The organism is Bradyrhizobium sp., assembly GCF_004799405.1.
In the GTDB taxonomy this organism is placed as follows: domain Bacteria; phylum Pseudomonadota; class Alphaproteobacteria; order Rhizobiales; family Xanthobacteraceae; genus Bradyrhizobium.
This window is the reverse complement of record NZ_SSMW01000117.1, coordinates 1-43266: the sequence shown is the minus strand read 5'-3', so window position 1 is coordinate 43266 and position 43266 is coordinate 1. Positions and strand designations below refer to the sequence as shown.

Below are 43266 nucleotides of genomic sequence, written 5' to 3'. Positions count from 1 at the left end.
TCAAACTTGAGCATCGGGCCTGGCGTTGCCGGCACTGTCGCCGCTATATGTGATCCCAAACAACTCCCTAAATGAAGCTACATGCCTTGCCTCGGGGACGTTCTGCCTTCTCGTGGGTGATGGCTTACATCTCAAAAGCTCCGCATCGCTGTCCTTCCTGTGCCCTATGCTGATGATATTGATGCCAGCGGCGCGTAGCTCGCTGATCCTGGCCCCTCACCGGCAGCGGGCATTGCCTGATCTTTCGCGCGGATGATAGGTTTTCGGGGATGCCTTGGTCGCGCCTCTTCGACGATCCGATCCAGCCACCGAGGGGCAAGAAGCTCGTCACCCTGAAAAACGCGGCGGCCTACCAGCCGAAGTCAGAACAGCAGGCCCTGGAATGGTAGGATCGCGGGCCGCTGATGCATGCCCATGTCGGCATGAGCTGGCACTGCACGGCGCGAAACCGATCCTGGGAATACGACGGGGTTGAAAATGCGCGAGACTACGCCCAGCTTAAAACATCCGGAAGACGGGGCGGTCACCGCGATACCAGCCGACTTCGCGGTTGGGGGTAATGCGTATCAACCATGTTGCGATAACCGGCTTGATGTGGCACAGCATCCAATGCCTATTAAGACTGGTAGCAACCAGTTAAGGAATGCTTAGGACGCCAATGCTTTGGTTGTTACGCTGAGTAGCAAACCGAGTCGGCGTTCCAGATAAATCGACCGCCCGAGATCAAATGCAGCTTGTCCCCGCAGAGACTTCTCTCGTCGTTGCCGGCGCTTGGAATCCCGCGATTCTAACTCCAGAATGGGTCCTACGTCACGGCCTAAACCGGCCTGCTGGTCAGCCGGAGCCGATACAGGTCTATGTTCCGGCGGGAACAGGATTGGTATTTGATTTCCCGAGATACGTTCTTCCGGAATTTAGCTATGTAGTGCGCCCTGACACGCTGATCATGACGCCAAGCCAGCAAACGGCCGATCGCTTGGATGTTCTCGAAGACGCTGCTGCAGCAATGCTAGAACATCTGCGTCACACGCCGATAAGCGGAATAGGACATAACTTTGAGTACCGCGATGCCGATCCGTCGCCGGACCAGCTCGAAAATTTCACGCGTTCTCGACAAGATGTTTCGGATATCATGCCTGAGGGTTGGAACGCCGCTTCGACTGTGGTAGCTTCCGCTTTCAAGAAAGCAGATGAGTCGGTGATAACCACCATCACGCGCCAGTTCGATGCGGGTACCGTTTCGATTAAATTCAATTTCCACCATCCGATTCCCAACGTCGAGCAGGCAGTCCAGATTTTGCGTGGGCAAAATAATTTTGCGCGGATGGCCGCGAATTTCGAATTAGCAAGGCGCTTAGTAACTAATCTTTATGGGGGGGAATAAAATGACGAGAGGAAACCGTCGTTCTTCGACGTCCGGTTCAATCAGCAATTGGACAACGCAACATGATGCACCGCGCGTGATCAAGAGTTCGGACACGATTGGAAAACTGAGTCAGGACGTCGTTCTCATATCCGGCCGTCTGACAATGAACCACGGCGTCAAGGAGGTTGAAATTTCCGTTGAGCCGGGCGCAGTTAATCGCAAGCTGGCGATACGCGACTTGAACGGACGCCTTCAGGGTAAAACCATCAGAAGCAATACTTACGCAGAGAAAAATTGAAGGCGACGACCGTATTGGCCCATGCATTTCACGTACGAGCGCGAAAAATACTCTGTAAGTGAACTGATGCAGGGAGACGTTCTTAGAAGGACGGCTGCGCTAGACGATGTATTGAAGGAAGTTCATCCGCATTTCTATCAACATCCGAAAAATCTTTTCTTCATGGTCCTGACGCAAAGTTGCGACTTGGTGCCACGGGGCCCGTCTAAGTCTTGCAAGGCTCCCTATATCGCAATCGCGCCAGTGCGCACCCTCGATCTGGTAATCGAAAGATATATAGCGCAGCAGAATGTGGCGGAAGTCAAAGCTGAGCTTCCGGTGTTGAGCGCCAAAGCGCGTAACAAGGTTTCGGAATTTCTTCACCGGCTATTCAATAACAACGAACCCGGATACTTCTACTTGGACTCCGTCGGCACCGCCTTGCCTGCTGACTGCGCCGCTTTTTTGAATCTCTCGATTTCGATCAAATCCGAATTCCATTTCACAAAGTGCATAGAATCCAAGGTTCTTCAATTAACCGATACGTTCCAAGCCAAACTGGGGTGGCTCGTCGGAGATATGTTTTCGCGCGTGGGAACGCCCGATTGGGAACCTTCGGAAATAAACAAAAAGGTCACCGCCGCTGTGAGGGATGCTGCGATCTGGGTAGACGATTCTAAAATCAATGCTGTGGAGGCTGCTTATCGCGATATCGCCGACGGAGACGTCAACAGGAAAATGTCAGCAGCGGAAATAACGTCCGTCGTCTCCAGAGTGCCAACCCGGAAGCAGTTAGTAATAAATCAAGCTAATGTCGTAATAGCGGAAGTTCTAAGGGGAAATGATGCGCAGGCGCAAAAGCTTATTCGGCGTCTGGAGAGCGACTCTGCACTTACTGCGCTCCTCAAGTGATGCACTGCTTTTCACAGCGTTAGCTGTGACGTCTTGCGCGGCCCGCTTGCGGAATGGCATGCCGCAGACGCAGGCCCACTTGACTGGCAGCTGACAGAGGCAAGACGACGCTCTCACCCCTCCTCATTTAATGGCGGATATTCGCCGAACCTGTCATGGTAGGATTCTAACAAGAAGCTCTCGGCACGCTTCGCGCCTATAACCTTTTCTCCCTTGTGATCTTGCCAGTGCTCGATGAAGGCCCAATCCACTGCGAGGGAAGACCATGGATATTTTTGCGGCCGCGCGCTGTGATGGTCCCAACCTTGCGTGGCGTGATGCTCCCGCTTTGAAAGCTGCATTAGCCGGGTCCGAAGAATTGACCAGCCTCGTTGACTACCCGCCCGCCCGATATAGACCGTGCCGGTTGGATCTGTTCCGCAAAACCGGCCGATAGCGGTGCCCGGAACGAACACCCGATAGACACCGTACCACTGGCTTGAGTATTTAGATGACGGCAACAGGCCATAGTTGTCTCTCAGCTCGGATAGCAGGCGTGCCTTCCCCCACGTAAACTCGACGGTGGCCTGAACTTGCCTGTGTTGATGTAGGACCTTCCCTAGTTGAAACTGCGGAGTCCAAACCGTTCTCCGAAGCACAGTCGGAACGCAGTCCTCCCAACCCGGCCAGATATCGCTATCGCCCAAGGGGGCGAGCAACTTGCGGGCTTCTTCGAGGGCGGCGTCGGCAGTTTGGACGTATTCCTTGCCGTACTCGACGTCCTCATCGTCATCTTTCTCCGTCCCGCTCACGGAAAGCTCCTATCGTCCTGCAAGCGACGACCGGGTAGTGTCTCAGTTTGAAATTTACGTTTCGTCAGAGTCATCTTTCGTAACGAAAATATCGACAGCCCCAGTAATTGCCCGCCGTATTCTCGATTCTGAGGATTGATTGTTTGTGGGAGGGCAAAATCGCTTCTTTGCCCCGGTTTCTATTTCTGTGCCGACTATGGCGCCGGGATCACTCGTGTCGAGCCGGGTGACGCTGTTAGTGTCCAGCGTAAAGAATGTCACTTTGATATTTCTGGCCAAACAATAGGACCTAAATATCATCAAGGCTGGCACGACATCGTTTAGCCAATCCTCCTGCCCGCTATCGTCTTTGAGATCGTACCGAAAAACGCTCCCACCGAGGCGGGTCCAGCAAAACCGTTCAAACATACTTCGGATATAGTTTCGCTCATTGGTATCCGCCTGAGCCAAATCTTAAGAGACGGTGATCGGCATTGCGAAATCCTTTCGGTCTGGCGATGCTTAGCGCCAAGCAATCTTTAGGTTGTAGCAATATCGCCGGCCGCTAGGGTCCGCCCGCCGCTCTCAAAACGCGCCGGATGGCCCTCTCTTGCACGTTGTAGCCCTGACTGTAGCCCTGGGCCCGGTTTCCAAGCAAAAAAGTTACGTGATTATCGACTTAAGTCATTGATTTAATTGGCTCCCCGGGCTGGATTCGAACCAGCGACCATTCGATTAACAGTCGAATGCTCTACCGCTGAGCTACCGAGGAATAGGGCGAAACCCAAGGGTTTTGAACAAGGGTATGAACGAGGTTCGCCGAATGGGCAGCGTATAACAAAGCCTCCCAGGCTTGCAAAGCGGGAAATGGCCGCTCAGGCGTGCCGCCGGCCTCGATCGAAAACTCTGCGGATGGCAATGGCTTGTCGGCCTTTGTTAGCGCGCCGAAATGGCGGGGCAGGCGGCTCGCCGGCTGATCGGGTTCACGGAACCGTGCCCGGCACCAATCGCTAAAATGACTTATTCCCCCATGATCTTCGGTTCTGCCGGGATTCCGCTGAGGGTGATTCGATGCAAGATATCGAGACCGATCTCGTCAGGCAGACCCCGTCGATCGTTCCCTGCCATATCCCGACCATGAGTGACGACGAATGCCTCGTCCGGCTGGCGCAAGCCGTCGCGCAACATGATTCCGGCCAGTTGGACGAGGTTGCGCGGCTGATTGGACGCCTCGCCGTCACCATCGAATAGATCGCGCTCCGCAACCACTGGCAGTGTCGCGGGGCTGGCGGCGGGGCGGTTTCGGCCAACCCATCACCGTAGCGCGCGCCATGTTGCGTTTTGGCGAACCTTGTACCAAAGATGACCCCGTCTTGGCTTCCACACGCGGCAACGCCGCTCCATTCCGGGGTTCGTCAATGTCCGGTTTCTCGACCGCGCGCCGGAAAATGGTGGATGGTCAGGTGCGCCCCAGCGACGTCACCGATATCAACATCATCAATGCCATGCTCGAGGTGCCGCGCGAGGCATTCGTGCCGCAAGCTCAGCGCGCTTTGGCCTATCTGGACCTCGACCTCGACGTCAGCGAAGGGGCCGGCGCCAAACGCTTTCTGATCAAGCCCGCGGTGTCGGCAAAGCTGCTGCAGGCGGCCGAAATCAACAGCACCGACCATGTTCTGGTGGTGGGTTGCGCCACCGGCTATCTGGCGGCCGTGGTTGCCAGGCTGGCCGGGCAGGTGACGGCGACGGAAAGCGAGCCGTCGCTGGCGGCCAAGGCAACGGATGTTCTCGGCCGGCTTGGGCTTGGCAACGTGACCGTCAAGGCTGCGGCGGCAGCCGACGGGGATCCAGCCAACGCCCCCTACGACGTGATCGTCCTCAACGGCGCGACCGAGGTCACCCCGGACCGGCTCTACCAGCAGCTTAGGGACGGCGGCCGGCTGGTCGGTGTTTACGCCACGACCCAGCCGCAGCGGGCGACGGTGGTGACGCACTCGCACGACGATTTCGGGTATCGGGCGCTTTTTGACGCCACCGCGCCGGTTTTGCCCGGACTTGAGCGCCTCCCCGCGTTCGTTTTCTAGCGCAAACGGCTCCATAATTCGCTTGAAAATCAAAAGTGTGGCCCGGACGCTTCACGTCAAGAGTTTCCACAGAGATCGGGCTGCAGGGGTTCCGTCGTGCTGCCGCGGAGAATATGCTGTGACGGGCACATGACTCGGAACAAGACGATAAGCCGGTGCAAAGGCGCGCGAACCGGTTGATAACATGGATGGAATTCCAAGTATGCGTGGGGTGAGGGCGGTTACCGGGGCAGCTGCTGTGGTCCTTCTGATGGCCTGTGCGGGCTCGATTCCGGCGCTCGCCGATACGATTGAGGCTGCGCTGGTGCGCGCCTATCAGAACAACCCTCAGCTCAACGCCCAGCGCGCCTCGGTGCGCGTCACCGACGAAAACGTGCCGCAGGCGCTGTCGGGCTATCGGCCGCGCGTCACCGTCACCGGCACCGCCGGCGAGCAATATACCGACACCTTGACCACGGCGGGCGGCAGTCCCACCACCATCGTGCGAACCATCGTGCACGGCTTCGATCCGCCGCGCACCGTCGGCGCCACCGTCACCCAGACGCTGTTCAACGGCCAGCAGACCGCCAACAGAACCCGCGCCGCGGAGAGCCAGGTTTCCGGCGCGCGCGAAGCGTTGCGCGTGCTTGAACAGACGGTTCTGCTGTCGGCTGCCACCATCTATATGGACTATCTGCGCGACTCCGCGATCGTCGAGGTCCAGCGCAGCAACACCCGCGTTCTCGAGCAGACGCTGAAACAGACCAAGGATCGCTTCAATGTCGGCGAGGTGACGCGCACCGACGTGGCGCAGTCCGAAGCGCAACTGGCCGCCGGCAAGACCCAGCAATTGACCGCCGAATCCAACCTGAACACGACGCGATCGAATTTCCGCCGCATCATCGGCAACGAACCGGAACAATTGGCCCCGGGCTCGCCGGTGGACCGCTTTCTGCCGCCAACCCTGCCGTCCGCGGTCGATCTCAGCCTGCTGGAAAATCCGAACGTGACGGCGGCGATGTTCGGCATCGACGTCAACTATCTCCAGGTCAAGGTCAACGAGGGCGCGCTGTTGCCGACGGTGACGTTCCAGGCCTCGGTGGCGCAGTCCTATGAAACCGCGATGACGATCTACCGGTCGTTCGGCGCCTCGGCGGTCGCGCAGCTCTCGGTTCCGGTGTATCAGGGCGGCGCCGAATACTCGCTGATCCGCCAATCGAAGGAAACGCTGGCGCAGCAGCGCCTCAATCTCGAAACGACCCGCGACCAGACCCGCGCCAACACCGTGACCGCATGGGGCCAGCTGGTGGCGGGCAGGGCCCAGGTGGCATCGGCGCAATCGCAGGTGACGGCATCCGAGATCGCGCTCAACGGCGTGCGCGAAGAGGCCAAGGCCGGACAGCGCACCACGCTCGACGTGCTCAATGCCCAGCAGGCGCTGGTCAACGCCCGGGTCGCGCTGGTCACCGCGCAGCACGATCGCGTGGTCGCGTCGTATGCGGTGCTGAACGCGATCGGACGGTTGTCGCCGCAAGTGCTCAATCTCCCGACCACCCTCTACGACCCGAGCGTGCACTATCAGCAGGTGCGCGATAGCTGGTTCGGCATTCGCACGCCCGACGGCCGCTGATATCGGCCGTCGCCGTTTGCTTCCGCGTTGCTTGCAATCAATTATTGCCATGACGTACCTTTGCCGGAGGCAGCAGAGCGATTCGCGCCGTGTCTGGCATTGTTGCACCCATCTTTGGACCGCAACGCTTCGGTGCCCGAGCAGGGGCAGCGTCTTGTGCGATGCGTCCGGCGGCGCGTGATCTGGGGACAAGTCAGGCTTGTGCGATGAAAATCCCGGCCCGAATATCCGGAACCGGCACATCCCGCCTTGGCTGGTGTAATCTTGGCGGGTGTAGCCTTCGCCGGTATAGCCTTGGCTGGTGTAAAACGCATGCGAGGGCGTTGATGATGTGGAGTCGGAGATGACGCAGCCCGCAAAGGTCCAGGAACCCTCGATGGAGGAGATTCTGGCGTCGATCCGGCGCATCATCGCTGACGATGAGGCCAAGCCTTCAGAAGCCACGCCTTCGGAAACCAAGCCCGCGAGCCTGGCCGCTCAGGCAAGGCCTGAGAAATCCGAAGCCGCGCCGCCCGCCAGGGCGCCCGTGATGAAAGACATTCCGCCGTCGGCCATTCCCGCGGCGAAAGCGGCTGCGGCCAAAGCGGCGCCGCCGCCTGTCGAACTCGCGCCGACCCCCGCTGCGCCGGCCGCGGCCAACAGCCAGGACGACATCGACGCGATGCTGGCCGGGCTCGATGAAGCAACTTCCGGAGCCGAGATACGGCCGCCGCTTCCGGACGGCGAGGTGTTCGAACTCACCGACGAGATGGCGTTGCCGGATCCGCTGCCACCGCAGCGGGAGCAGCCTGCGTTCCACCGGATCGAGCCCGAGGACGATCTCGAATTCACCGAAACGGCCGCCACCAAGCCGCCTCATCGCCAGCCCGAACCGCCGCCGTTCTTTGAAAGCGCGCCGCCCCCGCCGCAGCAGATCCTGTCGCGCTCGACCGTGTCGGCGGTCGAATCGGCGTTCAATACGCTGGCCAATACCGTGCTCAGCAACAACGCGCGGACGCTGGAAGACCTGGTCAAGGAAATGCTGCGGCCGATGCTCAAATCCTGGCTCGACGATAATCTGCCCGGTCTGGTGGAACGCATCGTCAAGGCCGAAATCGAGCGGGTTTCGCGCGGACGCTAGGCCACTCTTCTCCCCTCCCTCCGCGCAGCGGCGGGGAGGGGTTGGGGGCGGGGGGTCTATCGGCAAGGACCCACGCCTTCGATGAATGCCGCGCCACCCCCACCCCCCACCCCCAACTCCTCCCCACCACGCGCAAGGGCGCGTGAAGGGAGGGAGTGTCATGTTGACTTGGCGCGCGTGTGCGGCTTTCTAGCCCCTCACATCCCCGGTTGATTGAAATGATCGAGAAAAACTACCAGCCCGCCGATATCGAAACCCGGATGTCCCGCCTCTGGGAGGATGCCGGCGCGTTCAGGGCCGGACGCCCCGAACGCCGCGATGCCAAGCCCTTCACCATCGTGATCCCGCCACCGAACGTGACGGGCTCGTTGCACATGGGGCACGCGCTCAATAACACCCTGCAGGACATCCTGTGCCGGTTCGAGCGGATGCGCGGCCGCGACGTGCTGTGGCAGCCGGGCACCGATCACGCCGGGATCGCGACCCAGATGGTGGTGGAGCGGCAATTGACGGAGCGGCAAGAGCACCGCCGCCAGATCGGCCGCGCCAAATTCCTCGAGCGGGTCTGGCAATGGAAGGCCGAGAGCGGCGGCGTCATCGTCAATCAGTTGAAGCGGCTCGGCGCGTCCTGCGACTGGTCGCGCGAACGCTTCACCATGGACGAAGGCCTGTCGCGCGCGCTCATCAAGGTGTTCGTCGCACTGCACCGCGACGGCTTGATCTACAAGGACAAGCGGCTGGTGAACTGGGATCCGAAGCTGCTGACGGCGATCTCCGATCTCGAAGTGCAGCAGGTCGAGGTCAAGGGCAGCCTGTGGTATCTGCGCTATCCGCTCGAAGGCAAGACCTTCAATCCCGAAGATTCCTCGACCTTCATCGTGGTTGCGACCACGCGGCCGGAGACGATGCTGGGCGATACCGCGGTCGCGGTGCATCCGGACGACGAGCGTTATGCAGCATTGGTCGGCAAGCACGTGATCCTGCCGCTGGTGGGACGCAAAATCCCGATCGTCGCTGACGAATATTCCGATCCCGAGAAGGGCTCGGGCGCGGTGAAGGTGACGCCGGCGCATGACTTCAACGATTTCGAGATCGGCCGGCGGCACAATCTGCCGCAGATCAGCGTGCTCGATCAGGAGGGATGTCTGGCGCTTGCCGGCAACGAGGATTATTTGCGCGGATTGCCGGAAGGCTCGGCGCAGCTCGTGGAAGAATTCGACCGCGTCGAACGGTTCGCCGCGCGCAAGCGGATCGTGGCGCGGCTGGAAGATTTCGGCTTCGTGGAAAGGATCGAGCCCAACACGCATGCGGTGCCGCATGGCGATCGTTCCGGCGCGGTCATCGAACCCTATCTGACCGACCAGTGGTACGTCGACGCCAAAACCCTGGCGCAGCCGGCGATCTCGGCGGTGCGTAGCGGCGCGACAGCGTTTGTGCCGAAGAACTGGGAGAAAACCTACTTCGAGTGGATGGAGAACATCCAGCCCTGGTGCATCTCGCGCCAGCTCTGGTGGGGTCATCAGATTCCGGCGTGGTACGGGCCCGACGGCAAGGTGTTCGTCGCCGAAACCGAAGAGGAAGCCGTCGGCAACGCGCTTGGCTATTACGCCGAGCAGGAAGTCATCACGCAGGAACAGGGGCGCGAGATGGCGCTCGATCCGGCAAAACGCGCCGACTTTATCAAGCGCGACGAAGACGTGCTCGACACCTGGTTCTCCTCGGCGCTGTGGCCGTTCTCGACGCTGGGCTGGCCCGACGACGACACCGATGTGAAGCGTTACTATCCGACTGACGTGCTCGTCACCGGATGGGATATCATCTTCTTCTGGGTGGCGCGGATGATGATGATGGGTCTTCATTTCATGAAGGAGGCGCCATTTTCTATCGTCTACATTCACCGCCTGGTTCGCGACGAGAAGGGCGCCAAGATGTCGAAGTCGAAAGGCAACGTCATCGATCCCCTCGGCGTCATCGACGACTACGGCGCCGACGCGCTGCGTTTTGCGCTGGCGCGCGGGGCCGCGCACAGTCACGATATCAAGCTCTCGTCCCAACTCGTCGAAACCAATCGCAATTTCGCGACCAAGCTGTGGAACGCCTGCCGCTTTGCCGAGATGAACGGTTGCGCGATGCCGCCGGAGTTCGATCCGGCGAGGGCGAAAGAGACGCTGAACCGCTGGATCGCGCATGAGACGTCGCGCGCCACCCGCGAGGTCACCGAGGCGATCGAAGCCTATCGCTTCAACGACGCCGCGAACGCAATCTATCGCTTCGTCTGGAACGTCTATTGCGACTGGTATCTCGAACTCGCAAAACCCGTGCTGATGGGCGAGGACGGCGCGCCCAAGACCGAGACCCGCGCCATGGTGGCGTGGGCTCGTGACGAGATTCTTAAATTGCTGCATCCGTTCATGCCCTTCATTACCGAAGAACTCTGGGCGGTGACGTCAAAGCGCGATGGCCTCCTGGCGCTGGCGCCGTGGTCACGCAAAGCCGATCCATTGACGCCGGAGCAACTGGCGCTGATGGCAACCGCATCGCCCAACGATGCGCTGCTGCCGCCGGTTCTTTCTGCGCTGGATACTGCCGATTTCAGCGATTCCGCCGCCGAAGCGGAAATCGGCTGGGTGGTCGATCTCGTCACCGCGATCCGCTCGGTGCGTGCGGAAATGAACATCCCGCCGGCAACGCTGACGCCGCTGGTGCTGGCAGGTGCCTCCGCTGAAACCAGGGAGCGCGCGCAACGCTGGAACGACGTGATCAGGCGTATGGCGCGGCTCGGAGACATCTCATTTGCCGCATCCGCGCCGGAAGGCGCGGTGCAGCTGCTGGTGCGCGGCGAGGTCGCGGCATTGCCGCTGAAAGGTGTGATCGACCTTTCCGCCGAGAAGGCCCGGCTCGACAAGGAAATTGCCAAGGCCGACGCCGATATCAAGCGCGTCGACGCCAAGCTCGGCAACGAGAAATTCGTCGCCAATGCGCCGGAAGAAATCGTCGAGGAGGAAAAGGAAAAGCGCGAGGCCGCCGTGGCGCGGAAAGCCAAGATCCTCGAGGCGCTGGAGCGGCTGAAGAACGCAGCGTAGGGGATGACCGATGCTGGACCATGTCACCATCACCGTTTCGGACATCGCCGCCGCCGAGCCTTTCTACGATGCGCTCATGAAGGCGCTCGGCGTCGTCAAGGTCGGACGCCGCGACGACTGGCTCGGCTACGGCGAACGGGCGCGACCGGATCATCCGGAGCGCACCTACATCGCGATCCGCAAGGGTGCAAAGCCCGAGGAAGCCTTCGGCCGCCACTGGTGCTTCAAGGCGAAATGGCGCACCGAGGTCGATGAGTTCTGGGCCGCCCGTGTCGCCAACGGCGGCACGGACGAGGGCCCGCCCGGCTTGCGCAGCTACCACGCCTCTTATTATGCGGCATTCTTGCGCGACCCCGATGGCAACCGGGTCGAAGCCGTCTGCCATCGCCCGGTCTGAGGGAAATCCATGCAAACGGGCCAGCCCAGTCGAACCGCGCGCGGCGCGGCCGCCTATCGCGCCATTCATCAAACCGAGGACGGTGGCACGATCTTCAGCGATCCATTCGCCCAGGAAATTCTCGACGACGAAGCCCGGGCGACGCGCGATGCCATAGCCGCCGATCCGTCGCTGCGGCCGATGCGTCTGTTCATCGCCGCGCGCAGCCGGTTTTCCGAGGATACGCTTGCGGCCTGCGTCGCACGCGGGGTGCGCCAGATTGTGGTGCTGGGTGCGGGCCTAGATACGTTCTCGCTGCGCAACCCGTATGCCGGCCGCGGTGTTCGCGTGTTCGAGGTCGATTACCCGGCCACGCAGGCGTGGAAGCGGGAGAGCCTGGCGCAGGCCGGGCTTGCGATCCCATCGTCGCTGACTTTCGCTCCGGTCGATTTCGAGCGGCAGAGTCTCGCCGAGGGATTGATGGCGGCCGGTTTCCTGCCCGATCGCCCTGCATTCTTCCAGTGGCTCGGTGTTGCGATGTATCTGACGCGCGAGGCGGTCGCCTCGACGCTGGATTTCATCGCCGGCGTGCCGGAATCGGAAGTCGTGTTCGACTACGCCGAGCCGTTCGAAAACTACCCGGCCGATCGCCGCGCCGTCATCATGGCCATTGCGGAAAGCGCGGCGGCGCGGGGCGAGCCATGGCTCAGCCTGTTCGATCCGGTTGAACTCACCGAGTTGCTGCGCAGCAAGGGATTCCGGACCGTCGAAGATCTCGGAATTGCCGGACTCTCGGAACGTTTCTACGGGCACTTGAAACAAGGCGTCAGGGTCGGACCGGGCGGTCACGTCGTCCGGGCACAAAACAGCAGCTAGCCCGTTTCATGCGGGACTAGGTTCAGGGCATCGAACGCTCTGCCTGGTAACCCGACGGGCAAATCAGCAAGGGCGCGTTGTTCTAACTGTCAAGCGCCCTTGCAAAAAGATTCTGATTTGCAGAACAACCAAATCAGTTCATATCTATCTCGTCTCGTCCCCCAAAGGGGCGCTCGCGATCGTCACGGACGCGGGGCGGGATGCGATGGACGCGGATGGCGCTTTTGACGAACGGCGCTGATGCGGACGATGAAGTCGTGTGGTCCTGACGCCTCGACGCCGGCGTCAAGTCAGTGGAGGCAACTTCGCTGGCGACGGTGACAAGAAAGCCCGATCACCGGGGAGAGCCCGAAGGAACTCGTTAAAACCATTCGCGTGCGGGAATGCCGGGATGATCCGGTGGACCTGTGGTGACTGTTACCGGCAAGGCTTGTTTTTCTGCCCTGCCGGGCTGCGGGTGCATTGGGCGCCCGGCATTCCCCACGCCCTCTTTGGGCGAAACCAATAGGCATAACCCGGACGCATCGCGCCGCGGGAATGGAGAAATGTATCTTCTCGTCATCGCCCGCGAAAGCGGGCGATCCAGTATTCCAGAGCGGCCGATGATTGAACCGAGAGGCCGCGGCGTATGGGTTCCTGCGCTCGCAGGAACGACGTTGAGAGGCAGGACGACAATGCGCCAAGCGATGACGCAATCCGCGCTAATCCGGAAACGGCTTGCTCAGGAATTTCGATCCCTTCAGCCCATATCGCCAGGGAAAATCCACGGCCTTGGTAATCCCGATCCGAACGCCTGTGATGACCTCAATCTTGCCGGTCCGCGCATGCAGCGCGAACGGCGGCACGTCGAGCGGCAGTGCGCTCTGTTTGATGGTGATCCCGAGCGCTTCGCACAGTTTGCCCGGACCCGAGCACAGTGAGCGCTCGTCGTGCAGTCCGCGCCGCCGGCGCATCGCGGCAATTCCATGGGTCGGCTGCAAGGCGCGGATCAGCACTGCGCTGGCGGAGCCTTCCTTTTCGCAGACGAAGTTGACGCACCAGTGGATGCCATAGGAGCGATAGACGTAGCTGAAGCCGGGCGGTCCAAACATCACCATGTTCCGTGGCGTCGGCCCATTGAACGAATGCGCGGCCGGATCGGTGTGATGATAGGCCTCGAGTTCGACGATGATGCCGCCGACGCCGTTTACCAGCAGCGTCGCGCCGATCAGGTCGGGGGCTACTGCATGAACGCTGCGGCCAAACAAGGCGCGTTTCAGCGGCTTGCCGAGCCTTGGCGCGTCCGGTGTGCGGTTTTGAGCCATTCCAGCCGGCATGCTAAAGCGTGGTGCGAAGCAAGGCGAGCGGTTGCGGTTTTCGGTCCACCGGATTAGCTAGAGCCTCTCAGACACGGATTCTCCATGGTCGTCGTCGTCGATACCGTTTCAGCCACGCCGCTGCGCCCGCGTCACCCCGAAAAGGTGAACCGGCCGGACGCGCTGTCGCCGCCGAAGCCGGACTGGATCAGGGTGCGCGCGCCGAATTCGCGCGGCTATGCCGACACCCGCAAGATCGTCAAGGAAAACGGCCTGGTCACGGTATGCGAGGAGGCGGGCTGCCCGAACATCGGCGAGTGCTGGGACAACAAGCACGCCACCTTCATGATCATGGGCGATACCTGCACCCGCGCCTGCGCCTTCTGCAACGTCAAGACCGGGATGCCCGGAGCGCTCGATGCCAGCGAGCCGGAGCACGTCGCCGAAGCCACCTTCAAGCTCGGGCTCAGCCATATCGTGATTACCTCGGTCGATCGCGACGATCTCGCCGACGGCGGAGCGGAACATTTCGCGCAAACCATTCGCGCCATCCGCGCGCGCTGCCCGGCAACGACCATCGAGATCCTGACGCCGGATTTCCTGCGCAAAGACGGCGCGCTGGAACTGGTGGTGGCGGCCAGGCCCGATGTCTTCAACCACAACCTGGAAACGGTGCCGTCGCATTATCTCAACGTCCGCCCGGGCGCGCGCTACTTCCATTCGGTCCGGTTGCTGCAGCGGGTCAAGGAAATCGATCCCGCCATTTTCACCAAGTCCGGCATCATGGTCGGCCTCGGCGAAGAGCGACACGAAGTGCTGCAGGTGATGGACGACCTGCGCTCGGCGGATGTGGATTTCCTGACCATCGGCCAGTACCTGCAGCCGACCCGCAAGCATCACGCTGTGATGCGCTATGTGCCGCCGGACGAATTTTCGGGCTACGAAAAGGTCGCCTACACCAAGGGCTTCCTGATGGTGTCGGCGAGCCCGCTGACGCGCTCGTCGCATCACGCCGGCGATGATTTTGCCAGGCTGCGGGCGGCGCGCGCCGCGTTGTCGCGCTAGAGCCTCAGATGCCGAAATTCTCCAGCAAGCGCCGGGTTCTTCACACCGCGCAGCAGATGTTCGACCTGGTCGCCGATGTCGAGCGCTATCCCGAGTTCGTACCGCTGTGCAGTTCGCTGAAGATACGCCAGCGCACGCCCAAGCCCGACGGCACCGAAATCGTGATCGCCGACATGACGGTGGCATTCAAGCTGGTGCGCGAAGCCTTCACCAGCCGGGTGACGCTGGACCGTCCCAACCTGAAGATTTTGGTCGAGTACCTGCAGGGACCGTTCAGCAACCTGGAGAACCGCTGGTCGTTCGAGCCGAAATCGGACGGCGCCTGCGACGTCGGGCTTTTTCTCGCCTACGAGTTCAAGAGTCGGATGCTGGCGATGCTGATGGGAACGATGTTCGACGCCGCGTTTCAGCGATTTGCCGCCGCGTTCGAAAAGCGCGCCGATGCGGTTTATGGAAAAGATGGTGCCTCAAATAGAGCATCATCCCTGAGGTGACGACTGGTATTGCCTCACGACCTTGGCGGCCGCCTTCGCTTGACCGGGCTGCGGCGGGGGGTTCGCGCCACGCGCGGACGCAACCGGCTGGCGGCCTCGCGGCGCGGCTTGGCGGGCGCCTGCGGGCCGCGCGCCAGTTCCATGAGCATGCGCAGCGCCTCAACGACGGAACGCTGGCGCACGGCGCTGCGGCCGATCGCGCCGAAGCGGCATTCGCGGTGCAAAATCCGGCCGTCGCGGGCCGCGACGGCAAAATGCACGAGGCCGACCGGCTTGCCGGGCGTAGCACCTCCGGGTCCGGCGATGCCGGTAATGGAGACCGCCAGATCGACACCGGCTTTCTCCAGCGCGCCGATCGCCATCGCGGTGGCGGTTTCCTTGCTGACCGCGCCGAAGGTCTGGAGCGTGGAAGCCTTGACGCCAAGCATCGCGCGCTTGGCGTCATCGGAATAGGTCACGAAGCCGCGGTCGATCACATCGGAGGAGCCGGGAATATCGGTCAGCGCGCCGGCAGCCAGGCCCCCGGTACAGGATTCCGCGGTCGCGATGGTTAGCTTGCGCATCCGGCACAGATCGAGCAGCGAGCGGGAGAGGGCGCGGGCGTCGCTGCCGCTCATGTCAGTCGCTCCAGCCTTTGTCGCCGCAGCCTTTGTCACCCCAGGGCAGGCGGATGGTGGCGGTCGCGGTCGCCGCGATGCCTTCCTCGCGGCCCGTAAATCCGAGCCGCTCGCTGGTGGTTGCCTTGACCGCCACGCGCGACAGCGCAAGGCCAGTAATTTCGGCGATCCGCGCCCGCATGGCGTCGCGGTGCGGGCCGATCTTCGGACGTTCGCAAATCAAGGTCACGTCGAGATGTGCGATGCGTCCGCCGCGCGCGGTGACGCGATCGACGGCGTATTTCAGGAACAGATCCGATGCCGCTCCCTTCCACTTGGGATCGCTGGGCGGAAAATGCGAACCGATATCGCCATCCGCCAGCGCGCCGAGGATGGCATCGACCAGCGCATGGAGGCCGACGTCGCCGTCGGAATGCGCGAGAAAACCTCTGGTGTGCGGCACGCGAACGCCGCAGATCATCACATGATCGCCGTCGCCAAAGGCATGGACGTCGTAGCCGCTTCCGGTCCTGACATCGCCCAGCGCCGCGCCGAGACGGGCCTCTTCGCGAACGAAATCTTCCGGGGTCGTCAACTTCATGTTGGCAGGATCGCCTTCAAAGGTCGCTACCGTCAATCCCGCCCATTCCGCCAGCGCCGCGTCGTCGGTGAAGTCGCTGCGGCGCTCGCGCGCGGCGCGGCGATGGGCGTCGAGAATGACGTCGAACCGGAAGGCCTGCGGTGTCTGCGCTATTCGCAGCCGCGCGCGCTCGGGCGTGGCCTCGACGTTGCCAGTCTCTCCGATCAGCTTGATGGTATCGGTGACGGCAATCGCAGGCACGGCGGCGCCGGTACGGGCTGCGGCCTCGATCGCGCGCGAGATCAGCGCCGCCGTGACGAATGGCCGCGCCGCGTCATGAATCAGGACGATGTCAGGCTTTTGGCTGGCGAGCGCTTCGAGTCCGGCGCGCACGGAATCCTGGCGGGTCGCCCCGCCAGTTGCGGGCGGCGCGTGGCGCAAACTGCTGACGGCATCGTTGAACATGTTGGTGTCGTCGGGATTGAGGACCGGCTGCACCGCAAAGATCTGTGGATGACGGCAAAACGGCTCCATCGCCCGGAAGATCACGGTCTGCCCCCCGATCGAACGATATTGCTTCGGCCCGCCCGAGCCGGCCCTAAGCCCGCGTCCGGCTGCGACAAGGATGGCTGCAGTCCGTTCTGGTTTGGGCATGAGGCTAAAATTGCTGATGATTCAGGGGGAAGCGCTGGTTTGCTCGCGCACTGCCCATATCATGACGACAGGTTAAAAACAGAACGATTCCCAATAGCTGTGGGAAAAGGATAATTTGTTGCACTGCACTTGCAAGATTGCCAGAACTGTCTAAACTGTAGGCATGCAGCTTGACTGCACAAGATTTGTGCTCAGAATAGGACCCGGCAGCCGCGATGAGGCGTCTGCCAGAAACATGAGAAGTCCGTGACAGGCTCGGAATCCTCTCGACCTAAGCCTTTGAAAATAGGCGATATTGGGGTCGCCAACCGGGTCTTTCTCGCGCCGATGTCGGGTGTCACCGATGCCCCCTTTCGGCGTCTGTCGGCAGCCCTCGGCGCCGGGCTGGTGGTTTCCGAGATGACCGCCAGCGATGATCTCGTCAACGGCCGCCCGATGTCACGGCTGCGCTGCGAAGCGACCGGAATAGGCCCGCATGTCGTGCAGCTCGCGGGCTGTGAAGTGCGATGGATGGCGGAAGGTGCGCGGATTGCCGAGGCATCCGGCGCCGAAATTATCGATATCAACATGGGCTGTCCGGCGCGCCACGTGACGGGCGGTCAATCCGGTTCGGCATTGATGCGCGATCTCGATCACGCCTTGAAATTGATCGAGGCGACGGTCGCGGCCGTGAAAGTGCCGGTGACGCTGAAGATGCGGCTCGGTTGGGACGATCACTCCCGCAACGCGCCGGAACTGGCGCGCCGCGCGGAAGCCGCCGGCGTGCAATTGATTTCGGTGCATGGCCGCACGCGTTGCCAGTTCTACAAGGGCGATGCCGACTGGGGCGCGGTGCGTGCCGTCAAGGATGCGATTGATATTCCACTGGTGGTCAACGGCGATATCACGTCATTCGAGAAAGCCGTGGCCGCGCTGCGGATGTCGGGCGCCGACGCGGTCATGGTGGGACGCGGCGCGCAGGGCCAGCCATGGCTGCCCGGCCAGATCGGGCGCCGCATCGAAACCGGCATCGTCGAAGCCGCGCCGTCGCTGGCAGAACAACTCGGCTATATCCGCACGCTCTATGATGAAGTCTGCGGTCACTACGGATTGCGTATCGGCCTTCGCCATGCGCGCAAGCATCTCGGCTGGGCGCTCGAGGTCGCGGCACAATATAGCTGCGCGCCGGTGCTGACGCTCAAGACCTGGCGGCAAAAGGTTCTGACGTCGGAGGATCCGCACGGCGTGCATCGGTCGCTGGAAGATGCGTTCGACGACTTTGCATGGAGCGCTGCCGCATGACTTCAGTCGCAGGACATCTCCGCGCCGTGCCTTCCGACGGCGAGGCCATCCTCAACGCACTTCCCAATCCGGTGCTGCTGGTCGCACCCGACGGCCGGATCGTCGATGCGAACATGGCCGCGGAGTCGTTTTTCGAGATTTCGACGCAATTCCTGCAGCGCCAGTCATTGAAGGAACTGGTACCTTTCGGCAGCCCGTTGCTGGCGTTGATCGACCAAGTGCGTTCGACCGGCTCGCCGGTCAATGAATACAAGGTCGATCTGGGAACGCCGCGGATCGGCGGCGATCGCCAGGTGGATCTTCATGTCGCGCCGCTCACTGAACGGCCCGGCCATATCGTGGTGATGCTGCAGGAACGCACCATCGCCGACAAGATGGACCGGCAATTGACGCACCGGAGCGCGGCGCGCTCCGTGATCGCGCTGGCCGCGATGCTGGCGCACGAAATCAAGAACCCGCTTTCCGGCATCCGCGGCGCGGCGCAACTGCTCGAGCAGGCAGCCTCGTCGGAAGACCGCATGCTGACACGGCTGATCTGCGACGAGGCGGACCGCATCGTCACGCTGGTCGACCGCATGGAAGTGTTCGGCGATGACCGGCCGGTGGCGCGCGGTCCGGTCAACATTCATTCGGTGCTCGATCACGTCAAGCGGCTGGCGCAATCGGGCTTTGCCCGCAATATCCGCTTCGTCGAAGAGTACGATCCGTCGTTGCCGCCGGTGCTTGCCAATCAGGACCAGTTGATCCAGGTGTTCCTCAATCTGGTGAAGAACGCCGCCGAAGCCGTCGCCGACCTTGGCAGCGACGGCGAAATCCAGCTTACCACCGCATTCCGTCCGGGCGTCCGGCTGTCGGTGCCGGGGAAGAAATCGCGGGTATCCTTGCCGCTCGAGTTCTGCGTCAAGGACAACGGTCCGGGTGTGCCGGAAGACCTGCTTCCGAACCTGTTCGATCCCTTCGTCACGACCAAACCGACCGGCAGCGGACTTGGTCTTGCGCTGGTGGCCAAGATCGTCGGCGACCATGGCGGCATCATCGAATGCGAATCCCAGCCGCGGAAAACCATTTTCCGCGTGCTGCTGCCGATGTTCAACGCCGCCAAGCATTTCGATCAAAGCAATCGCGACGACGTTTCGGGTACGCCGTCGCATGCCTCACAGAACACAAGATGAGGAACAACAATGCCCGCAGGTAGTATACTTGTCGCCGACGATGACACGGCGATCCGCACTGTTCTGAATCAGGCTCTCTCGCGCGCCGGATACGAGGTGCGCCTGACCGGAAACGCGGCGACCTTGTGGCGTTGGGTCAGCCAGGGCGAGGGGGACCTCGTCATCACCGACGTGGTGATGCCCGACGAGAATGCGTTCGACCTATTGCCGCGCATCAAGAAAATGCGGCCGAATCTTCCCGTCATCGTGATGAGCGCGCAGAACACCTTCATGACGGCGATCCGTGCCTCCGAACGCGGCGCCTATGAGTACCTGCCAAAACCGTTCGACCTGAAGGAGTTGATCGCCATTGTCGGCCGCGCGCTGGCCGAACCGAAGGAGCGGGCGGTCAATCACGCGGACGAAGCTGAATTCGACTCGATTCCGCTGGTCGGCCGCTCGCCTGCGATGCAGGAAATCTACCGGGTGCTGGCGCGGCTGATGCAAACCGACCTGACGGTGATGATCTCGGGCGAGTCCGGCACCGGCAAGGAACTTGTCGCACGCGCGCTGCATGACTACGGCAAGCGGCGCAACGGTCCCTTCGTCGCCGTCAACATGGCGGCAATCCCGCGCGATCTGATCGAGTCGGAACTGTTCGGCCATGAACGCGGCGCATTCACCGGCGCCAACACCCGTGCCTCAGGCCGGTTCGAGCAGGCCGAGGGAGGGACGCTGTTTCTCGACGAAATCGGCGACATGCCGATGGAAGCGCAGACCCGCCTGCTGCGCGTGCTGCAGCAGGGTGAATACACCACCGTCGGCGGCCGCACCCCGATCAAGACCGACGTGCGTATCGTCGCTGCCAGCAACAAGGATCTGCGCATCCTGATTCAGCAGGGCCTGTTCCGCGAAGACCTGTTCTTCCGCCTCAACGTCGTGCCGTTGCGTCTGCCGCCGCTGCGCGAGCGGATCGAGGATCTGCCGGATTTGATTCGGCATTTTTTCGCGCTGGCCGAGAAGGATGGATTGCCGCCGAAGAAGCTCGATGCGCTGGCGCTGGAACGCATGAAACAGCACCGCTGGCCCGGCAATGTGCGCGAGCTTGAAAATCTCGCGCGCCGGCTGGCGGCCCTTTACCCGCAGGACGTAATCACCGGCTCGGTGATCGACGGCGAACTGGCGCCTCCGGCGGTAACCTCGGGCGGCAGCGTCCACCACGGCGTCGACAATCTCGGCGGGGCGGTCGAAGCCTACCTGTCGTCGCATTTTTCAGGCTTCCCCAACGGCGTGCCGCCGCCAGGCCTCTATCACCGGATCCTCAAGGAGATCGAAGTGCCGTTGCTGACGGCGGCATTGGCGGCAACCCGGGGCAACCAGATCCGCGCCGCCGACCTGCTCGGTCTCAACCGCAATACCCTGCGAAAGAAAATCCGGGACCTCGATATTCAGGTTTATCGCAGCGGCAACTAGGGATTCGCTGCCCAAGGGCCAAAAAGCCGCGGGAGAGTGCGCATTTAGGCGGCAGACACGCCGTGGAATTGTCGTAATTCGGCAACAATGTGATATGAATGCATCAGTCCGCTGCCGGCGGACCTAAGGCCATCAGCTCACCTTTGCCGGAATGACCAGCGCAGACACCTCGGCCCCAACGTTCGATCCGTCGTTCGCCGAATCCAAGGGGGGGTCCCTGCGGAGGCTGCTGGCGCCGTTTGCGGTCGGCCTCGCCTTGCTGTCGGCCTTCCTCACCTTTGTGGTGCTTACAGGCCTGACCCCGATCGAACCGACCGGCACGGTCGTCGTTTCATTCATTTTGATCAATGCTGCGACCATCCTGCTGCTGGTCGGCATCATCGTCAGCGAAGTCTGGCAGGTCATGCAGGCCCGGCGCCGGGGCAGGGCGGCGGCGAGGCTGCACATCCAGATCGTCAGCCTGTTTTCCGTCATCGCTGTGTTGCCCGCGGTGCTGGTGGCGATCGTCGCCAACGTAACCATCGACCGCGGCCTCGACCGGCTGTTTTCGGGCCCGATGCGCGAGGTGATTCAGAACTCGCTGAGCATCGCTCAGGCCTATACCAACGAGCACGCGCAGCTTATCAATGGCGACATTCTGGGAATGGCCAACGATCTCGCTCATGCCCGTCCCTTGTTCGACCAGGATCGCGGCACGTTTCGCGAACTGCTGTCGGCAAGTGCTGCGGCGCGCAACCTGCCGGCCGCGATGCTCATCGACAAGGATCGCAATATCCTGGAGACGGCGCCCACCAGCGTTCAACTGAGATTCGTGCTCCCGGAGCCGGAATTCCTGAGCAGCGTTAACGAGACCGAGCCCCGGATCTCGATATTTCCTGAAAATTACGTCGCAGCGGTGATCCGGCTGCGTGCATTCAACGACACCTTCCTCTATGTGGCGCGGCTGCTCGATCCTCATGTGGTTGCGCAGCTCGCGCAAACCCAGGCCAGCGTCGCCGAATATGGCCAACTGGAATCGCGCCGGTTCAGCATTCAGGTGAATTTTGCGCTGATGTTCGCAGTGATCGCGCTGACCATCCTGATGGCCTCCGTCCTGATCGGACTTAACTTCGCCAATTGGCTGGTGGTACCGATACGACGGCTGATGAGCGCGGCCAATATCGTCTCGACCGGCGACCTGCATGTCCAGGTGCCGGTCCATGGGTCGGAAGGCGATCTCGCGCAACTCGGCGAAACCTTCAACAAGATGACGCAGGAGTTGCGCACCCAGCGCGACGATCTTGTCAATGCAAGCGAACTGATCGACAGCCGCCGCCGGTTCATCGAGGCAGTTCTGTCGTCGGCGAGCGCCGGCATCATCGGCGTCGATGCGTCCGGCAGCGTCGGCATTCTCAACCGCTCCGCCGAAAAGCTCATCGGTCACGCGGAATCGGAAACGCTGGATCACCCGCTCTCCGACGTACTGCCCGAACTCGATGACATGATGAAGGCCGCGCGGGAAGGTACCCAACGGCTGGTTCAGGGCCAGATCACCATCAGCCGCGACGGCCACGAACGTAATCTTTCGGTTCGCGTCAGCGCCGAGCAGACCAGTCAGTCGCGCGACAGCTACATCATCACGCTTGACGACATTACCGAGCTTGTTTCCGCGCAGCGGACTTCGGCGTGGGGTGACGTGGCCCGCCGCATCGCCCATGAAATCAAGAATCCGTTGACGCCGATCCAGCTTTCGGCCGAACGCATTCGCCGCAAGTTCGGCAAGGCGATCACCGAAGACAAGGCTATCTTCGAGCAATGCACCGACACCATCGTTCGCCAGGTCGACGACATCAGGCGGATGGTCGATGAATTCTCACGTTTTGCGCGGATGCCGAAGCCCGTGATGGAGGGCGAGGACGTCGCCGATACCGTGCGGCAGGCTGTGTTCCTGATGCGGGTCGGACATCCCGAAATTGATATCGAAGCCGAAATCAAGGAAGAACCGCTGCGGGCGCAATTCGACCGCCGACTGATCTCGCAGGCGCTGACCAACATCATCAAGAACGCGACCGAAGCCATCGAAGCCGTTCCGGCGGAGGAGTTGGGCAAAGGCCGTATCGACGTCGTCGCCGCACGCGAGAACGACGACATCGTGATCGACATTATCGACAACGGTGTCGGCCTGCCGAAGGTGAGCCGGGCGCGTCTGCTTGAACCCTATGTAACGACGCGCGAAAAGGGCACCGGGCTTGGCCTTGCGATCGTCGGCCGCGTTCTTGAAGACCATGGCGGCCGGATCGAACTGAACGACGCAGCCGATATCCGGCCGGGCGCGCGAGGCGCCTGGATGCGGTTGCGGTTCGCGATATCGGGCCACGCACCGAAGGTCGAGGCGAAGGAGCCGGTAGCGGAAACAAAAGCAGCGGAGCCCGAAACCGTCGAGCCCGCAGACGCGACCAATGATGACGCAAAAATCGAAGCCGCAACAGGCAGTTGACAAGACAGGCGTAACCCCATGGCAAATGACATTCTGATTGTCGATGACGAAGCCGACATTCGCGACCTGGTTGCGGGCATTCTCGATGACGAGGGCTTCACGACGCGAACCGCGCGTGACAGCGATTCGGCGTTGGCCGAAATCGCCAATCGCCGCCCGCATCTGGTGTTTCTCGACATCTGGCTGCAGGGCAGCAAGCTTGATGGGTTGCAACTGCTTGAGCAGGTGAAGCGGGACCACGCCGATGTACCGGTCGTGATGATCTCCGGCCACGGCAATATCGAAACGGCGGTCGCCGCGATCAAGCGCGGCGCCTACGACTTTATCGAAAAACCCTTCAAGTCCGACCGGCTCATTCTGGTGGCGACGCGCGCGCTGGAGACGTCACGGCTGAAGCGCGAAGTGAAGGAACTCAAGCAACTGGCGCCCGCGGCCAGCATTTTGACCGGCCGCTCCGCCTGCATGAACCAGTTGCGCCAGACCATTGAGCGGGCCGCCAAGGCCAATAGCCGCATCCTGATCGTCGGTCCCTCCGGTGCGGGCAAGGAACTGGCGGCGCGGACGCTGCACAGCGCGTCAAGCCGCGCCGATGGTCCGTTCGTGGTCATCAATGCCGCGGCGATCACCCCGGAGCGCATGGAAATCGAACTGTTCGGCGTCGAACAGTCCAACGGCGAGCAGCAACGCAAGGCGGGTGCGCTGGAGGAAGCGCATGGTGGCACCCTGTTCATCGATGAAATCGGCGATATGCCGCGTGAAACCCAGAACAAGATCCTGCGGGTGCTGGTCGATCAGACGTTCCAGCGGTCGGGCGGCACCACCAAGGTCAATGTCGACGTCCGCATCATTTCCTCGACGGCGCGCAATCTGGAAGAGGAGATCGCGGAGGGGCGATTCCGCGAGGATCTGTATCATCGGTTGTCGGTGGTGCCGATCCGCGTGCCGCCGCTGTCGGAGCGCCGTGAGGATATCCCCGAACTGATCGAATATTTCATGGACCAGATATCGGTTGCGACCGGGTTGCCGAAACGCCAGATCGGCCAGGATGCAATGGCGGTCCTGCAGTCGCACGTCTGGCCCGGAAATGTCCGGCAGCTTCGCAACAATGTCGAGCGCGTCATGATCCTGGCCGGCGGCGGCCCGGAAGTCATTATCACCGCCGATATGCTGCCGCAGGATGTCGGCTCGATGGTGCCGGCGATGCCGACCAGCAACAACGGCGAACATATCATGGGGCTGCCGCTGCGCGAGGCGAGGGAGGTGTTCGAACGCGACTACCTGATCGCCCAGATCAGCCGTTTTTCCGGCAACATCTCTCGCACAGCGGAATTCGTCGGCATGGAGCGCTCGGCGCTGCATCGCAAGCTCAAGGCCCTCGGCGTCGGCTGAATGTCGGCCGACGCATTCATTCCATGCAATTGCTTGAGAATTTCGTCGCTTTTCCTGATCTTTTCGAGGAATTGCCTCGGTGTTTGGCGCGGCTGATGCCGGAACTGGCTTGCCTAAAAACCAAGCCTGCCCTCTAATCATGCCGCCGCGCCCCCGGAGGGGGATCTCAGGGAAGCCGGCAACCGGGGTGACGCTCCTTCAAGAGAGCCGCGCTGGGTCAATAAAAAGAAGCAAACAAGACTGCGGGATAAAAACAATGGCGGCAGACCGCGCACAAAATCTACAAGATACCTTCCTTAATCACGTTCGCAAAACCAAGACGCCACTGACGATCTTTCTGGTCAATGGGGTGAAACTGCAGGGGATTGTCACCTGGTTCGACAATTTCTGCCTGCTGCTGCGGCGCGACGGTCATTCGCAGCTTGTCTACAAGCACGCGATCTCGACCATTATGCCCGGCGCTCCGATCCAGTTGTTCGAAGGCGGTGAGGATGCTCCGGCTTGAAAGTGATCTGATTGGAACCCCGAAATCTTGAAGGGGGCGCCGACCGTCCGCGGTCGGCGGGAGGCACAGCCACCGGGCGGGTGATCGTCATCGGCCCGTACTTGCGCATGCGCCGCGGCGCTCCCGACGCGCAGGCGGATGATCATGCCATGCGCGGTTCGCAGGCGCGGCTCGAGGAAGCCGTTGGCCTGGCGCGCGCCATCGATCTTACGATTGCGGAAGCGCTGATCGCGCCGATCGGCCAGATCAGGCCCGCGACGTTTCTCGGCAAGGGCAAGGTCGAGGAAATCGTCGGCCTCATCACCGGTCACGAGATCGAATTGGTAGTGATGGATTGCGCGCTTTCTCCGATCCAGCAGCGCAATCTGGAGAAAGCCTGGAACACAAAGGTTCTGGATCGCACCGGGTTGATCCTGGAAATCTTCGGCCGCCGCGCCAAGACCCGGGAAGGCTCGCTGCAGGTCGAGCTTGCGCATCTGAACTATCAACGTAGCCGCCTGGTGCGATCATGGACCCATCTTGAGCGCCAGCGCGGCGGCTTCGGGTTCATGGGCGGTCCCGGCGAAACGCAAATCGAAGCGGATCGCCGCCTGATCGGCGAGCGCATTTCCCGCCTCGAGAACGAGATCAAGAAGGTTCAGGCGACCCGGCGGCTGCATCGCGCCGGCCGGCAGCGGGTGCCGTATCGCGTCGTGGCGCTGGTTGGCTACACCAACGCCGGCAAGTCGACGCTGTTCAACCGTCTGACCCGTGCCGACGTGCAGGCCGCCGACATGCTGTTTGCGACACTCGATCCGACTTTGCGAGCGCTGACATTGCCGCACGGCGGCAAGGCGATGCTGTCGGACACCGTCGGATTTATCTCAAACCTTCCGACCCAACTGGTCGCGGCATTTCGCGCGACACTGGAGGAAGTGCTGCAGGCCGACATCATTCTCCACGTCCGCGATATCTCGCATGAAGACACGAATGCGCAGCAGCGCGACGTCGATGCCGTGCTGCGCCAGCTTGGCATCGATCCGGATGCCGGCCAGCGCGTTCTCGAAGTCTGGAACAAGATCGATCGCTTCCCACCCGAAGAGCGCGAGAACCTGCAAAATATCGCGGCGCGGCGTCCGCCGGAGCGGTCGTGTTTCCTGGTGTCCGCCGAAACCGGCGAGGGGATCGGCGCGCTGCTTTCCGCGATCGAGGACCGGCTGGCGGCAACCCGCATGACGCTGGACCTGTCGATCGACGCGGCCGACGGCGCCGGCATCAGCTGGCTGCACCGCAATTCGGAAATTCTCAACAAGGAATTTCACAACGGCCGCTTTGCGATGACGGTGCGGGTCGATGAAACCAAGCGCGACATCGTCGTCAACCGCTTCGACGCGGTGCCGCACGCGGTTTGATCTCATTTCATTCGAAGCGATCAGGCCATCGCCTCGATCGTCTCAAGCAAATAATCGGTGACACGTTTCTTGGTCAGTTCGCAATGGGTTGTCGATGTCGAGGCAAAAGTGCCGTTCTCGAACACCTTGTTGGAAGGCGCGCCCCCGCCGCACACCGAAAAATATTTACAGCTGGTGCGGCAGAGCTCGACGCCGCTTGCTATCTGAGCGGTCATCGCCTTGAGAACTTTCGAGGTCTCGATTTCTGCAAAGGAGTCGGCGAAGATATTTCCGATCGCGAATGTTTCGAAGTCTTTGGACGAATAACCGGCGATCTCCGGTGAAAACGTGTAGACATCGCCGCGCACGTCGATGGTGATGATCCCGAATGGAATGACCAGGTTGTTGACCGGGCCCCGCTTGTCGAAGTGACGGATGGACGCCATCGTCTCCTCGATCTCGCGCACGACGATGTGAAAATCGTGCTCGCGCATCAGCTCGTTAAAGCGCCTCAGGAAGTCCTGGACACTGCGAGGCGGAAGATCGGAATCGACCGTCGTCGCGGTATGAATTCCTTCCTGTTCCTCGATATTGAATCCGACGTCGCGGATACCGAGTTCGTGGTAAAGGGCAAACAACCCGTCGGGGTCTTCAAGTGCCGCTCGCGTCAGCACCGATATGACGTAAAACGGGATGTTGTTTTGCTTCAGGCGTTGGATACCCGCAACCGTCTTGTCGAATGTACCCTTGCCCGATCGCGTTTTGCGATAGGCGTCGTTGATATGTTTCGGTCCATCGATGCTGACGCCGACGCCGACCTTCCATCGCCGGAAAAGATCGCACCACTCGTCGTCGACAAGCATTCCGTTGGTTTGAAAGGCATGGTCGATCTGCAGGTCGGGCGGGCAACATTCGCGTATCCGCGCGAACGCGGCATCGTAATATTGTGCGCCAAGGACAAGCGGTTCGCCGGCGTGCCAGACCACGGTTGTGCGCTTCGAGATCGTCGGAAAGGTGACGAGCTTTTCAAAGACGCGCTGGAGTTGGTCGATAGTCAGCGTCGTCCGATCGCTTCGCTGCGGAAGATAGCAATAGGAGCAGTTGATGTTGCAAAACGGGGTTGGCTGCAGGATCACCAGCGAAGTGACGCCCTCATGACCGGTGTGGCGGCTATCGTGCCCCCCGGTTCTCATGGTGCGCCCTGCTGCTGCCCGGCGGAGCCGGCCGATTGCGCCGACGGTACAAACAGGGTTGATCCAGCGGTATCCTGCGCGGATGCCGATGCGAGTTCACCGAGCGGTTTCCAGCAAATCTGCGGCGCCGCGCCCCGCAGTGAATGCGACCGGACGAAGGCGCAAGGGTGAGCGGAATTGAAGTAACGCAGGAGATAGTCGCGAAGCGGCGACAGGTCGGGAGCCCATTGCGACTGGTAATGCGTCAGGTCCGAGCCGAAGGCCGAAGGTTGCAGCAATAGCGTTGCCGACGAGGGGATGATCGGAAGCCGCTGCATCACCAGCGCATAAGCCTCGTAGATCAACAGGCCGTTGGCCGGATCGTAGCCGACCTCCGCCAATATGGTATCGACGCAGGAGATCGCGGGTTCGACCTCAACATTCCAACCGCGTGCCCGTCCGGACTTCAGGAGGTTCTGCGAGACGCTGTCGAAAATCAGGGGATGTCCGGGCGTCAGCCAGGCGACCGGCGGTTCGGTGTCCGCGGCCTGAAGGACGGCTTGCGAAACGTCCATGTAGTTCTCGGTGCGGTTGCGGTTCTCCTGGTAGATGGACCACAGGCTCCGGCATTTGCTGCGGAGATTGCTGGGTAGCAGATCAAGATCCGATTGCGGCAGATTGCTACAGATGCGGTTGCATGCTGCGAGAATGTCGAGCGTCCGCAGCGTGAGATGTTCGGGAAACGAGACGCCCGCGCCAAGCAAATACAAACGAGGCTTTTGATCGGGGCGGCCTGTACTGGGCATTTGATCCGGTCCTTCAGGCAGCGGAATCAAATTCCGGGGATCCCGCCAGATCGGGAGACGGTTTCATTTAACCACGCACCAGGAGCCGGCGAAGACACATTTGCGCTTTGGATTTGCATCCTTGCAATTGGCGAGAGCCGCCTCCTTGGCTTCATCCCTGGTGTCGCGTTTCGCGGCACCCCATCCGGTTCCCGTCGGTGTCCAGTAAATCCCGATGCAGGCGTCGGCCCCCGAGAGGACGATCTTGCATTTGCCGCGCGGCAACTGATTTCGGCACCGTAACAAAGCATCATCGGTGGCGATCTCCATCGTCTCCTGGTTCCAGGATGATCCATAGGCCAGATGGTCGGTCTGTCCGATCGCCAGCGCAATGTATTTAGAATTGGAGGTGCATTCGTTTCCGACTAGCGTTTCGCCAGAGCCGCAGGTAATTGGCGCGCAACTGCCTCCCGAGAGCCGTTGACCGGTGGGACAGGTGACGGGGATAGCGACACAGACGGAGCCTTCCAGTCGTGTACCCGGTCCGCAGGTCAGAACTTTTGGCACCAGACTATCGTAAATCCCATCCAGTTGGGATTCTGGAGGCGGCGATCTGGCGGCGAGAGCTGCGATTTGCTTCAAATCATCGCTGTTTGCGGTCATGGTGTCGAGCTGGCCCGGATCCAGCCGCCTGGCGAGGCTGTAGTCGATGATCGCCTGGTCGCGATCGCCCTTTCGAAAATTGGCAATGGCCCTCCCGCCCAAAGCGGTGATATTCCGCGGATTGAGCTTGATCGCGTTGCTGTAATCGATCACCGCGGAATCAAACGAGTTTTGCGCGACGTAGTCGCCGCCACGCCAAAGATAAGCGTCGAACCGATCGCTAAGCGAGGTGCCGGCGTCTTCGATAATGCGTGTGCAGGCCGCGATGTTTTTGTCGCGGTCCTGGCTGGTGCAGCTGTCCCAGTCGCGTTGGCTGGCCGCTGCGCACTGGCCGATCGACAAATGAAACAGGCAGCCGACGGCGAACAGCTGCCAGCCAATCGCCCGCAGACGAGCCGCAAGGCGCCGGCGCGCTTCATTCCGGTCGGAAGCAGGGGATATCGAACAATCAGGTGCCATGGGTATTCTGCGCCCTACGCTTGAAAGCCGGTCAATGCGCATCGCTCAGGCGCTTTAGGCCGTCGCTGGCGTCAACATTGCCCTTGTCGATGGCGAGAGCCGACCGAAAGTCCGCAATCGCGGCGTCTTTTCGGTTGAGCGCTTCGAGGATTCGCCCGCGCGTGGCGAGGTTGGCAGCGTCGGACGCGCGCAGCTGCAGCGATCGTTCGGCGTCGGCGAGCGCGGGGTCAAGGTCGTGTTTTGCCAGCGCGGCGAGGGCGCGGCCGCGATAGGCAGTGGCATATTTTGGCGACAGCGCCACCGCCTGGTTGAAATCCGCCATCGCCCCATCGGTATCGCCACCATGCAGAAGAAATTCGGCCCTGGCCTCGTGGGCGGCTGGATTTTTCGGGGCGGCTGAAAGCGCGGCCGAGAAGTCGGCCAGAGCGCGCTCGCGATTTCCTTTGGCAGCGAATGCGGAGCCTCGGGCCAGCAGGGTCGGCACCGCAAGCGGACTATCGGCCAGCACCTTGTCGAAGTCTGCGATCGCCCCATCGAGATCGCCGGCTTTCTGTTTTGCAACGCCGCGGTTTTGATAAAGCATGATAGCGCTGGGATCCAGCGTCAGCGCCGTGTCGTAATCGGTCACGGCGGAATTGTAGTTTTTCTTCGCGTAGTTGGAATTGGCGCGGCCGGCGAAGGCAAGCGCGGAGCTCGGGTCTGCGCCGATGACTTCACTGAATCCGGCAATGGCGTCGTCGTAATTGCGGGCCTGGTAGGCCGCCACCGCGCGTTCGAGCGCAGCGGCGATCCGCGCCTGGTCCGGCGTTGGCGGTGCCGTGGTCGGCGGGGTCGAAGCCAGTGCGGGATCGGTAGCCGGCGGTGTCGCAGTCTCCGCGGGAGTGTCAGGGGTAGCTTGCGCGGGCGGTTGGGCCGGGTTTGGATTGGAGGGCGCCGTATCCAGATCGTTGACCGGTGGCAAGGTTTGATCCGGCCGGGCGGCCATGACTTGCGGATTGTCTCCACCAACAACCGGTCCTGGCGGCGGAGCGTCGTCGTCAGGGGGCAACGCCTGCATCATGCCGGCGTCGGGAGGCAGATCATCCGGCGGCGCATCGGGATCAAGCGGTACGAGCGCCAGTTCGAGATCGAAGTCCACCGAAGAATAATAATAGCCCGGATAGATTGCGCCGGAATACGGCAGCCGACCGAAGTAGGGGTGGTGGTGCAACCGGGCGAACTGCGATCCCGGCAGGCCGGGGCGAGGCCGGAGGCCGATGGAAGGCGGAAGGCCCGGTATTGGATGTCCAGGGATATTCGGCGGCTGATGTGTCGCCAGTGGAAGCCCAGGCTGCGGATGCTGGACGCCGGGTAGAGCAGGTGGCTGATGCGTAGCCGTCGGCGGCAGCCCCGGTGGCAAGTGCTGCGTCCCGGGTACAGGGGGCGATTGATGCGTTACCGTCGGTGGCAGTCCAGGCTGCGGATGTTGAACGCCCGGCAGAACAGGTGCCTGATGCGTTCCCGAGGGCGGCAGCGGCGGCGCCTGATGCGTTATCGCCGGTTGCGGCGGCGCTGGATGATACTGCGGCGCCTGAACGCTGGGCTGCTGATGCTGGACAGGCGGCGCCTGATAGTGCGGCGCGTTGGCGAAGTTGTGGAAATTCTGGAAGTTACGAAAATTCTGGAAGTTCCGGAAATTCTGGAAGTTGCGAAAATTGGAGAAGTTTCTCCAATTGGACCAGGCCATCTTGTTTGAGTCGGTCTTGTCCCGGGTTACGCCGCCGTAGTCGATCTGCCGATCGAGTTTCTCGATAATTTCCTGCGCCCGTCCGATTCTGGCTTCGATGTCCGTGACATCAATGGGATTGTCGAGGCTTTGTTTGGCATCGGCTGGCGCGGAAACGAACAGCGCAGCCAAGAAACTGATGATCCGTTTGAACAATTTCAGCCCCGGTCGACTAGGGAAACATCGACCAAGAGACGGTCATTACATCCAGTCGGTCAAGCGATGCGTAGGAGTGTCACTGCAACGATTTTGTTTTTCTTCATCTGTGTTGCATAAATGCAGCGGTATCGTTGCCGTCCGCTGCGATCGCCGCGCATCTATTTTGCCGTTGGTGCGGCGAGCCCTTCTTTACCCTTGGCCTGGTTCCATAGCGCGTCCATCTCGGCCAGCGAAGCGTCCTGCAGTGTGCGTCCTTGCGCCGCCAAGGCGCGTTCAATGTAGCCGAATCGGCGTTCGAACTTGGTGTTGGTTCGGCGCAGCGCCGAGTCAGGATCGGCGCCGACATGACGCGCCAGATTGACCAGCGCAAACAGCAGATCGCCGGTTTCTTCGGCGAGTTCGTCGGCGTCGTTGCGATCGAGCGCTGCCTCGATCTCGTCGGCTTCTTCACGAATCTTGTGCAGCACCGCGCGCGGATCGTTCCAGTCGAAGCCGACGCTGGAAGCCTTGCGTTGCAATTCCATCGCGCGCGTCAATGCAGGTTGTCCTGCCTTGACGCCGGACAACAATGATTTGGGCGCCGGTTCTTGCCGAGGTTGCCGCGCCGCGCGTTCGGCTTTCTCCTCGGCCTTGATGCGATCCCACGCGCTCTTGACGTGCGAGGGGGTCAACCGTCCATCCTTGTCGGCAAAGACGTGCGGATGCCGCCGGATCATCTTGGTGGTGATGGCCTCGACCACATCGCCGAATGCGAACGCATTCTGTTCCTCCGCCATGCGGGCATGAAACACCACCTGGAGCAGGAGATCGCCCAGTTCGTCGCAGAGATCGTCCAGATCACCGCGCGCGATGGCGTCGGCGATTTCATAGGCTTCCTCGATGGTATAGGGGGCGATGCTGGCAAAGTTCTGTTCGAGGTCCCACGGGCACCCGCTGCCGGGCGTTCGCAACGCCGCCATGATCTCGAGCAGACCTGAGATGTCGCGGGAAGGGGTCATGATGCACCTGAGCGTGAGAATATCCGACCCCGGTATGCCGCAAGACGTGCGTCGATCCCAGCGAAAGCAGATGAACCGCTTGCTGTTTCCACCGATCGGTCCGACGCCTATTTAGCATCCAGCGTATTGACCGGTTCCCAATCCGGGCCCGGCGGGTGGCCCGCAAAGGCGTTCGCGCGGCTGAGAAATAGTGCCGATGGCCGGTCGACGTCGGCGGCACGCTCGAAGCATTTTGCGGCGCGGTCGAATTCGCGGTTTCGCCAATGCGCAAGACCCTCGGCATAGGTCGCTGCGGAAGCGACCTGCTGCGGTGTCCCGAGTCCTGCTTCGGCCATCAGTTCATAGATCTTGACCGGGGTAGAGCGTCCCTGGACCCGGATGGCGTCGAGTTCCCGCCATGTGAAGCTCGTGCCGGTAAGCGCGACCGTCGTTTCCGAGGCGGCGATCGTGGTGCCGTAGAACTTGTTGGCGCCTTCAAGGCGGGACGCGACGTTCACCGCGTCGCTCATCACCGAATAGTTGAAGCGGCGCCGCGATCCGATGTTGCCGACCAATGCCGTGCCGGAGTTGAGGCCCATCCGGTGCGCGACCTTGTGGCCCTGAAAAGCCACGGAGTCCCGGTTGAGTTCGTCGAGACGCGCACGACAACCGAGTGCGGCACGCGCCGCGTTGCTTGCGTGGTCGCTGTCGTCGGCCGGCGCGCCGAACACCGCCACGATCGAGTCGCCGATATATTTGTCGATATAACCGCCTTGGCTTTCGATGATGTCGGTCATGGCGGAAAGATATTCGTTCATGAACGTCACCAGTTCCGCCGGCGTCATTTTCTCGGAGATCGAGGAAAAGCCCGCCAGGTCCGAAAAGAACACGGTGACGTCGCGGGTTTCGCCGCCCAGCTCCGGCAGCTTTTTGGATGCCAGCATCTTGTCGATCACCAGGGGCGCGAGATAAAGCGCAAAGCTCCTGCGCAGCAGTCGCTCCCCTCGATCGGTGACCATCAGACGGTAGGCAACGATCACGGCCATCGAAGCCAGCCCGGCGACAAAGGGTTCGCTGAGCGGCAATGCCAGCGACCGCGAAAAGGCAAGCGTTGCGCAGCAGGTCCAGACCGCGACCATGCCCAGATAGGCAACGACGGCGGCGCCTGGCGCCAGCATGCGGGCCGCGAGCGCGGCCAGCGCGGCAAAAGCGATGGCGATGATCGCCACCGGGAGACGGCCTGGTTCGACAATCGCGTCCCGGGCCATCAGATTGTGGACGGCGGTTGCATGAATATAAACGCCGGCAATCGTACTGCGCTTGAATTTCCCGGCGACCACCGGCGGCAGCGGCAGCGCGCAGCGCGGTGCTCGCGATCCGTCGAGCCCGGTCGCCAGGCGCTTGGATGTGGTTCTTCGATCTTCCGAATCGAGAAGAGTACCGAAGATGACGATCTTGCCGGAGAACTCGCGATGGAAAAAATCGGTATCTTTGCGCTCGACGCAGGCGTGCAGATCGGCGAACGAGAACGTCTGAACGTCGTTGGCGCCGCCCTCGAAATTCAGAGTCATGGTATTTGGTACCGCGCTTGGAATAGGATATCCGGCGAGGGTTACGCGTCCATTTTCGTCCAGCACCGGTTGGACGTTGAGTGCACGCGACGCCAGTTCGAGCGCCATCGACGGCACTTTCTTTCCGTCGTCCCCGAACATCAGCGGCATTCGCCGCACGACTTCGTCCGGGTCCAGATAGGTATTGAGCGCCCGTATATTCTTCTGCTGACCGACCGCGATCCGCTGACCGGGCGAAGGCTGGCTGCTGCCGAGAACCTCGCCCAGTACCACCTTGCCGGCGACAGCGCCCGTCGCCAGAGATCGCAGAAAGGGCCGGTCGAAGCCGTGCATTCGCGCTCCCAGCAAATCATCGCCAAACGGCATTTCGGATTGCTCGATCGAGGTCGGAAACACGATATCGAAGCCCACGACCTTGGCTCCGCCGTCGATCACCGCATTCAGAACCCGGCCAACTTCCGTGGTCCAGGTGTTGGTTGGCGATCCCTTGAAGGGCGGCGTTTCGTAGGTCTCCTCGTCGATCGCGATCACCGCGACCGGCGTCGAGGCGGGATCGCGGCGCACACCGAACACTTCCCAGCGCAACGCGGTCAGAACGTCGATTGACCAGCCATGGACGAGGTTGAACGGGGGAAGGGTGGCAAGGAGGCCACACGCCAAGGCTGCGAGAGCGATCGCGACAGCGTCTCGTCTGATGACGTTGCCCATGGCGGTGCCTGGGTTTCGCCCGACTATTACAGGCGCACCAGGCGGCCGATAATCGGAGCCGGGCCGGGTTCGGCCCCGCGATCGACAAGGAAAACAGCCCTTCGTGAGCCCAGACTGACCGCATAGATGCCACCCGGCTTCAGCGTCGTCCGGGACTTGGCAAAGTCGTAGAACTTGCCGCGCAGGAGGGAAGCCGTGGTGAGGTCCACATCGTACCGCTCGCCCTTCACATCGAGCCTTTCAATGACCAGCTTGCCGCGACCGGTGGTCTCGACGACCGGAGAAAGACCATAAAGCGTGAACCGCGGCGAGTTCGAGGTCTTGTCGCTCATGCTGCGCACTACCGTCGCGGCGCTTTCGCTGACTTCCGGCTCGACCAGCTGCGAATGGCTTGAATCGCATTGCACCTTGCCGGCCGTGACCTCGCCGAGATGGACCATGCTCGCTTCCGCGCCGACGATGACGGTTCCCACCCCCGTAATCGTTTCGCGCCAGCAGGATTTCATGTAGCCGAGCACGACCACGCCGGCCGGCCCGAGCTTGATGACTTTTCCGGGCGCGACATAGTCCATGAACTCGACGCCGGTAACGTTGCCCTGCACGTCTTCGACGACTGCGACCGGCGCCTGCGCCACGGCCAATCCGGTAGAGCCGACGAGGCCAATCATCGCGGCAAACATACGCTTCATCGCGGAAACCTCGATTATTCCTGCGGGAACGACCCCGACCATAGCAGACGATCAAGTCGCCGATAACTATCTATGGCATCATTGGGTGGCGCCGAGAGTGAGAAAGATCACACCGGACCCCCATTTGCGCGCCATCCTCACCTGGTAACCGTCGTGCGTTCCGGAAGGTCACGGAACGGCGAAATCCTCCGCCTTCAGTTCGATCGGCGAACCATGCGGCGTGCGGTCGGCGGCGTGGTCCCAGGCATCGCGATAACGGTTGAGAGTCTCCGATGTCGTGACGCCTTTGGCGGCGATCAGGCGTTCCAGGGTTGCCAGCCAATGCCGGTAATAGGTTTCGCCGGTGTCGGCGTCGCCGGCGGCTTGCGCGCGCTTGATTTCATCGGCGAGGGCTGCGGCCCATTCGTTCCAGGTGAACAGGCCGCGTGCATGCAGCGCGAGCGCCATCGCAAAGGCCTGGGCTTCCCAGGGTTCGCGAAACACCGGTCCCTCGGCATCGCGCGGAACGCCGGGGACCGCGCTGGCCGCTTCTCGCGCTGCCTGTGGGTTGAGACGGATCAGGTTCGCTCCAGATAGGGCTCCCAGGCGTCGACGGACACCGTGAGGTTCGGATCGGACTCTTTGCCCCACAGTTCGACGCCATCGAAGGTCACGGTGTAAAGCCATTGCGGATTTTCACCCGCGCCGGTGGCGTTGCTGTCGGGAAAGACATGACAGCCCAGCACGCGTTCGATGATCCCGGCATGACCGCGCACATAGCGCGGCAACCGCGTATGGGTCGGCGGATGGATTATCTTGGCGCGGACGCGATCGCCGGCGGCGAAACGGGCAGCGGTCGTGGCCTCGCGTTCGGTCGGCCCGCCCCGATGCAGCATGCCGGCGACGCCTTCCGGCGTCAGCGTTTTTGCCACTGGTTTTGGGGGATGCAGCGATTTTCCGGCGGCGATCTCGTCGGGCGCGACCAGGCCGCGTTCCAGTATTAGGCGCTCCAGACCCACAAGCCAGATCTGGTAGTAGCTCTTGGCAAGATAATCCTCGCGAGGACGGTCTTCACGGGCGAAACGCGACATGTCGATGTTCCAGCCGCCGGGCATTCCCATCGCCATCGTGATCGCGAATGCGCGCCGTTCCCATTCGGCGTGAAACGTCGGCTCGTCCGGTTCGGGCACAACGGGCCCGGACCACGCCACGCCACCCATGTCGTGCGCGCCCTCCATCAGGCGACCTCGTGCGGCTGCTTGGGTAATCCGGTGCCGATCATGCTGTCGCGGGTGACAAGAGCCTCAAGGCGTTGCTCGCTCCAGCCGTCGGTGCCGGCAGGCCGCATCGGCAGCACGAGGTAGCGAATCTCCGCGGTTGAATCCCACACGCGAATATTGGTCTCCGCGGGCAATTCAAAACCGAAATCCTTGAGGACGCCGCGCGGATCCTTCACCGCCTTGGAACGATAGGGCGCGGATTTGTACCAGACCGGCGGCAACCCGAGCACCGGCCAGGGATAACAGGAGCACAGCGTGCACACGACCATGTTGTGAAGAGCAGGGGTGTTCTCAAGTGCCACGATGTGCTCGCCCTGGCGTCCGGCATAACCAAGTTCGGCGATGGCAGGCGTGGCGTCCTTGAGCAGACGGGCGCGATAGGCCGGGTCGGTCCAGGCCCGCGCCACGACGCGGGCGCCGTTGCGCGGCCCAACCTTGGTCTCGTAGGTTTCGATCAACAGGCCGAGCGCTAACGGATCGACGTAGCCTTTTTCGGTCAGGATGGTCTCGAGTGCGCGCACGCGCAATTCGGTCTCGGATAACTCCGAATGGTCGTGATCGTGGTGATGGTGGTGATCGTGGTCGTGGCCGGTCATGGGGACGAGGATAGACGCAATATTCGGTCTATGTCGAGCGATGGAGTCTGCTAGCATTTCAAAGGAAAATAGCGGGCAGGGAGTGCAGGGTTGGCGAAATTTGTCACAGTGGAAAAAGGCCAGGGGCCTGAGGGTCGCATCGCCGTGGTTCGGTTCGACCGCGGCGACGGTGTCAACGCGCTGTCGCCGGAAGCGCTGCGCCAACTGACCGATATCGCGCGGTCTTTCGAGGATGATGCCGACACCTCCGTCGTCGTGCTTACGGGCGGGCCCAAGGCGTTCAGCGCCGGCTTCGACCTCAAGGATCCCGAAGGCCGCTCGCGCCGGACCATGGATATCGGGTCGTTGCGCCGGCACCTGAAACTCGGGCCGCGGCTTACCGGCGCCTGGCAGGAGATGGAGCAGGTCACCATCGGCGCCATCGAGGGCTTTTGCATCGGCGGCGGCGTGGCACTGGCAGTCGCGCTCGACTTTCGCGTGATGGCCCGCGACGCCCATCTGCGGGTACCTGAAATCGGGCTCGGCATGAACATGAGCTGGCAAAGCATTCCGCGCATGCTGCATCTGATTGGTCCGGCCCGCACCAAGCAGGCGGTGATCGTAGCCGACCAGCGCATCTCCGCCGCCGAGGCCTACCAATGGGGTTTGGTGGAGGAGGTGGCTGATCCCGGCAAGTCCCTTGATGCGGCGATGGCGCTGGCCGCGAAAGTCGCGGTCCAACCGCCATTGTCGGTGGCGATGACCAAGCTCACTGTCAATCGGCTCACGCATGCGCTCGACGATCTCACCAGCCATATGGATGTCGACCAGTTCGCGCTGGCGAGCCTGACCGAGGATCACAAGGAGGGCGTCGCGGCGTTTTTGGAACGCCGCAAGCCGAAGTTCAGGGGTCGCTAGGCTCCGGTCCTGACGGTAACAGGTTAAGATCGGATTCGCATAAGGTATATTATGGAATATAAAAATCCATATTAGTTACAAAGACTTGTATCTAAATTCGTCGCCATCGCGCGAAATATTAGACAGCGCGGCTACACCCGATCCGGCAGGTACCCGGCTGCGGCAAAGCCGCCATCGACGTTGAGGATATGGCCGGTGACGAAGCTCGCGTTGCTGTCGTCGAGCAGGAATAGCGCGGCGCCCGCAAATTTCGTCTGGCGCGGGCGTAGCGGCGCTGCGGCACCGCCCGAAGCCAGGCGGCGCGGTTCGCTTCGGTCTGCATGGCCTAGACCAGCGGCGTTTCGACCGGCCCAGGTGCGATGGCATTGACCCGGATATTCTCGGGCGCCAGCTCGCACGCCATCACCTGGGTCAACGTGATGACGCCGCCCTTGGATGCGCCATAGGCCGAGCGGCCCAGATTGCCGCGCTGACCGGAAATCGACGCGATATTGACGATCGCGCCCCGGCCATGGGTTCGCATCAGCTTGCCGGCTTCGCGGGCCACAATGAAGGTTCCGACCAGGTTGATATCGAGCACCTTCCGGAACACCTCGACGCTGGTCTCGAAGAACGGCGTGTCGCGGCCGATCCCGGCTGAGTTGACCAGGCCCCGGACCGGGCCAAAACCATCCTCGCAACCCTCAAGGCCGGCTATCACGCTGGCCTCGTCGGCGACATCCATGATGACGGATTTGGTGGCGTTTGGGCGCAGCCGTTCCAGTTCGGCGTGCGCGGCATCGAGCGGACCTTGCGCGAGATCGGCAATAATGAGCTTCCAGCCATCGCCGAGCAGGGCTCTTGCGATCGCCAGCCCAATGCCGGAAGCGCCGCCGGTGACGATGGCCACGCCGTGATCGGTCATGATGGCCTCCCCTCAATCGTTAATGCCGGTCTTGTCGGCCGGCCAGGAACCGCAACTGTGACTCGCAACCAAGCACGGAATCCCGGTGGCACAAAAGCCGGTCGGCGAGGCTTGGTATTTCCCTCGAAAGCAGGCAATAAGCCATTCAAAGACGACGCATGACCGGGCCCTGCCGGGTCCCTATGATAAACGCACAAGAACAATCAGGGAGAAAACCAGATGAGCTTTTCACGACGCACCTTGCTGAAGGCGTCCGCCGCGTCGGCGGTTTTGGGTGGCATCGCCGCGCCGTTTGTCGCGCGCGCGCAAACGGCTGAATTCAGCTACAAATATGCCAACAATCTGGCGGACTCGCATCCGCTGAACACGCGCGCCAAGGAGATGGCGGCAGCGATCAAGGCCGAGACCAAGGGCCGCTTCGATCTGCAGATTTTCCCGAACAACCAGCTTGGCTCCGACACCGACATGCTGAGCCAGATCCGCTCCGGCGGCATCGAATTTTTCACGCTGTCCGGATTGATCCTCGCTACCCTGGTTCCCGCCGCCTCCATCAACGGCATTGGCTTTGCGTTTCCGGATTACGATACGGTGTGGAAAGCCATGGATGGCGATCTCGGTGCCTATGTCCGCGGCGAAATCACCAAGGCCAATCTCGTGGTGATGGACAAGATCTGGGACAACGGCTTTCGCCAGACCACGTCGTCGACCAAGCCGATCAACGGACCCGACGATTTCAAGGGCTTCAAGATCCGGGTGCCGGTCTCGCCGCTGTGGACCTCGATGTTCAAGGCCTTCGACGCTTCGCCTGCCTCGATCAATTTCAGCGAAGTCTATTCGGCGCTGCAGACCAAGATCGTCGAGGGCCAGGAGAATCCACTGGCGATTATCTCTACTGCCAAACTCTATGAAGTGCAGAAATATTGCTCGCTGACCAATCACATGTGGGACGGATTCTGGTTCCTCGCCAATCGTCGCGCCTGGGAGAAGGTGCCGGAAGATATCCGCGCCATCGTCGCCAGCAACATCAACGCGGCCGCCTTGAACGAGCGTGTGGACGTCGCAAAACTGAATGCGACCTTGCGCGATGAACTTGCGAGCAAAGGGCTTGTGTTCAATCAACCCGATGTCGCGCCGTTTCGCGAGAAGCTTCGGTCGGCCGGGTTCTATTCAGAATGGAAGGGCAAATACGGCGACGAGGCTTGGGCTTTGCTGGAGAAGTCCGTCGGCAAGCTGTCGTAGCGGAACGTCCGCGAAGGATTGCGGAAAGGGGCCTTGAAGGATCGTTATGGCTCACGCCGAGGTGTCTCAAATCGCAGGCGGCGAGCAGATCTCCCCTCGCCGCCGCTCGCGCGCGGCATCGCTTGAATCGCTGTTGGGAATGCTGGTCGAAATTCCGGCGGCATTGCTGGTGGTCGCCGAGATCGTCATCCTGTTTGCCGGCGTAGTGGCGCGTTACGGCCTGCGCCAGCCGCTGATCTGGTCGGACGAACTGGCGTCGATCCTGTTCCTGTGGCTGGCCATGCTGGGCGCCGCCGTTGCGTTCCGCCGCTCCGAGCATATGCGCATGACCGCCCTTGTAGCCGGCGCGAGGCCCGCAATGCGCGCCTATCTCGAGGTGGTCGGAACCTGTGCCGCGCTGGCGTTCCTGCTGCTGGTTGTCGGACCATCCTGCGACTACGCCTACGAAGAAAGCTTCATCACCACGCCGGCGTTGCAGATACCCAATATCTGGCGCGCGGCGGCGCTGCCCGCCGGCATCTGCCTGATGGCGCTGTTCGCTTTTTTGCGGCTGGCACGGGTCAGCGACATCAAGGTCCTGCTGGGCGCAGTGCTCTCCGTGGCCGCGGTGATTGCGGTTTTCTGGCTGGCGCAGCCGTGGCTGCGTCCGCTCGGCAATATCAATCTGGTCATCTTCTTTGTCGGCGTCGCCGGTTTCTGCGTGTTCGCCGGCGTGCCGATTGCGTTTGGATTTGGGCTGGCGATTTTCGGCTATCTGGCGCTGACCACTCATACGCCGCTGATGGTGCTGGTCGGCCGCATGGACGAGGGCATGAGCCACCTGATCCTGCTCGCGGTGCCGCTATTCGTGTTCCTGGGGCTGCTGATCGAGATGACCGGCATGGCGCGCGCCATGGTGGCGTTCCTGTCAAGCCTGCTCGGCCATGTCCGCGGCGGCCTGCACTACGTGCTGGTCGGCGCGATGTATCTGGTGTCGGGCATCTCGGGCTCGAAAGCCGCCGACATGGCCGCGGTGGCGCCGGTGCTGTTTCCGGAAATGAAGCAACGCGGCGCCAAGCCCGGCGACCTCGTCGCCTTGCTCGCCGCCACCGGTGCGCAGACCGAGACCATTCCGCCGAGCCTCGTGCTCATTACCATAGGCTCGGTGACCGGCGTTTCGATCTCGGCGCTGTTTACCGGCGGGCTCCTGCCCGGCGTGGTGCTGGCGATCACACTGTCGGCGCTGGTGTGGTGGCGCTATCGCAGCGAGGACCTCAGTCACGTCACAAAAGCCGGGGGTGGCGAGATCGCCAGATCCTTTGTCGTTGCCCTGCCCGCGCTGGCGCTGCCCTTCGTGATCCGCGCCGCCGTGGTCGAGGGGATCGCGACCGCGACCGAAGTCTCGACCATCGGGATCGTCTATGGCTTCGTCATCGGGCTGCTGGTCTATCGCCAGTTCGACTGGCGGCGGCTGATGCCGATGCTGATCGAGACGGCGTGCCTCTCCGGCGCGATCCTGCTGATCATCGGCACCGCGACCGGCATGGCCTGGGGCCTGACCCAATCCGGGTTTTCACGGGCGCTTGCCGCCGCGATGACCGGCCTGCCCGGCGGCTCGGCGACCTTCATCGCGGTCTCGATCGTGGCGTTCACCATTCTGGGCAGCGTGCTCGAGGGCATCCCGGCGATCGTGCTGTTCGGGCCGCTATTGTTTCCGATCGCGCGTGCGGTCGGCGTTCATGAGGTCCATTATGCGATGATCATCATCCTGGCCATGGGCATCGGATTGTTCGCGCCGCCGTTCGGAGTAGGCTATTATGCCGCCTGCGCCATCGGACGCGTCGATCCCGCCGAGGGTATCAGGCCGATCTGGGGCTATCTGCTGGCGCTGCTGGTGGGCCTGATCGTGGTGGCGATATTCCCGTGGATCTCGATCGGGTTCCTGTAGGACGAAGCCGACAGAATGGAACAAAGCCGATGAGCGCAGTGCAGGACCAATACAGTGTCGGGTTGGACAAAACGCCCGCCAATTTCGTTGCCTTGACGCCGCTGAGTTTCCTGGCGCGCTCGGCCGCCGTCTATCCCGATCATGTCAGTACCATCTATGAGGGCCGCGTCTTCACGTGGTCGCAGACTTATGCGCGCTGCCGGCGCTTTTCGTCGTATCTTGCAGGCCGGGGTATCGGGTACGGCGATACGGTCGCGGCGATGCTGCCGAACATCCCAGCGATGAACGAGGTGCATTTCGCGGTGCCGATGGCGGGCGCCGTGCTCAACGCGCTCAACATCCGGCTCGATGCCGCTTCCATCGCCTTTCAGCTCGACCATGGCGGCGCCAGTATCATCCTGGTCGATCCGGAATTCTCCGGCGTGATCTCGGAGGCGCTTACCTTGATGACGGGACCAAAGCCATTCGTCATCGACGTCGACGATGCGGCTTTTTCCGGCGGCAAACGGATTGGGGCGATCGAATACGAGGACACACTGTCGCAAGGCGATGAAAGCTTTGCCGCACGGCGGCCGCAGGACGAATGGGACGCCATTGCGCTCAGTTACACCTCGGGAACGACCGGCAATCCCAAGGGCGTCGTCACCCACCATCGCGGCGCCTATCTCAACGCCGTCAGCAATATCCTCGCCGG

38 protein-coding genes and 1 tRNA gene are annotated in these 43266 nt (G+C 61.8%); 23 read left to right on the top strand and 16 right to left on the bottom strand.

Features of this window, described 5'->3' with window-relative positions; genetic code table 11:
• The first annotated feature begins 727 nt into the window (after nucleotides 1–727).
• The 3 genes from E7813_RS17985 to E7813_RS17975 all read left to right on the top strand — a co-directional run bounded on the left by E7813_RS17985 (nucleotide 728) and on the right by E7813_RS17975 (nucleotide 2555).
• On the top strand, nucleotides 728–1384 hold the full coding sequence (locus tag E7813_RS17985) for a hypothetical protein (RefSeq protein ID WP_291576100.1): 657 nt from the start codon (nucleotides 728–730) through the stop codon (nucleotides 1382–1384).
• A gap of 76 nt (nucleotides 1385–1460) precedes the next feature.
• A complete protein-coding gene (locus tag E7813_RS17980; RefSeq protein ID WP_291576098.1) occupies nucleotides 1461–1664 on the top strand; it encodes a hypothetical protein in 204 nt (67 codons plus the stop codon).
• A gap of 21 nt (nucleotides 1665–1685) precedes the next feature.
• Nucleotides 1686–2555 (top strand): hypothetical protein, encoded by an 870-nt coding sequence (locus E7813_RS17975; RefSeq protein ID WP_291576096.1) that lies wholly within the window; start codon nucleotides 1686–1688, stop codon nucleotides 2553–2555.
• Between the two features lie 113 nt (nucleotides 2556–2668).
• Here the strand turns inward: E7813_RS17975 and E7813_RS17970 are convergent, their stop codons facing one another.
• A complete protein-coding gene (locus E7813_RS17970) occupies nucleotides 2669–3346 on the bottom strand; it encodes a hypothetical protein (protein ID WP_291576094.1) in 678 nt (225 codons plus the stop codon).
• 676 nt (nucleotides 3347–4022) lie between these two features.
• Nucleotides 4023–4097 (bottom strand) — tRNA-Asn (locus tag E7813_RS17965).
• 299 nt (nucleotides 4098–4396) lie between these two features.
• On the opposite strand from E7813_RS17965, the gene E7813_RS17960 reads away from it, so the two are divergent.
• The 7 genes from E7813_RS17960 (at nucleotide 4397) to E7813_RS17930 (ending at nucleotide 12473) form a co-directional block, all read left to right on the top strand.
• Nucleotides 4397–4576: a hypothetical protein gene (locus tag E7813_RS17960; RefSeq protein ID WP_291576092.1), complete on the top strand. Its 180-nt coding sequence runs from the start codon at nucleotides 4397–4399 to the stop codon at nucleotides 4574–4576.
• A 167-nt stretch (nucleotides 4577–4743) separates the two neighbouring features.
• Entirely contained in the window at nucleotides 4744–5409 is a 666-nt protein-coding gene (locus tag E7813_RS17955; protein ID WP_291576104.1) for a protein-L-isoaspartate O-methyltransferase, read from the top strand.
• 202 nt (nucleotides 5410–5611) lie between these two features.
• A complete protein-coding gene (locus E7813_RS17950; protein ID WP_291576089.1) occupies nucleotides 5612–7018 on the top strand; it encodes a TolC family outer membrane protein in 1407 nt (468 codons plus the stop codon).
• A 343-nt stretch (nucleotides 7019–7361) separates the two neighbouring features.
• Entirely contained in the window at nucleotides 7362–8138 is a 777-nt protein-coding gene (locus E7813_RS17945; RefSeq protein WP_291576087.1) for a DUF2497 domain-containing protein, read from the top strand.
• A 218-nt stretch (nucleotides 8139–8356) separates the two neighbouring features.
• The gene (locus E7813_RS17940; RefSeq protein ID WP_291576085.1) at nucleotides 8357–11221 is read left to right on the top strand and encodes a valine--tRNA ligase; all 2865 of its coding nucleotides are present in this window, start codon (nucleotides 8357–8359) and stop codon (nucleotides 11219–11221) included.
• 10 nt (nucleotides 11222–11231) lie between these two features.
• On the top strand, nucleotides 11232–11618 hold the full coding sequence (locus E7813_RS17935) for a VOC family protein (RefSeq protein ID WP_291576084.1): 387 nt from the start codon (nucleotides 11232–11234) through the stop codon (nucleotides 11616–11618).
• Nucleotides 11619–11627: 9 nt separating this feature from the next.
• On the top strand, nucleotides 11628–12473 hold the full coding sequence (locus tag E7813_RS17930; RefSeq protein ID WP_291576083.1) for an SAM-dependent methyltransferase: 846 nt from the start codon (nucleotides 11628–11630) through the stop codon (nucleotides 12471–12473).
• A 701-nt stretch (nucleotides 12474–13174) separates the two neighbouring features.
• Here E7813_RS17930 and E7813_RS17925 read toward each other — a convergent pair.
• Nucleotides 13175–13777, bottom strand: coding sequence for a DNA-3-methyladenine glycosylase (locus E7813_RS17925; RefSeq protein WP_291576081.1), 603 nt, complete (start codon nucleotides 13775–13777; stop codon nucleotides 13175–13177).
• Between the two features lie 96 nt (nucleotides 13778–13873).
• Between E7813_RS17925 and lipA the strand changes: the two genes are divergently transcribed.
• Both lipA and E7813_RS17915 read left to right on the top strand, forming a co-directional pair.
• Nucleotides 13874–14833 carry a lipoyl synthase gene (gene lipA / locus E7813_RS17920; RefSeq protein ID WP_291576079.1) on the top strand — a complete coding sequence of 320 codons (960 nt, stop codon included), beginning with the start codon at nucleotides 13874–13876 and terminating at the stop codon, nucleotides 14831–14833.
• Between the two features lie 8 nt (nucleotides 14834–14841).
• On the top strand, nucleotides 14842–15327 hold the full coding sequence (locus tag E7813_RS17915; RefSeq protein ID WP_291576078.1) for an SRPBCC family protein: 486 nt from the start codon (nucleotides 14842–14844) through the stop codon (nucleotides 15325–15327).
• 14 nt (nucleotides 15328–15341) lie between these two features.
• Here the strand turns inward: E7813_RS17915 and E7813_RS17910 are convergent, their stop codons facing one another.
• On the bottom strand, nucleotides 15342–15944 hold the full coding sequence (locus E7813_RS17910; protein WP_291576076.1) for a CinA family protein: 603 nt from the start codon (nucleotides 15942–15944) through the stop codon (nucleotides 15342–15344).
• Nucleotide 15945: 1 nt separating this feature from the next.
• The gene (locus E7813_RS17905; RefSeq protein ID WP_291576074.1) at nucleotides 15946–17157 is read right to left on the bottom strand and encodes a bifunctional 2-C-methyl-D-erythritol 4-phosphate cytidylyltransferase/2-C-methyl-D-erythritol 2,4-cyclodiphosphate synthase; all 1212 of its coding nucleotides are present in this window, start codon (nucleotides 17155–17157) and stop codon (nucleotides 15946–15948) included.
• A 279-nt stretch (nucleotides 17158–17436) separates the two neighbouring features.
• Between E7813_RS17905 and dusB the strand changes: the two genes are divergently transcribed.
• From dusB to hflX, 7 genes are all read left to right on the top strand, one after another.
• Nucleotides 17437–18438 carry a tRNA dihydrouridine synthase DusB gene (gene dusB, locus E7813_RS17900; RefSeq protein WP_291576072.1) on the top strand — a complete coding sequence of 334 codons (1002 nt, stop codon included), beginning with the start codon at nucleotides 17437–17439 and terminating at the stop codon, nucleotides 18436–18438.
• On the top strand, nucleotides 18435–19610 hold the full coding sequence (locus tag E7813_RS17895) for a nitrogen regulation protein NR(II) (protein WP_291576069.1): 1176 nt from the start codon (nucleotides 18435–18437) through the stop codon (nucleotides 19608–19610). Before dusB ends, E7813_RS17895 begins: the two co-directional genes overlap by 4 nt.
• Before the next feature lie 9 nt (nucleotides 19611–19619).
• On the top strand, nucleotides 19620–21062 hold the full coding sequence (gene ntrC / locus E7813_RS17890; protein WP_291576067.1) for a nitrogen regulation protein NR(I): 1443 nt from the start codon (nucleotides 19620–19622) through the stop codon (nucleotides 21060–21062).
• A gap of 151 nt (nucleotides 21063–21213) precedes the next feature.
• Complete coding sequence (locus E7813_RS17885; RefSeq protein ID WP_291576065.1) at nucleotides 21214–23538, top strand: PAS domain-containing sensor histidine kinase; 2325 nt, start codon at nucleotides 21214–21216, stop codon at nucleotides 23536–23538.
• A gap of 18 nt (nucleotides 23539–23556) precedes the next feature.
• Nucleotides 23557–24927, top strand: a complete 1371-nt coding sequence (locus tag E7813_RS17880; protein WP_291576063.1) for a sigma-54 dependent transcriptional regulator — start codon at nucleotides 23557–23559, stop codon at nucleotides 24925–24927.
• A 256-nt stretch (nucleotides 24928–25183) separates the two neighbouring features.
• Nucleotides 25184–25432, top strand: a complete 249-nt coding sequence (gene hfq / locus E7813_RS17875; RefSeq protein ID WP_006020546.1) for an RNA chaperone Hfq — start codon at nucleotides 25184–25186, stop codon at nucleotides 25430–25432.
• 11 nt (nucleotides 25433–25443) lie between these two features.
• Nucleotides 25444–26823 carry a GTPase HflX gene (hflX, locus tag E7813_RS17870; RefSeq protein ID WP_291576062.1) on the top strand — a complete coding sequence of 460 codons (1380 nt, stop codon included), beginning with the start codon at nucleotides 25444–25446 and terminating at the stop codon, nucleotides 26821–26823.
• Between the two features lie 20 nt (nucleotides 26824–26843).
• On the opposite strand, the gene grrM is transcribed toward hflX, so the two are convergent.
• The 10 genes from grrM to nthA form a co-directional block, all read right to left on the bottom strand.
• The gene (grrM, locus tag E7813_RS17865; protein ID WP_291576060.1) at nucleotides 26844–27995 is read right to left on the bottom strand and encodes a cyclophane-forming radical SAM/SPASM peptide maturase GrrM/OscB; all 1152 of its coding nucleotides are present in this window, start codon (nucleotides 27993–27995) and stop codon (nucleotides 26844–26846) included.
• On the bottom strand, nucleotides 27992–28780 hold the full coding sequence (locus tag E7813_RS17860; protein WP_291576058.1) for an SAM-dependent methyltransferase: 789 nt from the start codon (nucleotides 28778–28780) through the stop codon (nucleotides 27992–27994). Before E7813_RS17860 ends, grrM begins: the two co-directional genes overlap by 4 nt.
• Nucleotides 28781–28843: 63 nt before the next feature.
• Nucleotides 28844–29923 carry a DUF4189 domain-containing protein gene (locus E7813_RS17855; RefSeq protein ID WP_291576055.1) on the bottom strand — a complete coding sequence of 360 codons (1080 nt, stop codon included), beginning with the start codon at nucleotides 29921–29923 and terminating at the stop codon, nucleotides 28844–28846.
• Nucleotides 29913–31778, bottom strand: coding sequence for a tetratricopeptide repeat protein (locus E7813_RS17850; RefSeq protein WP_291576053.1), 1866 nt, complete (start codon nucleotides 31776–31778; stop codon nucleotides 29913–29915). The genes E7813_RS17855 and E7813_RS17850 overlap by 11 nt, the downstream gene beginning before the upstream one ends.
• Nucleotides 31779–31963: 185 nt before the next feature.
• A complete protein-coding gene (gene mazG / locus E7813_RS17845; RefSeq protein WP_291576051.1) occupies nucleotides 31964–32803 on the bottom strand; it encodes a nucleoside triphosphate pyrophosphohydrolase in 840 nt (279 codons plus the stop codon).
• 107 nt (nucleotides 32804–32910) lie between these two features.
• Complete coding sequence (locus tag E7813_RS17840) at nucleotides 32911–35061, bottom strand: adenylate/guanylate cyclase domain-containing protein (protein WP_291576049.1); 2151 nt, start codon at nucleotides 35059–35061, stop codon at nucleotides 32911–32913.
• A 26-nt stretch (nucleotides 35062–35087) separates the two neighbouring features.
• Nucleotides 35088–35750 carry a hypothetical protein gene (locus tag E7813_RS17835; RefSeq protein ID WP_291576047.1) on the bottom strand — a complete coding sequence of 221 codons (663 nt, stop codon included), beginning with the start codon at nucleotides 35748–35750 and terminating at the stop codon, nucleotides 35088–35090.
• Nucleotides 35751–35918: 168 nt separating this feature from the next.
• On the bottom strand, nucleotides 35919–36308 hold the full coding sequence (locus E7813_RS17830; protein WP_291576102.1) for a nitrile hydratase accessory protein: 390 nt from the start codon (nucleotides 36306–36308) through the stop codon (nucleotides 35919–35921).
• Nucleotides 36308–36967 (bottom strand): nitrile hydratase subunit beta, encoded by a 660-nt coding sequence (nthB, locus tag E7813_RS17825; RefSeq protein ID WP_291576045.1) that lies wholly within the window; start codon nucleotides 36965–36967, stop codon nucleotides 36308–36310. The genes E7813_RS17830 and nthB overlap by 1 nt, the downstream gene beginning before the upstream one ends.
• On the bottom strand, nucleotides 36967–37605 hold the full coding sequence (nthA, locus tag E7813_RS17820; RefSeq protein ID WP_291576043.1) for a nitrile hydratase subunit alpha: 639 nt from the start codon (nucleotides 37603–37605) through the stop codon (nucleotides 36967–36969). Before nthA ends, nthB begins: the two co-directional genes overlap by 1 nt.
• 90 nt (nucleotides 37606–37695) lie before the next feature.
• Between nthA and E7813_RS17815 the strand changes: the two genes are divergently transcribed.
• Nucleotides 37696–38502, top strand: a complete 807-nt coding sequence (locus tag E7813_RS17815; protein ID WP_291576041.1) for an enoyl-CoA hydratase/isomerase family protein — start codon at nucleotides 37696–37698, stop codon at nucleotides 38500–38502.
• A 325-nt stretch (nucleotides 38503–38827) separates the two neighbouring features.
• Here E7813_RS17815 and E7813_RS17810 read toward each other — a convergent pair whose 3' ends face one another.
• Nucleotides 38828–39406: an SDR family oxidoreductase gene (locus E7813_RS17810; protein WP_363331187.1), complete on the bottom strand. Its 579-nt coding sequence runs from the start codon at nucleotides 39404–39406 to the stop codon at nucleotides 38828–38830.
• A gap of 219 nt (nucleotides 39407–39625) precedes the next feature.
• On the opposite strand from E7813_RS17810, the gene E7813_RS17805 reads away from it, so the two are divergent.
• The 3 genes from E7813_RS17805 to E7813_RS17795 all read left to right on the top strand — a co-directional run.
• Nucleotides 39626–40645, top strand: a complete 1020-nt coding sequence (locus tag E7813_RS17805; protein ID WP_291576038.1) for a TRAP transporter substrate-binding protein — start codon at nucleotides 39626–39628, stop codon at nucleotides 40643–40645.
• A gap of 46 nt (nucleotides 40646–40691) precedes the next feature.
• Nucleotides 40692–42572: a TRAP transporter large permease subunit gene (locus E7813_RS17800; protein WP_291576037.1), complete on the top strand. Its 1881-nt coding sequence runs from the start codon at nucleotides 40692–40694 to the stop codon at nucleotides 42570–42572.
• A 29-nt stretch (nucleotides 42573–42601) separates the two neighbouring features.
• Nucleotides 42602–43266 (top strand): AMP-binding protein (locus E7813_RS17795; RefSeq protein ID WP_291576035.1); only part of this gene is annotated, 665 nt, incomplete at its 3' end.

Excerpts from the sequence above, each read along its gene's own strand:
- E7813_RS17910 (WP_291576076.1), bottom strand. The coding sequence starts at position 15,944 with ATGAGCGGCAGCGACGCCCGCGCCCTCTCCCGCTCGCTGCTCGATCTG.
- nthA (WP_291576043.1), bottom strand. The coding sequence starts at position 37,605 with ATGACCGGCCACGACCACGATCACCACCATCACCACGATCACGACCAT.
- E7813_RS17915 (WP_291576078.1), top strand. The coding sequence starts at position 14,842 with ATGCCGAAATTCTCCAGCAAGCGCCGGGTTCTTCACACCGCGCAGCAG.
- E7813_RS17895 (WP_291576069.1), top strand. The coding sequence starts at position 18,435 with ATGACTTCAGTCGCAGGACATCTCCGCGCCGTGCCTTCCGACGGCGAG.
- E7813_RS17880 (WP_291576063.1), top strand. The coding sequence starts at position 23,557 with ATGGCAAATGACATTCTGATTGTCGATGACGAAGCCGACATTCGCGAC.
- hfq (WP_006020546.1), top strand. The coding sequence starts at position 25,184 with ATGGCGGCAGACCGCGCACAAAATCTACAAGATACCTTCCTTAATCAC.
- E7813_RS17800 (WP_291576037.1), top strand. The coding sequence starts at position 40,692 with ATGGCTCACGCCGAGGTGTCTCAAATCGCAGGCGGCGAGCAGATCTCC.
- E7813_RS17945 (WP_291576087.1), top strand. The coding sequence starts at position 7,362 with ATGACGCAGCCCGCAAAGGTCCAGGAACCCTCGATGGAGGAGATTCTG.
- grrM (WP_291576060.1), bottom strand. The coding sequence starts at position 27,995 with ATGAGAACCGGGGGGCACGATAGCCGCCACACCGGTCATGAGGGCGTC.
- E7813_RS17855 (WP_291576055.1), bottom strand. The coding sequence starts at position 29,923 with ATGCGCATTGACCGGCTTTCAAGCGTAGGGCGCAGAATACCCATGGCA.
- E7813_RS17960 (WP_291576092.1), top strand. The coding sequence starts at position 4,397 with ATGCAAGATATCGAGACCGATCTCGTCAGGCAGACCCCGTCGATCGTT.
- E7813_RS17935 (WP_291576084.1), top strand. The coding sequence starts at position 11,232 with ATGCTGGACCATGTCACCATCACCGTTTCGGACATCGCCGCCGCCGAG.
- E7813_RS17930 (WP_291576083.1), top strand. The coding sequence starts at position 11,628 with ATGCAAACGGGCCAGCCCAGTCGAACCGCGCGCGGCGCGGCCGCCTAT.
- E7813_RS17905 (WP_291576074.1), bottom strand. The coding sequence starts at position 17,157 with ATGCCCAAACCAGAACGGACTGCAGCCATCCTTGTCGCAGCCGGACGC.
- E7813_RS17840 (WP_291576049.1), bottom strand. The coding sequence starts at position 35,061 with ATGGGCAACGTCATCAGACGAGACGCTGTCGCGATCGCTCTCGCAGCC.
- lipA (WP_291576079.1), top strand. The coding sequence starts at position 13,874 with ATGGTCGTCGTCGTCGATACCGTTTCAGCCACGCCGCTGCGCCCGCGT.
- E7813_RS17985 (WP_291576100.1), top strand. The coding sequence starts at position 728 with ATGCAGCTTGTCCCCGCAGAGACTTCTCTCGTCGTTGCCGGCGCTTGG.
- E7813_RS17835 (WP_291576047.1), bottom strand. The coding sequence starts at position 35,750 with ATGAAGCGTATGTTTGCCGCGATGATTGGCCTCGTCGGCTCTACCGGA.
- E7813_RS17940 (WP_291576085.1), top strand. The coding sequence starts at position 8,357 with ATGATCGAGAAAAACTACCAGCCCGCCGATATCGAAACCCGGATGTCC.
- E7813_RS17925 (WP_291576081.1), bottom strand. The coding sequence starts at position 13,777 with ATGGCTCAAAACCGCACACCGGACGCGCCAAGGCTCGGCAAGCCGCTG.
- E7813_RS17975 (WP_291576096.1), top strand. The coding sequence starts at position 1,686 with ATGCATTTCACGTACGAGCGCGAAAAATACTCTGTAAGTGAACTGATG.
- nthB (WP_291576045.1), bottom strand. The coding sequence starts at position 36,967 with ATGGAGGGCGCGCACGACATGGGTGGCGTGGCGTGGTCCGGGCCCGTT.
- E7813_RS17805 (WP_291576038.1), top strand. The coding sequence starts at position 39,626 with ATGAGCTTTTCACGACGCACCTTGCTGAAGGCGTCCGCCGCGTCGGCG.
- mazG (WP_291576051.1), bottom strand. The coding sequence starts at position 32,803 with ATGACCCCTTCCCGCGACATCTCAGGTCTGCTCGAGATCATGGCGGCG.
- E7813_RS17860 (WP_291576058.1), bottom strand. The coding sequence starts at position 28,780 with ATGCCCAGTACAGGCCGCCCCGATCAAAAGCCTCGTTTGTATTTGCTT.
- E7813_RS17950 (WP_291576089.1), top strand. The coding sequence starts at position 5,612 with ATGCGTGGGGTGAGGGCGGTTACCGGGGCAGCTGCTGTGGTCCTTCTG.
- ntrC (WP_291576067.1), top strand. The coding sequence starts at position 19,620 with ATGCCCGCAGGTAGTATACTTGTCGCCGACGATGACACGGCGATCCGC.
- E7813_RS17955 (WP_291576104.1), top strand. The coding sequence starts at position 4,744 with ATGTCCGGTTTCTCGACCGCGCGCCGGAAAATGGTGGATGGTCAGGTG.
- E7813_RS17885 (WP_291576065.1), top strand. The coding sequence starts at position 21,214 with ATGACCAGCGCAGACACCTCGGCCCCAACGTTCGATCCGTCGTTCGCC.
- E7813_RS17810 (WP_363331187.1), bottom strand. The coding sequence starts at position 39,406 with ATGACCGATCACGGCGTGGCCATCGTCACCGGCGGCGCTTCCGGCATT.